We start from the raw sequence: 55,269 nt of genomic DNA, 5'->3' as shown, positions 1-55,269 counted from the left end.
TCTTCTCGCCGGACCAAGAGATGGAGGCGCCCACGTTCTTGAAGTCGTAGCGCTGCGAGATTTCCTTGGCGGCCTGGTTGAGGGCGTTGTCGACCTCCTGCCGCTCGACCTTCGAGACGATGTCGAAACTGGAGTCGGCCATGTCCTGTGGCTCCTTGTATCGGGGTGCGTGGGGCGGCCGTCGAGCCCGGCATCGGTCCCGGCCGCATCCGCATAAGCCTAGCCACCCGCCACCCTTCGAGTGCCGATCAATCGGGTGGCGAAGCACCCCTGGGCATCGGGTATCGTTTACGTCGTTGCCACGGAGCATCGCCAAAAGGCGGTACGAAGGGCGGCAACCCCCGGCGGTGTGCCCGAGCGGCCAAAGGGAGCAGACTGTAAATCTGCCGGCTCAGCCTTCCCAGGTTCGAATCCTGGCGCCGCCACTCTGAGAGAGACCCTCCCGGGCCTGCGAGAAAGCAGGGCCGAGAGGGTCTCTTCTTGTCGTCTCTCCCGCCGGATGCCGTCCCACCCCCATGACGTCCCACCCACTGGCGTGAGCTGGCCGCGGCGGGTGAGAGCAGGCCACAACCATGTTCTCCAGGGCGCCCGCGCCGCAGTCCGGCTTCGTACGCTGGTTCGTATGTCGTCACGCCGTAGGAACTGCCCCGATTGCCGTCGCGAGATCGCCGTCGTCGCCGGGCGGTTCGCACGGCACGACCCGCCGGGGGCGCGTGAGAGCGGGCAACTCGTGTCGTGCCCCGGGTCGCGCAGGCTGGCGCAGCTCGGGGCAGTCCAGCCGGGGCTGGACGAGTACGTCGTGCCGGACTTCCCCGGCCAGCTCCCCCTGTTCTGACCAGCCCGGCACTTCTCTTCCGACTCTTCCGACCGGTTCGCGCACACCCCTTCCGACCAGACCAACTCCTCTGAGCCGGAGGCCCCGCGGGACAGCCCGAAGTCAGCCAGAAGGGCTCGACGTCAGGAGACCATCTTCCGCAGCAGGGCCCTTCTGTGCGGCGGGAACCTCGGCGGCGGACACGGCAACTCCTCGGCTCAGGCTGACAGGACATGCTCAGGCAACCACTGGCCCACGCCCGCCGCCGCTCCTTGCGTCGAGAGCCAACAGCACTGGACCTAGGCCCGGCCTAGAACTCGGCCTCCTCAGTTCCCCGCCACCGACTTCACCGCCACGGACACCGGCGCCGACCCGCTGATCAGCTCCAGCGTCAGCCCGGCCGTCGCCGGAGTGTCCAACAGCTCCGCGAGGACGGCCGCGACGTCATCGCGCGGGATGGGTCCGCGACCCGTGGACGCCTCCAGGCGTACGAGACCGGTCCCGGCGTCGTTCGTCAGCATCCCGGGGCGCAGGATCGTCCAGTCAAGGCTGTTGAAGCCGCGTATGTACGCATCGGCTTCGCCCTTGGCGCGCAAGTACACGTCGAAGACGTCGTCCCCGGGGTGCGACGGGTCCGCGCCCATCGACGACACCACCACATACCGCCGCACCCCGGTCCGTACCGCCGCGTCCGCGAAGAGGACGGCGGCACCCCGGTCCACGGTGTCCTTGCGGGCCGCGCCGCTGCCCGGACCCGCGCCGGCCGCGAAGACGGCGGCGTCGGCGCCCTGCAGATGCGCGGCGACCTCCTCGACCGAAGCCGACTCCAGATCGCACAGGACCGGCTCGGCGCCGGCCTCCCGCAGATCGTCGCCTTGCTCTGGTCGGCGGATGATGCCCGCGACCTCATCACCGCGCGCGGCGAGCAGCCGCTCCAGCCGCAACGCGATCTGACCATGACCTCCAGCGATGACAATGCGCATGTCTTCGACCGTACGCCCGGACACTGACACTCGCCGCACAACCCTGTGGATAACTCATGAGTCTCCTGAGCGATCAACGAACAACGACAACGATCGCTGAGTAACGAGGGTGACGCCGCGTGGCGTCATAAGGAGACCGTCTTCGCCATGACCGCAACCATGACTGCCATACGAAAGCCCCTCACCGCGGCCGGTTGCGCCGCCGCACTGTTCGCCGGTGCGGCCGCCTGCGGCACGGTCGAGAACCTCACCGCCGGGCAGAAGGTCGACCGCGCCGTCGAGGAACTCGGCGAACAGAAGTCGCTCTCCTTCGAGTTGGGACTCCACGCCAAGCCGTCCGCGCTCACGAAGCTGACCGGAGAGGCGGAGCCGGGCGAGGAAATGCCGCCCGAGTTCGCGAAGTTCTTCACCGGGCTGCGCATCAAACTGTCCGTCGAGTCGAAGAAGCCGCTCGCCGACTCGGGCGAGAAGGACCTCGTCGGTGTGGGCATGCGGGTTTCGGGAGCCGACGGCCTCCTGGCCGAGTTCCGGGTCGTCGGCGACTTCACGTACTACCGCGCCGACTTGGAGGCACTCGGCGAGGCGATGGGCGTCCCGTTCCCCACGGTCGACGAACTCCCTGAGAGCGAGAAGGAGCTCAGGAAGGTCCTCGAGGGGAAGTGGGTCAAGGTCGACAACTCCGAACTCGAGCAGTCCCGCAAGGGCACCTCGGGCTCCCAGGAGATCGACACCAAGACGCAGCAGAAGATCCTCAAGGCCGTACGCGGTGTCGTCGCGCGCGAGGTTACTTTCACCAGCAAGGGCGGCGGTGACGGCACTGAACAGATCGTCGCCAAGGCCTCGTTCCGCGACCTGCTCACCGGTGTCTTCGACAAACTCCGACCGCTGGCCGACGATCTCCCGGCGGGCACGGAACTGCCCACCAACAAGGACCTCAAGGAGGCCCCCGACAAGAAGATCGCCGTCAACTTCTCCCTGAAGAACGGCGACCTGACCCGCGTCTCGGTCAACCTCGCCGCCCTCGCGGACAACGCGAAGGGCACCCGACTCCCGCTCGTCCTCACCTTCGGCAAGGCGTCTGACCTCAGCGCCCCGTCCGGCGCCACCGAGGTGCCCGTGGGGGAGTTGATGGGCCCCGGCAACCCGTTCACAGGCGGGATGCTGGGCGGCGGCTTCTGATCACCGAAGCCCTCGAGACAGGCTTTTCGGTGCCCCAAGCCACCGGTATGGGCGAAAACAGCGGCACGCGTGCGTGGACCTCAAAACCGGCCACGCACGCGCGCACCCCGAACATCGCCCACGTGCGCGTGAACCTCAAAGACGTCCACGCGCACGTGGGCCGCAATCACCCTCCACGCGCGCGTGGCCACCGAAAACCCTCCACGCGCGCGTGCACCCTCAGGACGGCCCTCCACCCCGCCCCTGCCGAGGCAGATCCAACGCCACAGCTGCCGCCGAGCCGCAGAACTCCCGCACCGCGTTCGTGCGCGCCACCACCCGCCCCTGGTGCACCACGATCCGGCTGTACGCCAGCGACAGCGCCCCCGCCAGCCGGTCCCCGCGCACGGCGAGCAGTTCGGCCGGGAATCCGGCCTCCACCCGCACTTCGGGCAGCCCGAGCGCCGCTCGCGCCGATGAACTCACCGTGTCGTACGCGTCCTCGGGCCGCAGCCCGTAGCGCGAGGCCAGCAGATACGCGGCCTCCAGCGGATCTCCGCGCCCCACAGGGTTCGATACGTCCCTCAGGGCGCCGCTGCCCGCGACGACCCGTACCCCGGCCGCCCGCAGCACTCGTACCGGAGCCGTCCCGCGCCGGTCGACGCCCGAGCAGCCGCCCTGGGGCAGGCAGGCGACGGTCACCCCGGCCGCGGCGAGCTGTTCCGCCGCCCGCGCCGCCACCTCCGGGGGCAGCCGCCCGAGCCCGCCGCACGGACCGAGCGTCACCCCGGGCCGTAGCCCGCCCGCCATCGCCGCGAACCGCGCGAGCCGCGCTGGATCATCACCGTCCGTGTGCAGATCGACCGGGCAGCCATGCTCGGAAGCGATCTCCAGGACCGCTTCCACATACCCGGTCGGATCGGGGTCCAGATCCGGACAACCGCCCACTACGGAGGCGCCCATTTTCACCGCGTCCCGCAGCAGCGCCAGCTCCTCGGCCCCGGCGAGCCCGGTCAGCACTCTCGGCATCGCCACCGCCGTCAGCTCGGCGAGTCCCCGCAGCGCGCGCCGCGCCTGGAGCACAGCTGCCAGCGCGCCGAGCCCCTGGACGTCGCCGATGCGCACGTGGGAACGCAGCGCCGTGGCCCCGTGCCCGAGGTGCAGCAGCGCGGCCTCGGTCGTACGGCGCTGGACCTCCTGATCGTCGTACGAGACCGGACCGTCGCCGTCGGCCGACAGGGCCGTGTCGCTGTGGGCGTGCGGCTCCGCGGGGGCCGGCAGGAGCAGATAGCCGGCGAGATCCACGCGCGCGGTGTGCACGCTGAGACTGCCGGCCGTGCCGACCGCCTCGATGCGCCCGCCGCCCAGCCGCACGTCCACGGTCCGGCCGTCGGTGAGCCGCGCACCGGACAGCAGCAGGGCGGAGCCGTCGGTCCGGCCCGACGAGGAACCCGACGACGGAGGGGGCTGCTGCGGCAAGCTGTCGGGCATCGTGCTCCTGGCTCTCGGGGCGGCTGCGCAGGGGAACGCGCGATCACGCAGCGTGAGTCGAGCCTAGGGTGGCGAGCAGTGCGCTTCGAGGAGGAGCGGAATAGTCGTACCGGTGTGGTCTGCCGTGCACAGAGGGCTGTTGGAGCGCTTGTGGAGCTCCTGGGAGCTGCGCAGAACGCCGGGAACGGGCCCGGACAGGTACGGCGAAACGGATTTGGGCGAACGGCTGCCGAGCGTGTAATGTCTTCATCGCTCGCCCCAATAGCTCAGTCGGCAGAGCGTCTCCATGGTAAGGAGAAGGTCTACGGTTCGATTCCGTATTGGGGCTCTGGTGTGTGAGGTTTCCGTCGTGAGGCGGTCCGATCGCATCGCAGCGGTGTAGCTCAGTCGGTAGAGCAAGCGGCTCATAATCGCTGTGTCACCGGTTCAAGTCCGGTCACCGCTACTGACAGTAGCCGATTGTGGGGTCGGTCCTTCGATCGGCTACTCTTCTGTGCGTTAATGTCCCATCCGTTCGTCAAGGAGCACTCCTGTGGCTGCCACCGACGTCCGCCCGAAGATCACGCTGGCCTGCGTGGAGTGCAAGGAGCGGAACTACATCACCAAGAAGAACCGGCGTAACAACCCGGACCGTCTTGAGATGAAGAAGCACTGCCCGCGTTGCAATGCGCACACCGCGCACCGCGAAACGCGATAAAACAGGCTCGTACACGAGGCCGTCCCCAGTTAACGGGGGCGGCCTCGCGTCGTTGTCGGCTCGCCGGGCCGAATGTCACGCATGCTTGTTCCGGGCAATCACAGCGAACATCAGGAGGTACCGGGCCATGGCGCTCGACCAGTCCTTCGTGGGGCGGTCCTATCCGCCCACCGACCCCTATGAGGTCGGCCGGGAGAAGATCCGCGAGTTCGCGGAGGCGGTGGGGGACCCCAACTCCGCCTACACGGACCCGGAGGCCGCCAAGGCACTCGGATACGCCGATGTGATCGCCCCGCCCACCTTCGTGTTCACGATCACTTACAAGGCCGCGGGACAGGTCGTCCAGGACCCTCAACTCGGCCTCGACTACAGCCGCGTGGTGCACGGCGACCAGAAGTTCGCCTACAAGCGACCGGTGCGCGCGGGAGACCGGCTGACGGTCGTCTCGACGATCGAGGCGATCAAGTCCCTGGCGGGCAACGACATCCTGGACATCCGGGGTGAGGTCCACGACGAGGCGGGCGAGCATGTGGTGACCGCCTGGACGAAGCTCGTGGCCCGCGCGGCAGAGGAGGGCTGAGACGTATGGCGGCGAACATCGCGTACGACGACATCGAGGTCGGCACCGAACTGCCGGCTCAGACCTTCCTGGTGACCCGGGCCACGCTCGTGCAGTACGCGGGCGCCTCCGGGGACTTCAACCCGATCCACTGGAACGAGAAGTTCGCGGTCGAGGTCGGCCTGCCCGATGTCATCGCGCATGGCATGTTCACGATGGCCGAGGCGATCCGGGTCGTCACGGACTGGGTGGGCGATCCGGGCGCGGTCGCCGAGTACGGCGTGCGCTTCACCAAGCCCGTGGTCGTCCCGAACGACGACAAGGGGGCCACGATCGAGGTCAGCGCCAAGGTCGCGGCCAAGCTCGACGACAACGCCGTCCGCGTCGACCTCACGGCCATGAGCGCGGGACAGAAAGTCCTGGGGATGTCGCGGGCGGTCGTCCGACTCGCCTGACGGCGCGCAGGAGTGCATGAGTAAGGGGCACGCTCAATGGAGGCGTGCCCCTTACTCATGCACTCCTGCGCCCCCGGCGCTCAAGGCCTTCGCCCGCTTCAGCGCCCATGAGCCGACTGCCCGAGGGTTCAGCCCTCAGATGCGGGATGCCAAGTTCGTCACCTGGACGGTGACCACGGACGACCTCCCGCTGGACTGGTCGGACGCGCTCCGGCGCCTGTAGTTCGAGGCCATGGAGTACGGCCCTGCCCTGACCGGCGGGCCGTTCTCGTACCCTTGTGCACGTGCAGGAACTCCACGACGCCCCACTGGCCCCACTGACCACCTTCCGGCTCGGCGGTCCCGCCGCGCGGCTGATCACCGCGTCAACCGACGCCGAGGTGGTCGCCGCCGTCCGCGAGGCCGACGACACCGGTACGCCGCTGCTGCTCATCGGCGGCGGCTCCAACCTGGTCATCGGCGACAAGGGCTTCGCGGGAACCGCCCTGCGCATCGCCACCCGCGGCTTCGAACTCGACGGTACGAAGCTGGAGTTGGCCGCCGGCGAGCTGTGGACCGAGGCGGTCGCCCGCACCGTCGAGGCGGGCCTCGCGGGCATCGAGTGCCTCGCCGGAATCCCCGGCTCCGCGGGCGCGACACCCATCCAGAATGTCGGCGCGTACGGTCAGGAAGTGTCGTCGACGATTACCGAAGTGATCGCATACGACCGGCAGACCCGAGAAACGGTCACGATCCCGAACGCCGAGTGCGCCTTCTCCTACCGCCACAGTCGCTTCAAGGCCGACCCCGAGCGCTTCGTCGTCCTGCGCGTCCGCTTCCAGCTGGAGGACGCGGACGGGCTCTCCGCGCCGATCAAGTACGCCGAGACCGCCCGCGCCCTGGGGGTCGAGGCCGGCGAGCGCGTACCCCTCGCGGACACCCGCGAGACCGTCCTGAAGCTGCGCTCCGGGAAGGGCATGGTCCTGGACCCCGAGGACCACGACACCTGGTCGGCAGGGTCCTTCTTCACCAACCCGATCCTCACCGACGAACAGTTCGCGGCGTTCCACGCGTGCGTGCAGGCACGCCTGGGCGCGGACGCCATCCCACCCGCGTACCCGGCGGGCAACGGCCACACCAAGACCTCCGCGGCCTGGCTGATCGACAAGTCCGGCTTCACCAAGGGCTACGGAACCGGCCCCGCACGCATCTCCACCAAGCACACCCTCGCCCTAACCAACCGCGGCGAGGCCACCACCGAGGATCTGCTCGCGCTGGCCCGCGAGGTCGTCGCCGGAGTCCACGCCGCCTTCGGCATCACACTGGTCAACGAACCGGTGATGGTGGGCGTCAACCTCTGATCAACCCACCGCCGCACAGGCGGGGCGCGCGTACCGAAGGATCAGACAAGCCAGTCGTCGATCCCGGACAGCAACTTCTTCTTGACGTCCGGAGGCGCAGCCGATGCCCGTACCGACTGCCGCGCCAGCTCCGCCAGTTCCGCATCCGTGAAACCGTGATGACGGCGCGCGATCTCGTACTGGGCGGCCAGACGCGAGCCGAACAGCAGGGGATCGTCCGCGCCGAGCGCCATAGGGACCCCTGCCTCGAAGAGCGTGCGCAAGGGGACGTCCTCCGGCTTTTCGTACACCCCTAGGGCGACGTTCGACGCCGGGCACACCTCACACGTCACACCACGGTCCGCGAGCCGCTTCAGCAGACGCGGGTCCTCGGCGGCCCGCACCCCGTGCCCGATCCGCGACGCGTCCAGGTCGTCCAGGCAGTCGCGCACCGACGAGGGCCCCGTCAGCTCGCCGCCGTGCGGAGCGGCCAGCAACCCGCCGTCACGCGCGATGGCGAAGGCCCGGTCGAAGTCCCGTGCCATGCCCCGGCGTTCGTCGTTGGAGAGCCCGAAGCCGACGATGCCGCGGTCCGCGTACCGCACGGCCAGCCGGGCCAGCGTGCGGGCGTCCAGCGGGTGCTTCATACGGTTCGCGGCCACCAGGACCCGTATCCCGAGCCCGGTCTCCCGCATGGCCGAGTCGACCGCGTCCAGGATGACCTCCAGGGCCGGAATCAGCCCGCCCAGGCGAGGCGCGTACGACGTCGGATCGACCTGGATCTCCAGCCAGCCGGAGCCGTCCCTGAGGTCCTCCTCGGCAGCCTCGCGCACCAGCCGCTGAATGTCCTCGGGCTCTCTGAGGCACGATCGCGCCGCGTCGTACAGCCGCTGGAAACGGAACCAGCCCCGCTCGTCCGTGGCCCGTAGCTTCGGCGGCTCCCCGCTGGTCAGCGCGTCGGGAAGATGGATCCCGTGCTTGTCGGCCAGTTCCAGCAGGGTGGTGATCCGCATCGACCCGGTGAAATGCAGGTGCAGATGGGCTTTCGGCAACTCAGAGACATCACGTACGTGGTGCATCCCAAGATCCTGCCGTACGTCGCTGTCGAGTCGGTAGCTCTTTCCCCGAACGTGGTCTTGCTCGCACTGAGAAGCGGGCCGCCTCCCCGAAGGGAAGCGACCCGCACACGCGCGTGGACGACGAAAACAAAAACGACGCCCCTAGGACGTACGAAAACTCAGGCCCGTGCCTCCGCCAGCAGCTTCTGGATCCGGGAGACACCCTCGACGAGGTCCTCGTCCCCGAGGGCGTACGAAAGCCGCAGGTAACCGGGTGTGCCAAAGGCCTCGCCCGGGACGACCGCGACCTCGGCCTCCTCCAGGATCAGGGCGGCCAACTCGACCGAGTCCTTCGGGCGCTTGCCGCGGATCTCCTTGCCGATGAGGGTCTTCACGGAGGGGTACGCGTAGAAGGCGCCCTCGGGCTCGGGGCAGACGACGCCGTCGATCTCGTTCAGCATCCGCACGATCGTCTTACGGCGCCGGTCGAAGGCCTCGCGCATCTTGGCGACGGCGTCCAGGTCGCCGGAGACGGCGGCGAGCGCGGCGATCTGCGCCACGTTCGACACATTGGAGGTGGCGTGCGACTGGAGGTTCGTCGCGGCCTTCACCACGTCCTTAGGGCCGATGATCCAGCCGACGCGCCAGCCCGTCATCGCGTAGGTCTTCGCCACGCCGTTGACCACGACGCACTTGTCGCGCAGCTCGGGCAGGAGGGCCGGCAGCGACACGGACGCGGCGTCTCCGTAGACGAGGTGTTCGTAGATCTCGTCCGTCATCACCCACAGGCCGTGCTCGACGGCCCAGCGGCCGATGGCCTCGGTGTCGGCGCGGTTGTAAACGGCGCCGGTCGGGTTGGACGGGGACACGAAGAGGACGACCTTCGTCTTCTCCGTACGGGCCGCCTCCAGCTGCTCGACTGAGACGCGGTAGCCGGTGGTCTCGTCGGCGACGACCTCGACCGGGACACCGCCGGCGAGGCGGATCGACTCCGGGTACGTCGTCCAGTACGGAGCCGGGACGATCACCTCGTCGCCCGGGTCGAGGATCGCGGCGAACGCCTCGTAGATGGCCTGCTTGCCGCCGTTGGTCACCAGGATCTGCGAGACCTCGGGCTCGTACCCGGAGTCGCGCAGCGTCTTGGCGGCGATCGCGGCCTTCAGCTCGGGAAGGCCGCCGGCCGGCGTGTAGCGGTGGTACTTCGGGTTCTTGCACGCCTCGATGGCGGCCTCGACGATGTAGTCCGGCGTCGGGAAGTCGGGTTCACCGGCGCCGAAGCCGATCACCGGACGTCCTGCGGCCTTCAGGGCCTTGGCCTTGGCGTCCACGGCGAGGGTGGCGGACTCGGAGATCGCACCGACTCGGGCGGAGACCCGGCGGTCGGTGGGAGGGGTTGCAGCGCTCATGGCGCCCATCGTTCCAGACCCGAAACGTCCGCGGCACACGGGTTTCACAGACTGAGCGGGCCCCGCCAAAGCCCGTACGGGCGCTATCTGTTCGACGACCGGCCGCCGACCACGTACACTCTCACCTCGTTGGCCTTCACCGGCCGCACGCACCGAGTGCACACCGAGCACCCGGACGGATGCGGTACGTTGAAGGGAAACAAAGGGTCGTAGCTCAATTGGTAGAGCACTGGTCTCCAAAACCAGCGGTTGGGGGTTCAAGTCCCTCCGGCCCTGCTACACACTCCTTCGTCAGGATGTGTGCGCATGTACGTACTGCAATGCACCCGCCGTGCGGCTCGACCGGGCGCGGCACGGCCACGACCCGGAATCAGGTGAGGACGAGTGACGGACGCCGTGGGCTCCATCGACATGCCTGATGCCCAGGATGAGGTGCCGGAGTCCAAGAAGAAGGGCCGCAAGGGCGGCAAGCGTGCCAAGAAGGGCCCGCTGAAGCGTCTCGCTCTCTTCTACCGCCAGATCGTCGCGGAACTCCGCAAGGTTGTCTGGCCGACTCGCAGCCAGCTGACGACATACACGACTGTGGTGATCGTCTTCGTTGTCATCATGATCGGTCTGGTGACTGTGATTGACTTTGGACTCGACAAGGCGGCCAAGTACGTCTTCGGCTGAGCCAAGCGCGAAGGGCGCCGTACTCGGCGCCCCATTTCGCGTGTTCCACCCCTATGTATCGAGGAAGAAGCAGCCACCGTGTCTGACCCGAACCTGAACGACGCCATCGAGTCGGCGGAGTCCGTTGAGGACGAGCTCGACATCGTCGAGGCTGCGGACGCTGAGAAGAACGTCGAGACCACCGACAACGCCGAGGACACCGAAGAGGCTGCCCTGACCGAGGCTGCCGAGGACGCGGCCGTCGACGAGGAAGCTGCGGAAGAAGCCCCGGAGGAAGCCGAGGCCGCGGAGGAAGAGGCCGAGCCGGTCGACCCGGTCACCGCCCTCCGTGAGGAACTTCGCGGGCTGCCCGGCGAGTGGTACGTCATCCACACCTACGCCGGTTACGAGAAGCGCGTGAAGGCCAACCTGGAGCAGCGCGCCGTCTCGCTGAACGTCGAGGACTTCATCTACCAGGCCGAGGTCCCCGAGGAAGAGATCGTCCAGATCAAGAACGGCGAGCGCAAGAACGTCCGGCAGAACAAGCTGCCCGGTTACGTCCTCGTTCGCATGGACCTGACGAACGAGTCCTGGGGCGTCGTCCGCAACACGCCCGGCGTCACCGGCTTCGTGGGCAACGCCTACGACCCGTACCCGCTGACCCTGGACGAGATCGTCAAGATGCTCGCCCCGGAGGCCGAGGAGAAGGCCGCCCGCGAGGCCGCCGAGGCCGAGGGCAAGCCGGCTCCGGCTCGCAAGATGGAGGTCCAGGTACTGGACTTCGAGGTCGGCGACTCGGTCACCGTCACCGACGGCCCGTTCGCGACGCTCCAGGCGACCATCAACGAGATCAACGCCGACTCGAAGAAGGTCAAGGGCCTCGTCGAGATCTTCGGTCGCGAGACTCCGGTCGAGCTGTCCTTCGACCAGATCCAGAAGAACTAGCTTCCCGGAATCCAGAAGGACCGGCTTCTCGGAGTCTTCTGGAACACCCGCTTCCGTCCAGGTCAGGCGATCGCTCGAACGGTCGCCTGACCTGCTCGGTTTCAGGCTGTGCCACGTTGGCCGTTATCGTGGTGCGGTTGCCTTCGCGGCAACATGACAAGGCAAGACACAAGAAAAGGCAGAGGACCCGGAATGCCTCCCAAGAAGAAGAAGGTCACGGGGCTGATCAAGCTCCAGATCCAGGCCGGTGCCGCCAACCCGGCTCCGCCGGTCGGCCCGGCGCTGGGCCAGCACGGCGTCAACATCATGGAGTTCTGCAAGGCCTACAACGCCGCGACCGAGTCGCAGCGTGGCTCGGTGATCCCGGTGGAGATCACGGTCTACGAGGACCGTTCCTTCACCTTCATCACCAAGACGCCGCCGGCCGCCAAGATGATCCTCAAGGCCGCGGGCGTGCAGAAGGGCTCCGGCGAGCCGCACAAGACCAAGGTCGCCAAGATCACTGAGGCGCAGGTCCGCGAGATCGCCACCACCAAGATGCCCGACCTGAACGCGAACGACCTGGACGCCGCGGCGAAGATCATCGCCGGTACCGCGCGTTCCATGGGCATCACGGTCGAGGGCTGAACCCCACCTTCGTAAGGCCATGCGGCTCGCAAGGCCGCACGTGGAAGGGCCTGCTCGGTCCGTACCACGACTCCTTCAGAACACATCAGGAGCAGCAGTGAGCAAGCGCAGCAAATCTCTCCGCGCTGCGGACGCCAAGATCGACCGGGAGAAGCTGTACGCCCCGCTCGAGGCCGTGCGTCTCGCCAAGGAGACCTCCACCACCAAGTTCGACGGCACCGTCGAGGTCGCCTTCCGCCTGGGCGTCGACCCGCGCAAGGCCGACCAGGTGGTCCGTGGCACCGTCAACCTCCCGCACGGCACCGGCAAGACCGCCCGGGTCCTGGTCTTCGCGACCGGTGACCGTGCCGAGGCCGCGACTGCCGCGGGCGCCGACATCGTCGGCTCCGACGAGCTGATCGACGAGGTGTCGAAGGGCCGTCTGGACTTCGACGCCGTCGTCGCCACCCCTGACCTCATGGGCAAGGTCGGCCGCCTCGGCCGCGTCCTCGGCCCGCGTGGTCTGATGCCGAACCCGAAGACCGGCACCGTGACCCCGGACGTGGTCAAGGCCGTGACCGAGATCAAGGGCGGCAAGATCGAGTTCCGCGTCGACAAGCACTCGAACCTGCACTTCATCATCGGCAAGTCGTCCTTCGACGACACCAAGCTGGTGGAGAACTACGGCGCCGCGCTGGAGGAGATCCTCCGTCTGAAGCCGTCCGCGGCCAAGGGGCGCTACATCAAGAAGGCCGCGATCAGCACCACGATCGGCCCCGGCATTCCGGTCGACCCGAACCGCACCCGCAACCTCCTCGTCGAGGAGGACCCGGCCGCCGTCTGAGTCCAGGACTCATCCGGCAGTCGCGTACGCGTTCTTGTCAGCGGGCCCCGCAACCTTTCGAGGTGCGGGGCCCGTCCCTTTGGTCTGAGTGAATTTACGGAGCCGGATGTCAGTGGCCTGCGCTAGCGTGCGGGGCACAGGAATCACATAGGGGTGGGGACGAATGAAGAGCACGAGTGTGCGCCGCGTGGGCCTGTCGATCGCGGTGGTGGCCGCGTTGACGGGGGTGGCGGCCTGCAGTGGCTCGGACTCCGGCAAGGGCTCGGGGGACGACGGCAAGGCGGCCGGCAAGGCCCCGACCCGTGTGAGCCCGATAGCGGCCCTGCGTTCCGTGGAGACGACCACCGACAAGGCCGACTCCGCCAAGGTCGAGGCCACGACGACCATGGGCTCGATGATGTCCATGAAGGCGGACGGTGCGCTCGGCTGGGCCGACGGACTCACCGGCAATCTGACGATCACGTACACCGGCGGGACGATGGCCGACACGATGCGTCAGATGGGCTCCACCTCGATGGAGGCCCGCTATCTGCCGGACGCCTACTACGCGAAGATGGGCGACCAGTTCGCCGCGCAGTCGGGCGGCAAGCACTGGATCAAGTACGCGTACGACGATCTCGCGGACCTCGCGGGCGGCTCGGGGGCGTATCTGAAGGACCAGATGCAGAACACCACGCCCAACCAGTCGGTGAAGCTGCTGCTGGCCTCCGGCGATGTGCGCAAGGTCGGCGAGGAGACGGTGCGCGGGGTGAACACCACGCACTACTCGGGGACGGTGGACGTCGCGGATCTCGCAGTGCGGAACTCAAGTCTCAGCGAGGCGCAACTGGCTGACCTGAAGAGGCAGTTGGAGCAGGCCGGGATCACCACCGAGACGGTCGACATCTGGGTCGACGATGACGATCTGCTGGTGAAGAAGGTCGAGAAGGGCAAGCTGGCGACCGGGGAGATGTCCTCCACGGCGTACTACAGCGACTACGGGGTGGAGGTCTCCGCCGAGGAGCCTCCGGCCGCCGACACCGCGGACTTCAAGGACCTGGTGGGTCAGCAGCCGTCGGCGTGACCGCTCCGCCAGTGAGCGTGCGCCCAGAGCGGTCGGCTGGTCGTGCACCGGCCGCTCCCGGCGGATTTGCTTGACACTCGGCTGGTCGCGTACTCTTCCACGGAAGCCAAAGACCGCTGGTCGTTGCCATGTGCTCGTACGAGGACATGGTGGCCGAAGGATCCGCTGAACTGCGGACGACCCGCGCAGGTGACTGTGGAAGAGCTCCCGTATCCCGCCAGGGATGTCCGGTCGAGTTCACGCCCCGTGCGCCTGCGCCGGGGCGTTTCGTTTTGAAGTTGAAGACGAGCCCCTTCCTCGCGTGCCTGATTCAGGCGGTCCGGCGACGTGCGGCTGATCGAGAGGTCAGTCGAGGATCATCACCCCGGAAGGAGGCCGAGGCACATGGCGACGTCCAACAAGGTCGCAGAGGACAAAGTCGCAGCCGTTGAAGAGATCACGACGAAGCTGCGCAACTCCAACGCAGCTGTCGTGACTTCTTACGTCGGACTGTCCGTGGCGCAGCTCCAGGAGCTGCGCCGTTCTCTCGGCGAGAACGCTCAGTACCGAGTGGTGAAGAACACGCTGACCCAGATCGCGGCCAAGGAGGCCGGGGTCGAGCTGGACGAGCACCTTGAGGGCTCGACCGCTGTTGCCTTCGTGACCGGTGACCCGGTCGAGGCGGCGAAGGGTCTTCGTGACTTTGCCAAGAACAACCCCGCTCTCGTCATCAAGGGCGGTGTCCTTGAGGGCAAGTCGTTGTCCGCCGACGAGATCAAGAAGCTTGCGGACCTCGAGTCCCGCGAGGTTCTGCTCGCCAAGCTGGCAGGCGCCATGAAGGCCAAGCCGTCCCAGGCTGCCGCGGTCTTCCAGGCGCTTCCCTCGAAGTTCGTCCGCACCGCGGAGGCGCTTCGTGCCAAGCAGGCCGAGCAGGGCGGTGCCGAGTAATTCGGCTCGCACATTGACCGCGGCCTCAAGGCAGCAGCCCTGAGGCGACGGTCGAAGCGGGCCCAACGTACGCCCGCCGACATGTACATCCGGCACCAGCCGAATTAGTGGAAGGATCGCCCATCATGGCGAAGCTCAGCCAGGAAGACCTGCTCGCGCAGTTCGAGGAGATGACCCTCATCGAGCTCTCCGAGTTCGTGAAGGCCTTCGAGGACAAGTTCGACGTCACCGCCGCCGCTCCGGCCGCCGTCGTCGCCGCCGGTGGCCCGGCCGCCCCGGCCGCCGAGGCCGAGCCCGAGCAGGACGAGTTCGACGTCATCCTCACGGGTGCCGGCGACAAGAAGATCCAGGTCATCAAGGTCGTGCGTGAGCTGACCTCCCTGGGCCTGAAGGAGGCCAAGGACCTCGTGGACGGCGCCCCGAAGCCCGTCCTCGAGAAGGTCGCCAAGGACGCCGCCGACAAGGCTGCCGAGTCTCTCAAGGGCGCCGGCGCCTCCGTCGAGGTCAAGTAAGTCTCCAAGTGCGGCCGCGGCCGCACGGCGACTTCCCGTGACGCAGCTCTCCCGCAGGGCTGTAACGCGGACGCACTGAGGAGCGATCACCCAGTTGGGTGGTCGCTCTTCGGCGTTCGAGGGGGTGCCGTGGCGGCTGCCTTGCGCTGTAGGTGGCGGCGAGTATGGTGATCTTCGTTGTGCCTCCGGCCGCCTCGGTGACGGGCAGCAGACCGGGCTGCAAGTGACGATCGCAGCACCCGGTTTGGGCTTGGGGGGCCTTGACGAACCGCACGCAGCGCGCAATTCTCAGGACGCGTCGTCACAACGATCCGGATCCGAGGCATGGATCGACGGCGAAGAGGGAAGTATCGATGTGCATTGAGGGCGTGGCTTGCAGCAGGGGTTGAGAACAACGAGGGTCTTCAAAAACCCGAACTGGACATCAGTGGGCCAAGTGGCTACACTGACCCTTTGCGCTGCCTGTTAGCTGCCTCCTGCCCGTCACCAGGGGCATGCCCTCGCTTGAGCACTGTGGATTGAAACGGTTCTGACCTGGCCTTCGTTGGCTGATTCAGGAAACGTCTGTCTCTGTGCCCGGCTTGGGACCGGTACGCGCGTAGTGAGTCCGAGCCCTCGGAAGGACCCCCTCTTGGCCGCCTCGCGCACTGCCTCGACCGCGAATACGAACAACGGCGCCAGCACTGCCCCGCTGCGCATCTCCTTTGCAAAGATCAAGGAGCCCCTCGAGGTTCCGAACCTTCTTGCGCTGCAGACCGAAAGCTTCGACTGGCTGCTCGGTAACGACGCGTGGAAGGCTCGTGTCGAGGCGGCTCTGGACAGTGGACAGGACGTCCCCACCAAGTCCGGCCTGGAGGAGATCTTCGAGGAGATCTCTCCGATTGAGGATTTCTCCGGGTCGATGTCGCTGACCTTCCGCGACCACCGTTTCGAGCCTCCGAAGAACTCCATCGACGAGTGCAAGGAGCGCGACTTCACGTACGCCGCCCCGCTCTTCGTCACCGCCGAGTTCACCAACAACGAGACCGGCGAGATCAAGTCCCAGACCGTCTTCATGGGCGACTTCCCGCTCATGACCGGCAAGGGCACCTTCGTCATCAACGGCACCGAGCGTGTCGTGGTGTCGCAGCTGGTCCGTTCGCCGGGTGTCTACTTCGACTCCTCCATCGACAAGACGTCCGACAAGGACATCTTCTCCGCGAAGGTCATCCCGTCCCGGGGTGCCTGGCTGGAGATGGAGATCGACAAGCGCGACATGGTCGGCGTACGCATCGACCGTAAGCGCAAGCAGTCCGTGACCGTTCTGCTCAAGGCTCTCGGTTGGACGACCGAGCAGATCCTCGAGGAGTTCGGCGAGTACGAGTCCATGCGCGCCACCCTGGAGAAGGACCACACCCAGGGCCAGGACGACGCACTGCTCGACATCTACCGCAAGCTGCGTCCGGGCGAGCCCCCGACCCGTGAGGCCGCGCAGACGCTGCTCGAGAACCTCTACTTCAACCCCAAGCGTTACGACCTCGCCAAGGTCGGCCGCTACAAGGTCAACAAGAAGCTGGGCGGTGACGCCCCGCTGGACGCCGGGATCCTGACCGTCGAGGACATCATCTCGACGATCAAGTACCTGGTGAAGCTGCACGCCGGTGAGACCGAGACGGTCGGCGACAGCGGCACGCAGATCGTCGTCGAGACCGACGACATCGACCACTTCGGCAACCGTCGTCTGCGTAACGTCGGCGAGCTCATCCAGAACCAGGTCCGTACGGGTCTGGCGCGTATGGAGCGCGTCGTGCGTGAGCGCATGACGACTCAGGACGTCGAGGCGATCACGCCGCAGACCCTGATCAACATCCGGCCGGTCGTCGCCTCCATCAAGGAGTTCTTCGGCACCAGCCAGCTGTCGCAGTTCATGGACCAGAACAACCCGCTGTCGGGTCTCACCCACAAGCGCCGTCTGTCGGCTCTTGGCCCGGGTGGTCTCTCCCGTGAGCGGGCCGGCTTCGAGGTCCGTGACGTGCACCCGTCGCACTACGGCCGCATGTGCCCGATCGAGACCCCTGAAGGCCCGAACATCGGCCTGATCGGCTCGCTCGCCTCGTACGGCCGGGTCAACGCGTTCGGCTTCGTCGAGACGCCGTACCGCCGGGTCACCGACGGTTTCGTCACCGACGAGGTCGACTACCTGACCGCCGACGAGGAAGACCGCTTCGTCATCGCGCAGGCCAACGCGCCGCTGTCGGACGACATGCGGTTCGAGGAGTCCCGCGTGCTGGTTCGCCGCCGTGGTGGCGAGGTCGACTACGTCCCCGGTGACGACGTCGACTACATGGACGTCTCCCCGCGCCAGATGGTGTCGGTCGCGACCGCCATGATCCCGTTCCTCGAGCACGACGACGCCAACCGTGCCCTCATGGGCGCGAACATGATGCGTCAGGCCGTGCCGCTGATCACCGCCGAGGCCCCCCTCGTCGGTACGGGCATGGAGTACCGCTGCGCCGTCGACGCCGGTGACGTCATCAAGGCCGAGAAGGCGGGTGTGGTCCAGGAGGTCTCCGCGGACTACGTCACGGTCGCCAACGACGACGGCACGTACACCACGTACCGGGTTGCCAAGTTCTCCCGTTCCAACCAGGGCACCTCGGTCAACCAGAAGGTCATCGTCCACGAGGGCGACCGGGTCATCGAGAGCCAGGTGCTCGCCGACGGTCCGGCCACCCAGGAAGGCGAGATGGCGCTGGGCAAGAACCTGCTCGTCGCCTTCATGCCGTGGGAAGGCCACAACTACGAGGACGCGATCATCCTGTCGCAGCGCCTCGTTCAGGACGACGTCCTCTCCTCGATCCACATCGAGGAGCACGAGGTCGACGCCCGTGACACCAAGCTCGGCCCCGAGGAGATCACCCGGGACATCCCGAACGTCTCCGAGGAGGTCCTCGCCGACCTCGACGAGCGCGGCATCATCCGTATCGGTGCCGAGGTCGTCGCCGGCGACATCCTCGTCGGCAAGGTCACGCCCAAGGGTGAGACCGAGCTGACGCCGGAGGAGCGCCTGCTCCGTGCGATCTTCGGTGAGAAGGCGCGCGAAGTGCGCGACACCTCGCTGAAGGTGCCGCACGGCGAGATCGGCAAGGTCATCGGCGTCCGCGTCTTCGACCGCGAGGAGGGCGACGAGCTGCCCCCCGGTGTGAACCAGCTGGTGCGCGTGTACGTGGCGCAGAAGCGCAAGATCACCGACGGTGACAAGCTCGCCGGCCGTCACGGCAACAAGGGCGTCATCTCGAAGATCCTGCCGATCGAGGACATGCCGTTCTTGGAGGACGGCACCCCGGTCGACATCATCCTCAACCCGCTGGGTGTGCCGTCCCGAATGAACCCGGGACAGGTACTGGAGATCCACCTCGGCTGGCTCGCCAGCCAGGGCTGGGACGTCTCCGGACTCGCCGACGAGTGGGCGGAGCGTCTGCAGGTCATCGGCGCCGACCAGGTCGACCCGCGTACGAACGTGGCGACCCCGGTCTTCGACGGTGCCCGCGAGGACGAGCTGGCCGGTCTGCTGGAGCACACCATCCCGAACCGCGACGGCGACCGCATGGTCCTCCCGTCCGGCAAGGCGCGTCTGTTCGACGGCCGCTCCGGCGAGCCGTTCCCGGACCCGATCTCGGTCGGGTACATGTACATCCTCAAGCTGCACCACCTGGTCGACGACAAGCTGCACGCCCGCTCGACCGGTCCGTACTCCATGATCACCCAGCAGCCGCTGGGTGGTAAGGCCCAGTTCGGTGGCCAGCGGTTCGGTGAGATGGAGGTGTGGGCGCTGGAGGCTTACGGCGCCGCATACGCCCTCCAGGAGCTGCTGACCATCAAGTCCGACGACGTCACCGGCCGCGTGAAGGTCTACGAGGCCATCGTCAAGGGCGAGAACATTCCCGAGCCCGGCATCCCCGAGTCCTTCAAGGTGCTCATCAAGGAGATGCAGTCCCTGTGCCTCAACGTGGAGGTGCTGTCCTCGGACGGCATGTCCATCGAGATGCGCGACACGGACGAGGACGTCTTCCGCGCTGCGGAGGAGCTTGGCATCGACCTGTCCCGGCGTGAGCCGAGCAGCGTCGAAGAGGTCTGACGGGAGTCCGGCGGCCTTCGTCATGAAGGCCGCCGGCCCCAGGACCCCCGTATCAGACCCCATGACTTACAACCCTGAGAGGGATTGACGCATAGTGCTCGACGTCAACTTCTTCGACGAGCTCCGGATCGGTCTGGCCACCGCTGACGACATCCGTCAGTGGAGCCACGGCGAGGTCAAGAAGCCCGAGACGATCAACTACCGCACGCTCAAGCCCGAAAAGGACGGACTCTTCTGCGAGAAGATCTTCGGTCCGACCCGGGACTGGGAGTGCTACTGCGGCAAGTACAAGCGTGTCCGCTTCAAGGGCATCATCTGTGAGCGCTGTGGCGTCGAGGTCACTCGCGCCAAGGTGCGCCGTGAGCGGATGGGCCACATCGAGCTGGCTGCTCCCGTCACCCACATCTGGTACTTCAAGGGCGTTCCGTCGCGCCTTGGCTACCTGCTCGACCTCGCCCCGAAGGACCTCGAGAAGGTCATCTACTTCGCCGCGTACATGATTACGTACGTGGACGAGGAGCGCCGTACGCGCGATCTGCCCTCCCTGGAGGCGCATGTCTCCGTGGAGCGTCAGCAGGTCGAGAACCGTCGCGACGCCGACCTCGAGGCCCGCGCCAAGAAGCTCGAGACCGACCTGGCCGAGCTCGAGGCCGAGGGCGCCAAGGCCGACGTACGCCGCAAGGTGCGCGAAGGTGCCGAGCGGGAGATGAAGCAGCTGCGTGACCGTGCGCAGCGCGAGATCGACCGGCTCGACGAGGTGTGGACGCGCTTCAAGAACCTCAAGGTCCAGGACCTGGAGGGCGACGAGCTCCTCTACCGCGAGCTGCGTGACCGCTTCGGCACGTACTTCGACGGTTCGATGGGTGCGGCTGCCCTGCAAAAGCGCCTGGAGTCCTTCGACCTCGACGAGGAGGCCGAGCGCCTCCGCGAGATCATCCGTACCGGCAAGGGCCAGAAGAAGACCCGTGCGCTGAAGCGGCTGAAGGTCGTGTCTGCCTTCCTGCAGACCTCCAACAGCCCCAAGGGCATGGTCCTCGACTGCGTCCCGGTCATCCCGCCGGACCTTCGCCCGATGGTGCAGCTGGACGGTGGCCGCTTCGCGACCTCCGACCTGAACGACCTGTACCGCCGTGTGATCAACCGCAACAACCGTCTGAAGAGGCTCCTCGACCTCGGCGCGCCCGAGATCATCGTCAACAACGAGAAGCGCATGCTTCAGGAGGCCGTTGACGCCCTCTTCGACAACGGTCGTCGTGGTCGCCCGGTGACCGGTCCCGGTAACCGTCCCCTGAAGTCCCTCAGCGACATGCTGAAGGGCAAGCAGGGTCGCTTCCGGCAGAACCTGCTCGGTAAGCGAGTCGACTACTCGGCGCGTTCCGTGATCGTCGTCGGTCCGCAGCTGAAGCTGCACCAGTGCGGTCTGCCGAAGGCGATGGCGCTGGAGCTCTTCAAGCCGTTCGTGATGAAGCGCCTGGTGGACCTGAACCACGCGCAGAACATCAAGAGCGCGAAGCGCATGGTGGAGCGCGGCCGTACGGTCGTGTACGACGTCCTCGAAGAGGTCATCGCCGAGCACCCGGTTCTGCTGAACCGTGCTCCCACCCTGCACCGCCTCGGCATCCAGGCCTTCGAGCCGCAGCTGGTCGAGGGCAAGGCCATCCAGATCCACCCGCTCGTCTGCACCGCGTTCAACGCGGACTTCGACGGTGACCAGATGGCCGTGCACCTGCCGCTGTCCGCGGAGGCGCAGGCCGAGGCCCGCATCCTGATGCTGTCCTCGAACAACATCCTCAAGCCCGCCGACGGCCGTCCGGTGACGATGCCGACCCAGGACATGGTCCTCGGTCTGTTCTTCCTCACCACCGACGGCGAGCTGCGGGACGTCAAGGGCGAGGGCCGGTCCTTCGGCTCCGCGGCCGAGGCGATCATGGCGTTCGACGCCGGCGAGCTCTCGCTGCAGTCGCGCGTGGACATCCGCTTCCCGGTGGGCACCATCCCGCCGCGCGGCTGGACCCCGCCGGCGCGCGAGGAGGGCGAGCCGGAGTGGCAGCAGGGTGACACCTTCCGCCTGAAGACGACCCTGGGCCGTGCGCTCTTCAACGAGCTGCTGCCCGAGGACTACCCCTTCGTCGACTACGAGGTCGGCAAGAAGCAGCTCTCCGAGATCGTCAACGACCTCGCCGAGCGCTACCCCAAGGTCATCGTGGCGGCGACGCTCGACAACCTGAAGGCTGCCGGCTTCTACTGGGCGACCCGTTCCGGCGTCACCGTGGCCATCTCCGACATCGTCGTTCCCGAGGCGAAGAAGGAGCTCGTCAAGGGTTACGAGGCGCAGGACGAGAAGGTCCAGAAGCAGTACGAGCGCGGTCTGATCACCAAGGACGAGCGCACGCAGGAGCTCATCGCGATCTGGACCAAGGCGACCAACGAGGTTGCCGAGGCGATGAACGCGAACTTCCCGAAGACGAACCCCATCTTCATGATGGTTGACTCGGGTGCCCGAGGAAACATGATGCAGATGCGCCAGATCGCCGGTATGCGTGGTCTGGTGTCGAACGCCAAGAACGAGACGATCCCGCGTCCCATCAAGGCGTCGTTCCGTGAGGGTCTGTCCGTGCTGGAGTACTTCATCTCCACGCACGGTGCCCGTAAGGGTCTGGCGGACACCGCTCTGCGTACCGCCGACTCGGGTTACCTCACCCGTCGTCTCGTCGACGTCTCCCAGGACGTCATCATCCGCGAGGAGGACTGCGGCACCGACCGTGGCCTCCGGCTGCAGATCGCGGACCGGGACGCGGCGGGCAACCTGGTCAAGGCGGACAACGTCGAGACGTCCGTGTACGCACGTGCGCTGGCCGAGGACATTGTCGCCGACGGCAAGGTGCTGGCCCCCGCCAACACCGACCTGGGCGACGTCCTCATCGACGAGCTGGTGAGGCACGGCGTCTCGGAGGTCAAGACCCGTTCGGTCCTGACCTGTGAGTCCGCCGTCGGCACCTGCGCCATGTGCTACGGCCGTTCGCTGGCCACCGGCAAGCTGGTCGACATCGGTGAGGCGGTCGGCATCATCGCCGCCCAGTCCATCGGTGAGCCCGGCACGCAGCTGACGATGCGTACCTTCCACACCGGTGGTGTGGCCGGTGACGACATCACCCAGGGGCTGCCCCGTGTCGTCGAGCTCTTCGAGGCTCGTACGCCCAAGGGTGTCGCCCCGATCTCCGAGGCCTCCGGCCGCGTACGGATCGAGGAGACCGAGAAGACCAAGAAGCTCGTTGTCACCCCGGACGACGGCAGCGACGAGACGGCGTACCCGATCTCGAAGCGCGCCAAGCTCCAGGTGCGCGAGGGCGACCACGTCGAGGTGGGCCAGAAGCTCACCTACGGTGCCACCAACCCGCACGACGTGCTGCGCATCCTTGGTCAGCGGGCCGTTCAGGTCCACCTGGTCGGCGAGGTGCAGAAGGTCTACAACTCGCAGGGTGTGTCGATCCACGACAAGCACATCGAGATCATCATCCGGCAGATGCTGCGCCGGGTGACGATCATCGAGTCCGGCGACGCCGAGCTGCTGCCCGGTGAGCTCGTGGAGCGCTCGAAGTTCGAGACCGAGAACCGTCGTGTGGTCCAGGAAGGCGGCCACCCGGCCTCCGGCCGTCCGCAGCTGATGGGTATCACCAAGGCCTCGCTGGCCACCGAGTCGTGGCTGTCGGCGGCGTCCTTCCAGGAGACGACCAGGGTCCTCACGGACGCGGCGATCAACGCCAAGTCCGACTCCCTGATCGGCCTCAAGGAGAACGTCATCATCGGTAAGCTCATCCCGGCCGGTACGGGCCTGTCCCGCTACCGCAACATCCGGGTCGAGCCGACCGAGGAGGCCAAGGCCGCGATGTACTCGGCCGTCGGCTACGACGACATCGACTACTCGCCGTTCGGCACGGGCTCCGGCCAGGCCGTTCCGCTGGAGGACTACGACTACGGTCCGTACAACCAGTAAGCGAGCAGCTTGAGTTGGAGGGCGGTCACCCCGGGTTCGGGGTGACCGCCCTTCGGCGTGCCGCGTGCTTTCACGGAACTGAAAATGCGGGCAAGGGAACCGATGCCGATATTGGCGCGTTAGAGGATGATGGAGGCATTGAGCCCCCGGGGGAGGTGTCCGTGTCGTACCCATCGCAGTGGCAGCCGTGGCAGGGCGGCAACAGCCCGCAGTCCTGGCAGGGCCAGAGCAGTTCGTCGATGCTGGCCTCCCACGCCGACCGGGAGCGCGCAGTCGACGTGCTCAGAGCGGGCTTCGGTGAGGGGCGCCTGCAGCAGGACGAGCTCGAGAAGCGGATCGCGAGGGCCTACCAGGCCCGTACGGTCGGCGAGCTGGCCCTGCTCGTCGCCGACCTGCCACAGGGCCCCATGCCCGTGCCCATGGCCGCCTCGATGCCTGTACCGCGGACCTTCCTGCCCGCACAGCCGCCACCCACCAACGGCAAGGCGGTCGGTTCCATGGTCTGCGGTGTGCTCACCACGATGACCTTCGGTATCACCGGCCTCCCCGCGGTGATCCTGGGCCACACGGCACGCACCGAGATACGCCGCACCGGCGAGAGCGGTGAGGGCTTCGCGATGGCCGGACTCATCCTCGGCTGGCTGTCCGTCGCGGGCTGGGGCCTGTTCCTGATGCTCATGATCGTGGCGGGAGCATCGGGCGGCTGACAGCCCAGGTCCTGGGCGGCGCCCATTTGTTTTGACCGCAGCGTATGAGGTAGGTACGCTCAGACCTTGTGCCTGGGGTGTGCCCTGGCTTCCGTGCGTGCCTTCAGACCGCAACGGGATCCGTCACTGGCCACCGTAATCTGCGCCCTTTCTGCCTTGCGGCGGGAATCTGCAGCATTCGACACACCCGACCGCGTGGGTCGGCAACGTTCCAGGTTAGCTTCACCATCGGCACACAGAAACCGGAGAAGTAGTGCCTACGATCCAGCAGCTGGTCCGTAAGGGCCGGCAGGACAAGGTCGAGAAGAACAAGACGCCCGCACTCGAGGGTTCCCCTCAGCGTCGGGGCGTCTGCACGCGTGTGTTCACGACCACCCCGAAGAAGCCGAACTCGGCCCTGCGTAAGGTCGCGCGTGTGCGTCTGACCAGCGGGATCGAGGTCACCGCTTACATTCCGGGTGAGGGACACAACCTGCAGGAGCACTCCATCGTGCTCGTGCGTGGCGGCCGTGTGAAGGACCTGCCGGGTGTTCGCTACAAGATCATCCGTGGCTCCCTCGACACCCAGGGTGTCAAGAACCGCAAGCAGGCCCGCAGCCGCTACGGCGCCAAGAAGGAGAAGTAAGAATGCCTCGTAAGGGCCCCGCCCCGAAGCGCCCGGTCATCATCGACCCGGTCTACGGTTCTCCTCTGGTGACCTCCCTCATCAACAAGGTGCTGCTGAACGGCAAGCGCTCCACCGCCGAGCGCATCGTGTACGGCGCCATGGAGGGTCTGCGTGAGAAGACGGGCAACGACCCGATCATCACGCTGAAGCGCGCGCTGGAGAACATCAAGCCGACCCTCGAGGTCAAGTCCCGCCGTGTCGGTGGCGCCACCTACCAGGTTCCGATCGAGGTCAAGCCCGGTCGTGCCAACACCCTGGCGCTGCGCTGGCTGGTCGGTTACTCCCGCGCCCGTCGCGAGAAGACCATGACCGAGCGTCTGCTCAACGAACTTCTGGACGCCTCGAACGGCCTCGGCGCGGCCGTGAAGAAGCGCGAGGACACCCACAAGATGGCCGAGTCCAACAAGGCCTTCGCGCACTACCGCTGGTAGTCGCTACCCACATCGAGACCGAGAGAAGACCGAAGCCTTATGGCTACCACTTCACTTGACCTGGCCAGGGTCCGGAACATCGGGATCATGGCCCACATCGACGCGGGCAAGACGACCACCACCGAGCGGATCCTGTTCTACACCGGCGTCTCCTACAAGATCGGTGAGGTCCACGACGGCGCTGCCACCATGGACTGGATGGAGCAGGAGCAGGAGCGTGGCATCACGATCACCTCCGCTGCCACCACCTGTCACTGGCCGCTGAACAACGACGACTACACCATCAACATCATCGACACCCCGGGTCACGTCGACTTCACCGTCGAGGTGGAGCGCTCGCTGCGCGTGCTCGACGGTGCCGTGACGGTGTTCGACGGTGTCGCCGGTGTCGAGCCGCAGTCCGAGACGGTGTGGCGTCAGGCCGACCGTTACGGCGTGCCGCGCATCTGCTTCGTCAACAAGCTGGACCGTACCGGCGCCGAGTTCCACCGTTGCGTGGACATGATCTCGGACCGTCTGGGCGCCCAGCCGATCGTCATGCAGCTGCCGATCGGTGCCGAGGCCGACTTCAAGGGCGTTGTGGACCTGGTCCGCATGAAGGCGCTCGTGTGGTCCGCCGAGGCGGCGAAGGGCGAGATGTACGACACCGTCGACATCCCGGCCACGCACGCCGAGGCCGCCGAGGAGTGGCGCGGCAAGCTGCTCGAGGCCGTCGCGGAGAACGACGAAGAGATCATGGAGCTGTACCTGGAGGGCGTGGAGCCCACCGAGGAGCAGCTGTACGCCGCGATCCGTCGCATCACCATCGCGTCCGGCAAGTCCAACGACACCACGGTCACCCCGGTGTTCTGTGGCACCGCGTTCAAGAACAAGGGCGTCCAGCCCCTGCTCGACGCGGTTGTGCGCTACCTCCCGACTCCGCTCGACGTCGAGGCCATCGAGGGCCACGACGTCAAGGACCCGGAGCTGGTCGTCAAGCGCAAGCCGTCCGAGGACGAGCCGCTGTCTGCCCTTGCCTTCAAGATCATGAGCGACCCGCACCTGGGCAAGCTCACCTTCGTCCGGGTTTACTCGGGCCGCCTGGAGACCGGCACCGCGGTGCTGAACCCGGTCAAGGGCAAGAAGGAGCGCATCGGCAAGATCTACCGTATGCACGCGAACAAGCGTGAGGAGATCGCGGCGGTGGGCGCCGGCGACATCGTCGCTGTGATGGGCCTGAAGCAGACCACGACCGGTGAGACGCTGTGCGACGACAAGCAGCCGGTGATCCTGGAGTCCATGGACTTCCCGGCGCCGGTCATCCAGGTCGCCATCGAGCCCAAGTCCAAGGGTGACCAGGAGAAGCTGGGTGTCGCCATCCAGCGTCTCGCGGAGGAGGACCCCTCCTTCCAGGTCCACTCGGACGAGGAGACCGGCCAGACCATCATCGGCGGCATGGGCGAGCTGCACCTCGAGGTGCTGGTCGACCGCATGAAGCGCGAGTTCAAGGTCGAGGCCAACGTCGGCAAGCCGCAGGTGGCCTACCGCGAGACGATCCGCAAGGCCGTCGAGCGTGTGGACTACACGCACAAGAAGCAGACCGGTGGTACGGGTCAGTTCGCCAAGGTGCAGATCGCGGTCGAGCCGATCGAGGGCGGCGACGCCTCGTACGAGTTCGTGAACAAGGTGACCGGTGGTCGCATCCCGAAGGAGTACATCCCTTCGGTCGACGCCGGCTGCCAGGAGGCCATGCAGTTCGGCATCCTCGCCGGCTACGAGATGACGGGCGTTCGCGTCACGCTCATCGACGGCGGCTACCACGAGGTCGACTCCTCCGAGCTCGCGTTCAAGATCGCCGGTTCGCAGGCCTTCAAGGAGGCCGCGCGCAAGGCCAGCCCCGTGCTGCTCGAGCCGATGATGGCCGTAGAGGTCACCACGCCCGAGGACTACATGGGCGAGGTCATCGGTGACATCAACTCCCGACGTGGTCAGATCGAGGCCATGGAGGAGCGTGCCGGTGCCCGCGTTGTGAAGGGCCTGGTTCCGCTGTCGGAGATGTTCGGCTACGTCGGCGACCTCCGCAGCAAGACATCGGGTCGCGCGAGCTACTCGATGCAGTTCGACTCCTACGCCGAGGTTCCCCGGAACGTCGCCGAGGAGATCATCGCGAAGGCCAAGGGCGAGTAACTCACCCGAGTTCACGCCTTAGGCTTGACTCCGGAGCTTGCTGGGGCATTCCGTCACCATCGTGGCTGGAGTGCCCCGGGCCCCGGCTTTCCAGCAAAGATCACCTGGCGCCGATGAGTAAGGCGTACAGAACCACTCCACAGGAGGACCCCAGTGGCGAAGGCGAAGTTCGAGCGGACTAAGCCGCACGTCAACATCGGCACCATCGGTCACATCGACCACGGTAAGACGACCCTCACGGCCGCCATTACCAAGGTGCTGCACGACGCGTACCCGGACCTGAACGAGGCCTCGGCCTTCGACCAGATCGACAAGGCTCCTGAGGAGCGCCAGCGCGGTATCACGATCTCCATCGCGCACGTCGAGTACCAGACGGAGACGCGTCACTACGCGCACGTCGACTGCCCCGGTCACGCGGACTACATCAAGAACATGATCACGGGTGCGGCGCAGATGGACGGCGCCATCCTCGTGGTCGCCGCCACCGACGGCCCGATGCCGCAGACCAAGGAGCACGTGCTCCTGGCCCGCCAGGTCGGCGTTCCGTACATCGTCGTCGCCCTGAACAAGGCCGACATGGTGGACGACGAGGAGATCCTGGAGCTCGTCGAGCTCGAGGTCCGTGAGCTGCTCTCCGAGTACGAGTTCCCGGGCGACGACCTGCCGGTCGTCAAGGTCTCGGCGCTCAAGGCCCTCGAGGGCGACAAGGAGTGGGGCAACTCAGTCCTCGAGCTGATGAAGGCCGTCGACGAGGCGATCCCGCAGCCCGAGCGTGACGTCGACAAGCCGTTCCTGATGCCGATCGAGGACGTCTTCACGATCACCGGTCGTGGCACCGTCGTCACCGGTCGTATCGAGCGGGGTGTCCTCAAGGTCAACGAGACCGTTGACATCGTGGGCATCAAGCAGGAGAAGACCACCACCACGGTCACCGGCATCGAGATGTTCCGCAAGCTGCTCGACGAGGGCCAGGCCGGTGAGAACGTCGGTCTGCTGCTTCGTGGCATCAAGCGCGAGGACGTCGAGCGCGGCCAGGTCATCATCAAGCCGGGCTCGGTCACCCCGCACACCGAGTTCGAGGCGCAGGCGTACATCCTGTCCAAGGACGAGGGTGGCCGTCACACGCCGTTCTTCAACAACTACCGTCCTCAGTTCTACTTCCGTACGACTGACGTGACCGGTGTTGTGACCCTCCCCGAGGGCACGGAGATGGTCATGCCGGGCGACAACACTGAGATGAAGGTCGAGCTCATCCAGCCCGTCGCCATGGAAGAGGGCCTGAAGTTCGCCATCCGCGAGGGTGGCCGGACCGTGGGCGCCGGCCAGGTCACCAAGATCAACAAGTGAGCTTGTTGACTTGACCTGGTAGCTCCGCTGCGAGCTCCATAAAGGGCCCGTACGACTTCGGTCGTACGGGCCCTTTTGCTGTTTTGCGGGTCTTCGACTTGCCGGTGCTTGGCTTACCGGTACTCAGCTCAGCGGCTGACGGTGAAATTCCTTTGGGTCCGCTCGTGCAGGGCGATGCCGACCGAGACCGAGACATTGAGGGACTCGGTGGAATGGAACATCGGGATGGAAACCGTTGTGGCGGACGTCTTCTTGAACAATTCGGAGGGTCCGCCCTTTTCGCTGCCGAACAGCAGGGCCAGTCGTTCCTGCTTTTCGCCGAGGTCCTTGACGGTGAGTTCGCCGCCCGCTTCGAAGGCCATCAACGGCATTTCGTTGTCGCGGACGAAGGCGACCGCGTCCTCGCGGCTGGCGAGAACGACGGGAAGGGAGAAGACGTAGCCCCGGCTCGCCCTCAGCAGACGCCGGTCGGCGATGGTGGCGAGATCGCTGTCGACCAGGACGATTCCCGAGGCCCCCAGCGCGAGCGAAGTCCGCACGATCGCGCCGATGTTCCCGACGATCTTCACCCCGTCGAGTACGACGACGTCTCCGCCGCGCTCCGCGATGTCCTGGAACCGAGCGGGCCGGGGGACGCGGGCGATGCCGAACGTCTTGGCCTTTCGCTCGCCTTTGAAGAGCTGATTGACGACCGACGATTCGACGAGGCGGACCGGCACATTTCGCTGTCGACAGAGGTCGAGCAGTTCGGGCGAGAACGGAGTGCTGTCGCTTCCGTACACCTCGATGAATTCCACCCCCGCTCCCAGGCATTGCATAAGAGGTTCGGTGTCCTCGATCAATACCGTCTTGATGCTGGTTCTCGACGGCTTGGTGACGTCGAGAATTCGCTGCATCGCGGGATCGGAAAGGGAAGTGATGGTGGCCAGCTCGCTCATGTGTCGATCCTAACAGCGCTGTGTAACGGCGAATATCGACGAAAAAGTGCGTGCGTCGTTGCGCCTGTTCACAGGGACGAGGCGGGCCACGATCAGTGCAAGGTCGGGACTTCGCCGCCCTCGACTCTGCTCAGCGTCACCCCCGGTAGGCCGCGCAGCCGGTTTTTCGCGACAGCCGCGAGGTGGTCCGGAGCCGGTGGGTTGAGGCCCAGGCCGATGGCGTAGCGGAGTGGGTCCGTGGTGAAGGGGCGGGGCCAGGCATGGGCGGCCGGTGCCGCGTCCGACAGGTCGGTCAGCAGGGCTCGCATCCTGCCCCGTACCCGGCCCGCGTCAGCGGCGGGGCCGACCGTCACGACCGCCCAGGCCGCGTGGCGGCGGTGCAGCGGGGGAGGGGACAGCAGCTCGGGCCACGGGAACGGGTCCGGGGCCGCGTCCAGCAACTCCCAGGCGCGGAACAGCTCTTGGGTGATGAGGTCTCGCATGCCCGCCGTGACCTGGTCCGTGCAGGGGCGGACCGGGTCGGACGGCGTCGTGATCGGGAGGGGGAGGGACTGGCGAGACGGTTCGCCCCGCTTGCCTGGATCGCCGACCGGGACTCGCCAGTCCCAGGCCGCCCACGTCGCGAAGAAGTGCCGTAGGAGATCGGCCGGGGGCAGGTCGCCGGCCTCGCTCGCGGTACGGGCCGCCAGGACGGACCAGGCCAGGCCCGGCAGCCCGCCGAACGGTGCCGAATCCAGGCCGCGTGCCTTCGCCCACGCCTTGACCTGCGTGGCCAGCCGGGCGAAAGCCGGTCCGTGGGTGCCGACGGAAGCGAGGAGCGCGTCGGCGTCGCTCACCGCGCTGAGCGCGATCGCCGCCGCCTCGCCCAGTTCGGCCCGGTGGTTCACCGCCTCGGTGGGGTCCATCGGTCCGGTGGCCACGATGACCACATCCACGTCCAGCCCGTCCAGCCACAACCGCAGGCCGGGTACGCGCGCCCCGACCACCTCCCGTACGTCGCTCGCCTCGGGCAGGGCTTCGGTCAACTTCGCCTGTACGGCGGCGAGTTCGACCGTGCCGGGGAGCGCCGCCACCAGGTCCAGATCCGCACCCGGCAGCGCGCAGCCCATGCGCCGGGAGCCGACGACGTGGACGACGCCGCCGGGGAGGGCCTGCGCGATGCGATGGGTGATGCGGTCGGCCACAGCGGTGTCTGCCACGTCCATGTCGACGGCGTCGTACCCGTCCCCGTCCCCGAACCCGTAGTCCACGCCCGTATCGCCGGCGTCGTACCCGTAGTGCTCGGCAGCCTCGTACCCGTGATGCGGGGCCTCCTCCGCCCACCGCACCTCTCCCGTGCCCAACGTCACCGTCCCCCGCAACCGCATCGGCTCGTCCCCGCGCCGCGACAGCAGCGCCAGCTCGCCGATCCGGACCGGCATGGGGGTGAGCCGGGCCTCGCAGGCGGCGGCCAGCGTGTTCGGGTCGGTGGTGCGGCCCAGGCTCAGGTGCGGGGTGAAGGCCGCGTGGCGGCCTCGGCAGTGGGGGAAGTGGCGTACGAGGGTGCGGTGCAGCTCGGCCCATGGCTCCTCGTCGGCCGCCGCCGGGTCCAGCCACACCGTCGCGTAGTCCCGGTGGCCGAACCAGTTCACGCCCTCCAGCCGGGCGTCGAAGGGAGCCGTCCTGGCCGCCGCGAGCACGGATGCCGCCTGCTCGAAGGCGTGCTCCGGTACGAAGCCGAAGAGGACGTTCACGTGTGGGGGCCAGCGGTGGATCTGCGGGTCGTGGTTCCGGCGGATGTCCTGGAGGGGCGGCCACAGCTCCTGGGGCGGGAGCCACGCCAGGGCCGTACGGGGAGTCGGCCGCGCGTCGAGGACGTCGTACGCCCCTGTCTCGGCCGAGTCCGCCGAGTGCGCCGTCAGCTCGACGCGTACCCCGTAGTGATCGGAGATGTGGAGGCCGTCGGCCGTGGGAGTGTTGCCGCACAGCTCGGCTCGCCGCACGCGCAGGCCCTCCGTGCGCAGCAGCACCCGGTCCAGTCGGGAGACTCGGCCGGTGAGGGAGGAGACCGCGGCCAATGGGTTGGCGCTCGGGTCGAACGTCGGCGTCCGGTCGTCGGCGCCGTGCGTCTCGCTCCACGCGTCCCGCATACCGAGGGTCACTTGCGGTGTGTCGCCGCCGTCGTTGAAGTCGCCCATCAGGACAAGGTCGTCGTCCAGAGGCGCCAACCCCTCGGCGATACGGGTGAGTTCGGCTTCGCGGCGGTCGGCGCCGTTCTCGGAGTGGTCGCTGCTGAGGTGCGTCGCGGCGACGATGAGGGGCCGCGTGCCTGTCTCCACGACCAGTGAGGTCACCGCCTTGTGCGGGCCCAGTGCGTGGTGCGCCGCCTCGCGGACGGGCAACCGGCTCAGGAGCAGCAGGCCGCAGTCGTCCACGTCTCCGGACCCGGGGTCCGTGCCGATCGTCCAGTCCGCCCGGACCCACGGCTCCCGCAACAGCATGCCCAGCAGCTCCGCCTCGACCTCCTGCAGCGCGATCACGTCCACGTCGGCGTCCCGCAGGGCCCGCAGGAGCAGAGGTCGGCGGCGGGCGCTGTCGATGCGGTCGGCGTCGTACCGGTCCCAGAGGGTGTTCCAGGTCAGGACCCGCACAGCGCCCGGGGCGGGTGCGGTCCCGTGGGGTGGGCGCGCGGGCCGCCAGTCGTCGCCGTCCCAGGCGTACGGCGTACGGGCCGTGTAGAACGGCGCCCGAAGCCGTCGTGCCTCCCGAACCCGCCCGGCCTCCGTCGCGTCGATCCGGTCCACGCCCGTGGACCGGTCCCACACCACCTCGCCGTCGGCCTCGAAGAACAGCACCCGGTGCCACGGGATCTCGCCGCCCGGCACGAAGGCGGGCAGCGGAACACGCTTGGGGTCGGCGCCGCGCTGCATCACTCCCAGCACGAAGCGGGCCGGGTCGAAGCGCGCGTCCCAGCGCACCCGGTGGTAGATCTCCTCGCTCGTACGCACCGTTCCTCAGACCTCTTCCTCGACGGTCCCGCTCGCCCCGATGTACCAGGTGCGGTGTGCGTCGCCCGCGTACGGCGGGCCGAAGCGGCGCAACTGGGCGGTGAGCACCTCGGGCGGCACCGGGTGCTCGCGGTGGGCGTTGCGCCGTATCAGCTCGTCCTCGTCGACCAGGACCACGGCGTGGGTGATCAGGGCGTCGCGGCGGTGGGCGATCGCGTGGACGAGCGAGCGCTGCTGCTTGTTGAGGGACGTGGCGTCCCACACCACGGTCCCACCGGTGGCCAGGGCGGTGTCCAGCCGGTCGAGACCCTCGCGCAGGACGTCCGCGTTCGCCCGCTGGTCGGCGCGTGAACCGCGGGCCTCGCGCAGGTCGTCCAGGCAGATGTACGTGTCCACGCCGGGGAGCCCGCGGGCGAAGGTGCTCTTGCCGCTGCCCGCGGGGCCGACCGTCTGGATCAGCTTCGGGAAGGCGCCGGAGCGCCAGCGCCAGGTCGCGGCGACCGCCTCGTCGAGACCGCGGATCCGCCCGCGTGCGTACGCCTCGCGTGCCTCGGCCCGGCAGCGGACGGCCGCGTCGTCCGGCAGACCGGCGAAGGCCTCCCGCAGCCCGCCTTCGTCCAGGCCGTTCCCCTCCGGGCTGCCGATGTCCTCGGCGTGCAGTGCCGACCACTCCACCTGCTCGCGTGCCTCGTCCGTGTCCGCCGTGGCCCGGGCGACCGCGTGCAGAACACCGAGATCGGCGGCGTACGACAGCCGCACCAGGCCGGCCCGCCGGTCCTCGTCCGGATACGGCCGATGCAGCGCCGGGTGCAGTCCGACGAGATCCGCGACCCGGCGTGCGAGCGGCATGTCCGCTGTCGCGGCGATCTTGGCCGCGATCCGTGCTCGCTGCTTTGCGTGCAGCAGCGCGGCCAGCACGCCCGCGAGCCGGTCGTCCCCGGACCGCCCCACCAGATCGAGCCGGGCGGCGGCCTCAGGGTTCCCCTCACCGGCCAGCCCCACCGCACGCGTCAGGGCGTCCACGTCGACCGCCGCCCCCGAACGCACCGCCCACAGGGCGGCCCTCGCCCCGAGCCCGTTCTCCACGACGGCCGCGTGCATCCAGTGCGTGTCCGTCCGCACATGCCCGGCCCGCACCCACTTGGCGACCCGCTGCCCGAACTCCTCCGCGCCGAAGGCGTCGACGACCCGTACGACATACCCTTCCTGCCGCACGGGATCCAGCCGCAGCGCCCGCAGCGCGCGCTCGTCGAACACGCCCCGCCACAGCACGCGCGGCACGGGAATGCCGATCCCGCGCAGATACGTGACCGTCCGGTCCCAGTCCAGGCAGCGGCCGTCCGCGTCCCACACCGAGAAGCCGTAGAACCAGCTCTCGAGGTCCTCGCACGCGATCGAATGCCGGGCGTACATGTTCTCCCCGCACACGCGCCAGCCCTCGGGGATGGAATGACCGATGCGCCCCTGGAGCGCCTTGACCCAGGCCCGCGAGGGGTGGTGGGCCGAGTCGAGCGAGCGGGCGTGCAGGCCGTCGGCGTACAGGGTGGTGTTCTCGCCGTCGAGCTTCTCGGTGACGACGACCTCGCGTCCCCGCAGCCCCGACAGGTCCGTGACCCGCAGATCGTCCGCGGTCGCGCCGGGCGACCACGGCAGATGCCGGGTCCGTGGGTAGTGCGTACGCATGTGAACGTTCCCCCGTGATAACCGCCGTACGTGATCAGCGTAGGAGCGCGGGGGAGCGGGGAGCGAGCGGATTAGCGGCGGTTACCGAGTGACGCACACGGCCCTGGGGCAAGCCCGTGTTTGACGCACGTCACTCCGGGGGTACCCTCTACCGCTCGATTGGCCAGCGCTGCGGCCTGTGTGGCAGACTAACCGGGTTGCTCGGTTGAGTGCCGATGCTGCGCGCCTCCCGCCGGGAGGACTGGAAGCGAGTCCCACAGTACTCGTCGCTTCAACTGCCTCTCAGGGCAGCGCTGAGGCGGACGTACGGGAATCTTCCGGGAAGTGTCAGCGGGGTACCGGCCAGGCGCCCGGTGGGTGTCTCACCCTCGGTTCCGCGGTCGGTGATCGCACCCCCTAGCAGGGAATCCCTTGTGGATATCTGTGTCAGTGAGGGAGCGACACGCCCGACCGCGTGGGTCGGAGGAGAGACGCGTACCCCCGGGGTCGCCAGAGCGTTCAACGAGAGACAGGACTACGGAGTAGCCATGGCGGGACAGAAGATCCGCATCCGGCTCAAGGCCTACGACCACGAGGTCATCGACTCCTCGGCGAAGAAGATCGTCGAGACGGTGACGCGTACTGGTGCGTCGGTCGCGGGCCCGGTGCCGCTGCCCACTGAGAAGAACGTGTACTGCGTCATCAAGTCGCCGCACAAGTACAAGGACTCGCGCGAGCACTTCGAGATGCGCACGCACAAGCGCCTGATCGACATCCTCGACCCGACGCCCAAGACCGTTGACTCTCTGATGCGACTCGACCTCCCGGCCGGCGTCGACATCGAGATCAAGCTCTGAGGCCGGTGAATCTGAGAATGGCTAAGCAGATCAAGGGCATCCTGGGCGAGAAGCTCGGCATGACGCAGGTGTGGGACGAGAACAACCGTGTTGTTCCGGTCACCGTCGTCAAGGCCGGCCCGAACGTCGTCACCCAGGTCCGTACGAACGACACCGACGGCTACGAGTCCGTGCAGATCGCCTTCGGCGAGATCGACCCGCGCAAGGTGAACAAGCCCCTCAAGGGCCACTTCGCCAAGGCCGACGTGACCCCCCGCCGCCACCTCGTGGAGCTCCGTACCGCGGACGCCAGCGAGTACACGCTCGGGCAGGAGATCACCGCCGAAACCTTCGAGGCCGGCGTGAAGGTCGACGTCACCGGCAAGAGCAAGGGCAAGGGCTTCGCCGGTGTCATGAAGCGCCACAACTTCAAGGGCCTCGGCGCCGGTCACGGCACCCAGCGCAAGCACCGCTCTCCCGGCTCCATCGGTGGCTGCGCCACCCCGGGCCGTGTGTTCAAGGGCCTCCGCATGGCGGGTCGTATGGGCAATGAGCGGGTCACCACCCAGAACCTGACCGTCCACGCCGTTGACGCGGAGAAGGGTCTGCTGCTCATCAAGGGCGCGGTTCCCGGTCCGAACGGCGGCCTCGTCCTGGTCCGCACCGCGGCCAAGGGGGCCTGAGGTAACCGATGAGCACTGTTGACATCCTTTCGCCGGCAGGCGACAAGACCGGGACGGTCGAGCTCCCCGCGGAGATCTTCGACGTCGAGAAGGTCAGCGTTCCGCTGCTTCACCAGGTCGTCGTCGCGCAGCTGGCCGCTGCCCGTCAGGGCACGCACAAGACCAAGACCCGCGGCGAAGTCCGTGGTGGTGGCAAGAAGCCTTACCGCCAGAAGGGCACCGGTCGCGCCCGTCAGGGTTCGACCCGCGCGCCGCAGTTCGCCGGTGGTGGCGTCGTGCACGGTCCCGTGCCGCGTGACTACTCGCAGCGGACCCCGAAGAAGATGAAGGCCGCGGCCCTGCGCCACGCCCTCACCGACCGGGCCCGCAACAACCGCATCCACGTCGTCACCGGCGTGGTCGAGAGCGAGATCTCCACCAAGGCCGCCAAGTCGCTGCTCGGCAAGATCTCGGAGCGCAAGAACGTGCTCCTGGTGATCGACCGCGCGGACGAGGCCTCGCTGCTCTCCGCCCGCAACCTGCCCCAGGTACACATTCTGGAGCCGGGCCAGCTGAACACGTACGACGTTCTCGTCTCGGACGACGTGGTCTTCACCCAGGCCGCCTTCGAGTCCTTCGTGTCCGGCGCGCCCTCTGCGGAGCGGAACACCGACACTGAAGGGAGCGAGGTCTGATGGCTATCCGTCACCCCTCCATCGCCTCGAAGGCCGCGAAGAAGGCCAAGGAGGCGCGCGTCAAGAAGGCGCGTCGCCACGCCACCGAGGGCAAGAACACCGTCGAGACTCCGCTGAGCAAGTCGTACACGGACCCCCGTGACGTACTGATCAAGCCGGTCGTCTCCGAGAAGAGCTACGCGCTTCTCGACGAGAACAAGTACACGTTCATCGTCGACCCGCGGGCCAACAAGACCCAGATCAAGGAGGCCGTGCAGTCGGTCTTCTCGGTCAAGGTCACCGGGGTCAACACGATCAACCGCCAGGGCAAGCGCAAGCGGACCCGCACTGGTTTCGGCAAGCGTGCCGACACCAAGCGCGCGATCGTGACCCTTGCAGAGGGCGACCGTATCGACATCTTCGGCCAGGCCTCCTAACGGAGTGCCCTGGTCCGATATCGGACGAGGACTGAGAAATGGGAATCCGCAAGTACAAGCCGACTACGCCGGGCCGCCGTGGCTCCAGCGTCGCCGACTTCGTCGAGGTCACGCGGTCCACGCCGGAGAAGTCGCTGGTCCGCCCCCTGCACAGCAAGGGCGGCCGTAACAATTCCGGTCGTGTGACCGTCCGCCACCAGGGTGGTGGCCACAAGCGCGCCTACCGCGTCATCGACTTCCGTCGCCATGACAAGGACGGCGTGCCGGCGAAGGTCGCGCACATCGAGTACGACCCCAACCGCACCGCGCGCATCGCGCTGCTGCACTACGCGGACGGCGAGAAGCGCTACATCCTCGCCCCGCGCAACCTGCAGCAGGGCGACCGTGTGGAGAACGGTCCCGGGGCCGACATCAAGCCCGGCAACAACCTGGCGCTCCGCAACATCCCGGTCGGTACCACGATCCACGCGATCGAGCTCCGTCCCGGTGGCGGCGCCAAGTTCGCCCGCTCCGCCGGTGCCTCCGTGCAGCTGCTCGCGAAGGAGGGCACGATGGCCCACCTTCGTATGCCGTCCGGTGAGATCCGGCTGGTCGACGTGCGCTGCCGCGCCACCGTCGGCGAGGTCGGCAACGCCGAGCAGTCCAACATCAACTGGGGCAAGGCCGGCCGCAAGCGCTGGCTGGGCGTCCGCCCGACCGTTCGCGGTGTGGCGATGAACCCGGTTGACCACCCCCACGGTGGTGGTGAGGGCAAGACCTCCGGTGGTCGCCACCCGGTCAGCCCCTGGGGCCAGAAGGAAGGACGTACTCGTTCGCCTAAGAAGGCCTCGAACAAGTACATCGTCCGCCGCCGCAAGACGAACAAGAAGCGCTAGGAGCGGGTTTAGATGCCGCGCAGTCTCAAGAAGGGGCCCTTCGTCGACGACCACCTGATCAAGAAGGTGGACGCCCAGAACGAAGCCGGTTCCAAGAACGTCATCAAGACCTGGTCCCGTCGCTCGATGATCGTCCCGGCCATGCTGGGCCACACGATCGCGGTGCACAACGGCAAGACCCACATCCCGGTGTTTGTCACCGAGTCCATGGTCGGCCACAAGCTCGGCGAGTTCTCGCCGACGCGCACCTTCCGGGGTCACGTCAAGGACGACCGGAAGTCGAAGCGCCGCTAAGGCGGGGTGAATGACCATGACAGACACTGAAGGGACAACCATGGAAGCCAGGGCCCAGGCGCGGTACATCCGCGTCACGCCCATGAAGGCCCGCCGAGTGGTGGACCTCATCCGTGGCATGGACGCCACGGAGGCCCAGGCGGTCCTGCGTTTCGCCCCGCAGGCCGCGAGCGTGCCGGTCGGCAAGGTGCTGGACAGCGCCATCGCCAACGCCGCGCACAACTACGACCACACCGACGCCGACAGCCTTGTCATCACCGAGGCCTACGTCGACGAGGGCCCGACCCTGAAGCGGTTCCGTCCGCGTGCCCAGGGCCGCGCCTACCGGATCCGCAAGCGGACCAGCCACATCACCGTGGTCGTCAGCAGCAAGGAAGGAACCCGGTAATGGGCCAGAAGGTAAACCCGCATGGGTTCCGGCTCGGTGTCACGACCGACTTCAAGTCGCGTTGGTACGCCGACAAGCTGTACAAGGACTACGTCAAGGAAGACGTCGCCATCCGTCGGATGATGACGTCCGGCATGGAGCGCGCCGGTATCTCGAAGGTGGAGATCGAGCGCACCCGTGACCGCGTGCGGGTGGACATCCACACCGCTCGTCCCGGCATCGTCATCGGCCGCCGTGGCGCCGAGGCCGACCGCATCCGCGGTGACCTCGAGAAGCTCACGGGCAAGCAGGTCCAGCTGAACATCCTCGAGGTCAAGAGCCCCGAGACCGACGCTCAGCTGGTCGCTCAGGCCGTTGCCGAGCAGCTGTCCTCCCGCGTCTCCTTCCGTCGCGCCATGCGCAAGAGCATGCAGGGCACGATGAAGGCCGGCGCCAAGGGCATCAAGATCCAGTGTGGTGGCCGTCTCGGCGGCGCCGAGATGTCCCGCTCGGAGTTCTACCGCGAGGGCCGCGTGCCCCTGCACACGCTCCGCGCGAACGTCGACTACGGCTTCTTCGAGGCCAAGACGACCTTCGGCCGCATCGGTGTGAAGGTCTGGATCTACAAGGGCGACGTCAAGAACATCGCCGAGGTCCGCGCCGAGAACGCCGCCGCCCGTGCGGGCAACCGCCCGGCCCGCGGTGGCGGCCCCGGCGGCGACCGCCCGGCCCGTGGTGGTCGTGGTGGCGAGCGTGGCGGCCGCGGCCGCAAGCCGCAGCAGCAGTCCGCGCCGGCTGCCGAGGCCCCCAAGGCCGAGGCTCCCGCCGCCGCTGCCGCTCCGGCTGAGAGCACCGGAACGGAGGCCTGACCGACATGCTGATCCCTCGTAGGGTCAAGCACCGCAAGCAGCACCACCCCAAGCGCCGCGGTCAGGCCAAGGGTGGTACGACGGTTGCGTTCGGCGAGTACGGCATCCAGGCCCTCACGCCGGCGTACGTGACGAACCGCCAGATCGAGGCGGCTCGTATCGCGATGACCCGCCACATCAAGCGTGGCGGCAAGGTCTGGATCAACATCTACCCGGACCGTCCCCTCACGAAGAAGCCCGCCGAGACCCGCATGGGTTCCGGTAAGGGTTCGCCGGAGTGGTGGGTCGCGAACGTTCACCCCGGTCGGGTGATGTTCGAGCTGTCCTACCCGAACGAGAAGATTGCGCGTGAGGCGCTTACCCGCGCTGCTCACAAGCTTCCGATGAAGTGCCGCATTGTGCGGCGCGAGGCAGGTGAAGCGTGATGTCGGCCGGTACCAAGGCGTCCGAGCTGCGCGAACTGGGCGACGAGGAGCTTCTTGGGAAGCTTCGCGAGGCCAAGGAAGAGCTGTTCAACCTCCGCTTCCAGGCGGCGACCGGTCAGCTCGAGAACCACGGCCGTCTGAAGGCGGTCCGTAAGGACATCGCGCGGATCTACACCCTGATGCGTGAGCGCGAGCTGGGCATCGAGACGGTGGAGAGCGCCTGATGAGCGAGAGCAACGTGACAGAAGAGACGAAGGCCGCGCGCGGCTTCCGCAAGACCCGTGAGGGTCTCGTCGTCAGCGACAAGATGGACAAGACCGTCGTCGTCGCCGTCGAGGACCGCGTCAAGCACGCGCTGTACGGCAAGGTCATCCGCCGTACGAACAAGCTCAAGGCGCACGACGAGCAGAACGCCGCCGGCGTTGGCGACCGGGTTCTCCTGATGGAGACCCGTCCGCTGTCGGCGACGAAGCGCTGGCGCGTCGTCGAGATCCTCGAGAAGGCGAAGTAATCAAGCGGGGGTTCCACCCCCGCTGACCCCCGCTGAGGGCTCCGCCCCCAGGCCCCCCGGGCCGGGTGGGGGAAGGCCCCGGCGGGGCCCACGGGGCCACCGCCCCAGGCCCTCGGGCCTGCGAGGCGGGAGCCCCGCGGGCCCGTAGTCCCCAGCGAGGGTTTTCGCCTCTAGAGGCACAAGTAATTCCTGCGGCAATCAACCGCAGGACGGTTCCGCCAGGCTCGCAGGTTCGGCCCGACAAGGTCCCTGCGGGAACCGGCAGACAAACAGGAGATAGACGTGATCCAGCAGGAGTCGCGGCTGCGTGTCGCCGACAACACTGGTGCGAAGGAAATCCTTTGCATCCGTGTACTCGGCGGATCCGGTCGCCGCTACGCGGGCATCGGTGACGTCATCGTCGCCACCGTCAAGGACGCGATCCCCGGTGGCAACGTGAAGAAGGGTGACGTCGTCAAGGCGGTCATCGTTCGCACCGTCAAGGAGCGCCGCCGTCCGGACGGCTCGTACATCCGCTTCGACGAGAACGCCGCCGTCATTCTCAAGAACGACGGCGACCCTCGCGGCACCCGCATCTTCGGCCCCGTGGGCCGGGAGCTGCGCGAGAAGAAGTTCATGAAGATCATCTCGCTCGCGCCGGAGGTGCTGTAAGCATGAAGATCAAGAAGGGCGACCTGGTCCAGGTCATCACCGGTAAGGACAAGGGCAAGCAGGGCAAGGTCATTGCCGCTTACCCGCGCGACGAGCGTGTCCTGGTCGAGGGTGTCAACCGGGTCAAGAAGCACACCAAGGCAGGTCCGACGGCTCGCGGTTCGCAGGCCGGCGGCATCGTCACCACCGAGGCGCCGATCCACGTCTCCAACGTCCAGCTGGTCGTGGAGAAGGACGGCAACAAGGTCGTGACGCGCGTCGGTTACCGCTTCGACGACGAAGGCAACAAGATCCGCGTTGCCAAGCGGACGGGTGAGGACATCTGATGACGACCACCACCAGCCCGCGCCTGAAGCAGAAGTACCGCGAGGAGATCGCGGGCAAGCTGCGTGACGAGTTCAAGTACGAGAACGTCATGCAGATCCCCGGCCTCGTCAAGATCGTGGTCAACATGGGTGTGGGCGACGCCGCCCGCGACTCCAAGCTGATCGAGGGCGCCATCCGCGACCTCACCACGATCACCGGTCAGAAGCCGGCCGTCACCAAGGCCCGTAAGTCCATCGCGCAGTTCAAGCTGCGTGAGGGCCAGCCGATCGGTGCCCACGTCACGCTTCGTGGCGACCGCATGTGGGAGTTCCTGGACCGCACCCTGTCGCTGGCGCTGCCGCGCATCCGCGACTTCCGTGGTCTGTCTCCCAAGCAGTTCGACGGCCGTGGCAACTACACCTTCGGTCTCACGGAGCAGGTCATGTTCCACGAGATCGACCAGGACAAGATCGACCGCGTCCGGGGTATGGACATCACCGTGGTCACCACGGCGACCAACGACGCTGAGGGCCGCGCGCTCCTTCGTCACCTCGGCTTCCCCTTCAAGGAGGCGTGAGCGAGATGGCGAAGAAGGCTCTGATCGCTAAGGCTGCCCGCAAGCCCAAGTTCGGTGTACGCGCGTACACCCGCTGCCAGCGTTGCGGTCGTCCGCATTCCGTGTACCGCAAGTTCGGCCTCTGCCGCGTGTGCCTTCGTGAGATGGCTCACCGTGGCGAGCTGCCGGGCGTGACCAAGAGCTCCTGGTAATTCCCCAAATAGGGGATTGTCAGGGCTCTCGGTAAGTAAAGGGCTCGGTCAGGTGCCCACCCTTCCATGGCTTAGGCTTGGAGGGTTGGGCGCCTGGACGCCCGTACGACTTACTACGCCGTAGGTCCACCGCGCCGCACCCGTCCCGTCTCGGATCGGGGAGAGGGATGGCGCACCAGGAAACCCCGGCGAGAGAGGCCGAAGGCCAATTCATGACCATGACTGATCCGATCGCAGACATGCTGACGCGTCTGCGTAACGCGAACTCGGCGTACCACGACTCCGTGGCTATGCCGCACAGCAAGATCAAGTCGCACATCGCGGAGATCCTCCAGCAGGAGGGCTTCATCACGGGCTGGAAGGTCGAGGACGCCGAGGTCGGCAAGAACCTCGTTCTCGAGCTGAAGTTCGGCCCGAACCGTGAGCGCTCCATCGCGGGCATCAAGCGGATCTCCAAGCCCGGTCTCCGGGTGTACGCGAAGTCCACCAACCTGCCGAAGGTGCTCGGCGGCCTGGGCGTGGCGATCATCTCCACGTCCCACGGGCTCCTCACCGACAAGCAGGCCGGCAAGAAGGGCGTAGGCGGAGAAGTCCTCGCCTACGTCTGGTAGCGGAAGGGAACGGAGGAAACAGCTATGTCGCGCATTGGCAAGCTCCCCATCACGGTTCCCGCCGGCGTGGACGTCACCATCGATGGCCGTACGGTCCAGGTGAAGGGCCCCAAGGGCTCTCTCTCCCACACCGTCGCGGCGCCGATCGAGATCGCTAAGGGCGAGGACGGCATTCTCAATGTCATCCGCCCGAACGACGAGCGTCAGAACAAGGCCCTGCACGGCCTGTCCCGCACGCTGGTGGCGAACATGATCACCGGCGTGACCACGGGTTACGTGAAGAAGCTCGAGATCAGCGGTGTCGGTTACCGAGTCCTGGCCAAGGGTTCCAACCTGGAGTTCTCGCTCGGCTACAGCCACCCGATCCTGGTCGAGGCCCCCGAGGGCATCACCTTCAAGGTCGAGAACCCGACGCGGTTCTCGGTCGAGGGCATCGACAAGCAGAAGGTCGGCGAGGTTGCGGCCAACATCCGCAAGCTGCGCAAGCCCGACCCGTACAAGGCCAAGGGCGTCAAGTACGAGGGCGAAGTCATCCGCCGCAAGGTCGGAAAGGCGGGTAAGTAAGCCATGGCATACGGGCAGAAGATCGCCAAGGGCGACGCCTACAAGCGTGCTGCCATCAAGCGGCGTCACATCCGGATCCGTAAGAAGGTCTCGGGTACGGCTGAGCGTCCCCGCCTGGTCGTGACGCGCTCGAACCGCCACATCGTGGCCCAGGTGATCGACGACCTCAAGGGGCACACCCTTGCGTCGGCGTCCACCCTGGACACCTCGATCCGCGGCGGAGAGTCCGACAAGTCCGCGCAGGCCAAGCAGGTCGGCGCCCTGGTCGCCGAGCGCGCCAAGGCCGCGGGCGTCGAGGCCGTCGTGTTCGACCGTGGTGGCAACCAGTACGCGGGGCGCATCGCCGCCCTGGCGGACGCCGCCCGCGAAGCCGGGCTCAAGTTCTGAGCCTGCCGTAGCTAGCGGAAACAGAGAGAGGTAAATCCAATGGCTGGACCCCAGCGCCGCGGAAGCGGTGCCGGTGGCGGCGAGCGGCGGGACCGGAAGGGCCGTGACGGCGGTGCGTCTGCCGCCGAGAAGACCGCGTACGTTGAGCGCGTCGTCGCGATCAACCGCGTCGCCAAGGTTGTGAAGGGTGGTCGTCGCTTCAGCTTCACTGCGCTCGTCGTAGTGGGCGATGGCGATGGCACCGTCGGTGTCGGTTACGGCAAGGCCAAGGAGGTGCCGGCCGCCATCGCCAAGGGTGTCGAGGAGGCCAAGAAGCACTTCTTCAAGGTCCCGCGTATCCAGGGCACCATCCCGCACCCGATCACGGGCGAGAAGGCCGCGGGCGTCGTCCTGCTCAAGCCGGCTTCCCCCGGTACCGGCGTTATCGCCGGTGGCCCGGTGCGTGCCGTGCTCGAGTGCGCCGGTGTTCACGACATCCTGTCGAAGTCGCTCGGCTCGTCGAACGCGATCAACATCGTGCACGCGACTGTGGCGGCCCTGAAGGGTCTGCAGCGTCCCGAGGAGATCGCGGCCCGCCGCGGTCTGCCCCTCGAGGACGTCGCTCCCGCGGCTCTGCTGCGGGCGCGTGCCGGGGCTGGTGCTGCGTAATGGCTCAGCTCAAGATCACGCAGACGAAGTCGTACATCGGCAGCAAGCAGAACCACCGTGACACGCTGCGTTCGCTTGGTCTGAAGAGGATCAACGACGTGGTCGTCAAGGAGGACCGCCCCGAGTTCCGCGGCATGGTGCACACCGTCCGCCACCTCGTGACGGTCGAGGAGGTCGACTGATCATGGCGGAGCAGAACCCGCTCAAGATCCACAACCTCCGTCCCGCCCCGGGCGCCAAGACCGCCAAGACCCGTGTCGGTCGTGGTGAGGCGTCGAAGGGTAAGACGGCCGGTCGTGGCACCAAGGGCACGAAGGCCCGCTACCAGGTTCCGGAGCGCTTCGAGGGTGGGCAGATGCCCCTCCACATGCGGCTCCCGAAGCTGAAGGGCTTCAGGAACCCGTTCAAGACCGAGTACCAGGTCGTGAACCTGGACAAGCTGGCCTCCCTCTACCCCGAGGGTGGCGAGGTCACGGTGGCCGATCTGGTCGCCAAGGGCGCCGTTCGCAAGAACAGCCTTGTCAAGGTCCTCGGCCAGGGCGAGATCTCCGTGGCGCTGCAGGTGACGGTTGACGCCGCCTCCGGCTCCGCCAAGGAGAAGATCACCGCCGCCGGCGGAACCGTCACCGAGCTCGTCTGAACTTCACGGACGCCTCGATGACTTGAGCGCACCCGACCGGGGATGCCCCACAAATGGGGCATCCCCGGTCGGTCGTTCCAAGGAAAGCTGTGTCGCCGGTATGGTGGCCAGCACTGCTCTTTTTCGCCTGGTGTTCCCCACTGGGAACTTCAGGCGGCTTCTGACTGTTAGTTAGCTGTCCGTTACTCGTCGAACCTCAAGACCGTCACCTCTGACGCAGTTGCGCGGGGGTCGCAGGAGGCACCGTGCTCACCGCGTTCGCCCGGGCGTTCAAGACGCCCGACCTGCGCAAGAAGCTGCTCTTCACGCTCGGCATCATCGTGATCTACCGGATCGGTACGCACATCCCGATCCCGGGCGTGGACTACAGGAACGTCCAGACCTGTGTCGACAACGCCAACGCGAACCAGGGCATCTTCGGCCTGGTCAACATGTTCAGCGGTGGCGCACTGCTGCAGATCACGGTCTTCGCGCTCGGCATCATGCCGTACATCACGGCGAGCATCATTCTGCAGCTGCTGACCGTGGTGATCCCGCGTCTGGAAGCCCTCAAGAAGGAGGGCCAGTCCGGCACGGCGAAGATCACGCAGTACACCCGTTATCTCACGGTGGCACTGGCCGTCCTGCAAGGCACCGGTCTGGTGGCCACCGCCCGCACGGGCGCGCTGTTCCAGGGCTGCCCCGTCGCCACGCAGATCGTGCCCGACCAGTCGGTCTTCGTGACGATGACGATGGTCATCACCATGACCGCCGGTACGGCCATGGTCATGTGGCTCGGTGAGCTCATCACCGACCGCGGCATCGGCAACGGCATGTCGATCCTGATGTTCATCTCGATCGCCGCCACCTTCCCGTCCGCGCTGTGGGCCATCAAGACGCAGGGCAACCTCGCGGGCGGCTGGATCGAGTTCGGCATCGTGGTTGCCGTCGGCTTCATGATGGTCGGGCTCGTGGTCTTCGTCGAGCAGGCCCAGCGCCGTATCCCGGTCCAGTACGCGAAGCGCATGATCGGCCGCCGCTCCTACGGCGGCACGTCGACGTACATCCCGCTGAAGGTCAACCAGGCGGGCATCATCCCTGTGATCTTCGCCTCGTCGCTCCTCTACATCCCGGCGCTGATCGCTCAGTTCGCCGGTGGATCCTCCGGCTGGAAGACCTGGATCGAGAAGAATCTCGCGGATGTAGACGCTCCGGCGCACCTCGGCCTCTATTTCTTCCTGATCATCTTCTTTGCTTTCTTCTACGTGGCGATCTCGTTCAACCCCGAGGAAGTCGCCGACAACATGAAGAAGTATGGTGGCTTCATCCCGGGCATCCGGGCTGGCCGACCGACCGCTGAGTACCTGGGATACGTGCTCAACCGGATCACCTGGCCGGGTTCGCTGTACCTGGGTCTGATTGCTCTCGTACCGACGATGGCGTTTGCCGGGTTCGGGGCAAACCAGAACTTCCCGTTCGGCGGCACCAGCATCCTCATCATCGTGGGTGTGGGGCTGGAGACGGTGAAGCAGATCGAGAGCCAGCTCCAGCAGCGCAATTACGAAGGGTTCCTCCGCTGATGCGAATCGTCCTCGTTGGGCCACCTGGTGCCGGCAAGGGAACGCAGGCCGCGTACCTCGCTAAGAACCTGTCGATCCCGCACATCTCAACGGGCGACTTGTTCCGGGCCAACATCAGCAGGCAGACGGAACTCGGGAAACTCGCGAAGTCCTACATGGACGCGGGCAACCTGGTGCCGGACGAGGTCACCATCGGGATGGCGCGGGACCGCATGGAGCAGCCCGACGCTGTGAACGGCTTCCTGCTGGACGGCTTTCCGCGCAACGTCTCGCAGGCCGAGGCGCTGGACCAGGCGCTGAAGGCCGACGCGGTGGAGCTGGACGCGGTGCTGGACCTGGAGGTCCCCGAGGACGAGGTGGTCAAGCGCATCGCCGGCCGCCGCATCTGCCGCAGGGACTCGAGCCATGTCTTCCACGTGGTGTACAGCCCGGCGAAGAAGGAAGGCGTCTGCGACGCCTGCGGCGGTGAGCTGTACCAGCGCGACGACGACTCCGAGGAGACCGTCCGCCGCCGGCTGGAGGTCTACCACACGCAGACCGAGCCGATCATCGACTACTACCGGGCCCAGGGCCTGGTCGTGACGATCTCGGCGCTCGGCAAGGTGGAGGAGGTCACGCGGCGGGCGATGGACGCGCTCAAGCGTGAGGACGACGAGAGTTCTGACGGCGAGAGCTCTGAGGGCGACGCGAGCGCGTAGTCGTATGTCTTGTTGGTTCGGCCGCGGTGCCCCCTCCGGGCACCGCGGCCGTACTGTTGTGTACGTAACTTTGTGACGCCGCCCAGTTTGTGGCACAGAAGACGGAGAGCGCAGGCCCCCCATGGTGCAGATCAAGACGCCCGAGCAGATCGCCAAGATGCGTGAGGCGGGGCTTGTCGTTGCCGCCATTCACAAGGCGACGCGTGAAGCGGCGGTGCCCGGGGCCACGACCAAGGATCTTGACGAGGTTGCTCGCAAGGTGCTGGACGAGCACGGGGCGAAGTCGAACTTTCTGGGGTACGGGGGGTTTCCCGCGACGATCTGCACCTCCGCGAATGAGGTCGTCGTTCATGGAATTCCCAGTGACGACGTCGTTCTGAAGGACGGCGACATCATCTCCATCGACGCCGGCGCGATTGTGGACGGGTGGCATGGGGATGCCGCCTACACCGCGTTTGTGGGGAGTGGGCATGCGCCCGAGCTCGTTGAGCTTTCTCGGGTGACCGAGGAGTCGATGTGGGCGGGGATCGCCGCGATGAAGGTGGGGCATCGGCTTGTTGATGTGTCCCGGGCCATAGAGACGTATATCCGGCGGCAGCCCAAGCCCGGTGGTGGGCGGTACGGGATCATCGAAGACTATGGCGGGCATGGCATCGGTACGGAGATGCACATGGATCCGCATCTCTTGAACTATGTCGAGCGGCGGCGGGGGCGCGGGCCGAAGTTGGTGCCGGGCTTTTGTCTTGCCATTGAGCCGATGGTGTCCTTGGGGACGGCCAAGACCGAGGTTCTCTCGGACGACTGGACGGTCATCACCACTGATGGGACCTGGTCGTCCCACTGGGAGCACTCGGTTGCTCTGACGGAGGCGGGCCCGCTCGTGCTGACGGCTCCGGACGGGGGGAAGGCGAAGCTCGCCGAGTACGGGATTGTGGCTGCGCCTGATCCGCTGGGCTGACAGCCCCGCGCCCCTAGAGGGGCGCGCCTCTGACGGGGCGCTTAAGGATCATCCTGCGTGGGCAGGCTCTCAATTCGTGTTTCCGATGGCCCTGACGTAGACTGACTCGTCGGCTCTTGTGTACCCGCATGTCTGCATGCGGTTGTTGGAGTCGATCAAGGTAGTCGATTCGAAGGGCGAAGCGTGGCCAAGAAGCAAGGTGCCATCGAGATCGAGGGCACTGTCGTCGAGTCTCTTCCGAACGCCATGTTCAAGGTCGAGCTCCAGAACGGCCACCAGGTCCTGGCACACATCAGCGGCAAGATGCGTATGCACTACATCCGCATCCTCCCTGACGACCGGGTCGTGGTGGAGCTGTCTCCGTACGACCTGACACGTGGCCGGATCGTCTACCGGTATAAGTGAGCTTGGGCGAGTCCTGTACTTGCCTCGGCGGCCGGGAGGGTCGTCGTCGGACAGGCTCGTCCTGTCAAACTCCCCGGAGCGATCCAGGAGAGAGTCTTCTTGACGTGTCAGGAAGAGAACTCCAACGGTACAAGTAGATCTTTTGATGCGCCCCGCCTCCGCCTGGTGCGGTGGCACTGACCCGGAGAACCTCACCCAATGAAGGTCAAGCCGAGCGTCAAGAAGATCTGCGACAAGTGCAGGGTGATCCGCCGTCACGGTCGGGTCATGGTCATCTGCGAAAACCCGCGCCACAAGCAGCGCCAGGGCTGACGCACGACCAACCTTCTGCATCCGCAGACTTCGCGCGACGCAAGCAGTACATGTTCATACGCAGGGCCCGGATCCCGTGTTCAGCGAGGATCCGATACCCCCGGTCGGAGGCCGGGGACTCAGTTCGTACCTGGTACGGCGGCTGAGAGCCGGTTCTGCGGAAGACCTCCGAACGACAACTGGAGCCATTGAATGGCACGCGTTTCCGGTGTTGACATCCCGCGCGAAAAGCGCGTGGAGGTTGCCCTCACCTACGTGTTCGGCATTGGCCGGACCCTCTCGCAGAAGACGCTGGCCGAGACCGGCGTCAACCCGAACACCCGCGTTCGCGACCTCTCCGAGGAGGAGCTGGTCAAGATCCGCGAGTACGTGGACAACAACATCAAGACCGAGGGCGACCTCCGTCGTGAGGTTCAGGCCGACATCCGCCGCAAGGTGGAGATCGGCTGCTACCAGGGCCTGCGTCACCGTCGTGGCCTGCCCGTCCACGGTCAGCGCACCAGCACCAACGCCCGTACCCGCAAGGGTCCGCGTCGCGCCATCGCCGGTAAGAAGAAGCCGGGCAAGAAGTAGTCCTCAGCGGACAACGCTTCATCAGCGGTCTTCGCTGTAGGACCGACCACCTCCCCGTAGGAGTTATAGATGCCCCCCAAGGGTCGTCAGGGCGCTGCCAAGAAGGTGCGCCGCAAGGAAAAGAAGAACGTCGCTCACGGTCACGCGCACATCAAGAGCACGTTCAACAACACCATCGTTTCGATCACCGACCCGACCGGCAACGTGATCTCCTGGGCCTCCGCCGGCCACGTCGGCTTCAAGGGCTCGCGCAAGTCGACCCCCTTCGCCGCGCAGATGGCCGCCGAGTCGGCTGCCCGCCGCGCGCAGGAGCACGGCATGCGCAAGGTGGATGTGTTCGTCAAGGGCCCGGGTTCGGGTCGTGAGACCGCCATCCGTTCGCTTCAGGCGACCGGGCTCGAGGTCGGCTCCATCCAGGACGTCACGCCCACCCCGCACAACGGCTGCCGTCCGCCGAAGCGCCGTCGCGTCTGACTTGACGTACGGCTGCTTGGTTTGAGGATTTCGGGCGGTACGGCTCCTTCGGGTCGTATCGCCCGTACCCTTGTTACACATCAGGGCGTCAAATAGCGGGCGCCCCTGACAGAAGGAACGCAACATGCTGATCGCTCAGCGTCCCTCGTTGACCGAAGAGGTCGTCGACGAATTCCGCTCACGGTTCGTGATCGAGCCGCTGGAGCCGGGCTTCGGCTACACCCTCGGCAACTCCCTGCGTCGGACTCTCCTGTCGTCGATCCCCGGTGCTGCTGTCACGAGCATCCGTATCGACGGTGTCCTGCACGAGTTCACCACCGTGCCGGGCGTCAAGGAGGACGTCACCGACCTGATCCTCAACATCAAGCAGCTGGTCGTGAGCAGTGAGCACGACGAGCCTGTGGTGATGTACCTGCGCAAGCAGGGGCCGGGTCTGGTGACCGCCGCCGACATCGCGCCGCCGGCCGGTGTCGAGGTGCACAACCCGGATCTGGTTCTTGCCACGCTCAACGGCAAGGGCAAGCTGGAGATGGAGCTCACGGTCGAGCGTGGCCGTGGTTACGTCTCCGCCGTGCAGAACAAGCAGGTCGGTCAGGAGATCGGGCGTATCCCGGTCGACTCGATCTACTCGCCGGTGCTCAAGGTCACGTACAAGGTCGAGGCCACGCGTGTTGAGCAGCGCACCGACTTCGACAAGCTGATCGTCGACGTCGAGACCAAGCAGGCCATGCGTCCGCGTGACGCCATGGCTTCCGCCGGTAAGACGCTGGTCGAGCTGTTCGGTCTCGCCCGCGAGCTGAACATCGACGCCGAGGGCATCGACATGGGTCCGTCGCCGACGGACGCCGCGCTTGCCGCCGATCTTGCGCTGCCGATCGAGGAGCTGGAGCTCACCGTTCGGTCGTACAACTGCCTCAAGCGTGAGGGCATCCACAGTGTGGGTGAGCTGGTTGCGCGTTCTGAGGCCGACCTCCTCGACATTCGTAACTTCGGTGCGAAGTCGATTGACGAGGTCAAGGCGAAGCTGGCCGGCATGGGCCTTGCTCTGAAGGACAGCCCGCCCGGATTCGACCCGACTGCCGCCGCCGACGCCTTTGGCGCCGACGACGACGCGGACGCGGGTTTCGTGGAGACCGAGCAGTACTGATCGGTACCACTTCCGGGGGTCTCGCAGAGGCCCCCGGATCTCCGACAGGCGACCGCCTGCTCGGATACTGACCTCGGTACCTGATACGGCCGGGGCAGACACCTAGGAGAAACACCATGCCGAAGCCCGCCAAGGGTGCCCGTCTGGGCGGCAGTGCCGCGCACGAGAAGCTGCTTCTTGCGAACCTTGCCAAGGCGCTTTTCGAGCACGGCCGGATCACGACCACCGAGGCGAAGGCCCGCCGTCTGCGGCCGTACGCCGAGCGTCTGGTCACCAAGGCGAAGAAGGGCGACCTTCACAACCGCCGCCAGGTGCTCCAGGTCATCACGGACAAGAGCATCGTGCACACGCTCTTCACCGAGATCGGCCCGCGGTACGAGAACCGTCCGGGTGGCTACACCCGTATCACCAAGATCGGTAACCGTCGGGGCGACAACGCGCCCATGGCTGTCATCGAGCTGGTGGAGGCGCTGACCGTGGCCCAGGAGGCCACCGGTGAGGCCGAGGCGGCCACCAAGCGTGCCGTCAAGGAGGACGCCTTCAAGAAGGAGGACACCCTCCAGAAGGAAGACGTTCTCAAGAAGGACGAGGCCGCTGAGGCCGAGGCCGAAGAGGTCGTCGAGGACGCGAAGCCGGCTGCTGCCGAGGGCGACGAGTCCAAGGACGCCTGAGGTTTCACCTCGCGTCGTGCGGGTCCGCCCCTGAGGGGGCGGGCCCGTTTTCGTGTCCCTGAAAGGAACCAGGTGTGAGTGACGAGGTAGAGCCCGGGTTCGTACGGGTGCGGCTTGATCTTTCGTATGACGGGAGCGCGTTCTCCGGGTGGGCCAAGCAGGCCGGGGGACGGCGGACCGTGCAGGGGGAGGTCGAGGACGCGCTGCGTACGGTGACGCGGTCGCGGGAGACGACGTACGAGCTGACCGTGGCCGGGCGGACCGATGCCGGGGTGCATGCCCGGGGACAGGTGGCGCACGTCGATCTGCCCGAGGGGCTGTGGGCCGAGCATCGGGAGAAGCTGCTCAAGCGGCTGGCCGGGCGGCTGCCGAAGGATGTGCGGGTGTGGTCGCTCAGGGAGGCGCCCAGCGGCTTCAACGCGCGGTTCTCGGCGGTCTGGCGGCGGTACGCCTATCGCGTCACCGACAACCCGGGTGGCGTCGATCCGCTGTTGCGCAGCCATGTCCTCTGGCACGACTGGCCGCTCGACGTCGATGCCATGAACGAGGCGGCGCGGCCCCTGCTCGGGGAGCACGATTTCGCCGCGTACTGCAAGAAACGGGACGGGGCGACGACCATTCGTACGCTTCAGGAGCTGAGCCTGGCGCGCGGGGAGGACGGGGTGATTACGGCCACAGTGCGGGCCGATGCCTTCTGCCACAACATGGTGCGGTCGTTGATCGGGGCGCTGCTGTTCGTGGGGGACGGGCACCGGGGTACCGACTGGCCGGGGAAGGTGCTCGCTGCCGGGGTGCGGGACTCTGCGGTGCACGTCGTACGGCCTCATGGGCTGACTTTGGAGCAAGTCGGGTACCCGGCGGACGAGTTGCTGGCGGCGCGGAACAAGGAGGCGCGGAACCGGCGGTCGTTGCCGGGGGCGGCCGGGTGCTGCTGAGCGAGAAGGCGCTCTTATGCCCACTGCGGCGGTGAGGGAAACCCCTGTGTAACACGTATGTTCGGGTGTACCTACTGAAACTCGGTTACGATGCGGCTGCTCGGCTTTGAGTTTCATGTGTAGTGGTCGGGCTTGGGTGGGGGTATCGGGCTGACCAGCCCGGGGGGTTTGTGCATGAGTGCAGTGGGGACTGCTCGTGTTCCGCAGAACCGACGTCGTAGGCGGGCGCCGCAGAGTCATGGGCTGCTGCCGCAGCCGCCGGACGATGTGGAGAAGTACTCGTACGCGCGGCGGTATCTGTGGGTGCTGACGATCGGCTCGCTGATCAGTTTCGCGTGTCTGGCGGTGAGTCAGTTTCTGTTCACGGCGTCGAGTCCGTGGTTCTGGCTGACGCTGCCGCTGCTGGCGTTCATCATCGCGGACTATCTGATCTCGCTGTATCTCGACGGGCTCAGCAAGGACTTCGACCTCAAGGGGCACAAGCGGCTCGTCCGCAAGTGGCAGCCCGCCGTGTACCCGAGCGTGGACATCTTCCTGCCGGTGTGCGGTGAGCCGCTGGAGGTGCTGCACAACACCTGGGTCCATGTGAACCGGCTCGCGGCCAGTTATCAGGGCGAGGTGAAGACGTACGTCTTGGACGACGCGGCCGAGGACGAGGTCGGGGCCATGGCGAACGACTTCGGCTTCCATTACGTGGTGCGGCCCAACCGGGGCTGGTTCAAGAAGGCCGGCAACCTCAATCACGCCTTCGAGAAGACCGGCGGCGACCACATCCTCATCCTGGACGCCGACTTCGCGCCGCGCGCCGATCTGCTCGACGAGCTGCTGCCGTACATGGACGACGACCCGAAGATCGGCATCGTGCAGTCGCCGCAGTTCTTCCGCATCGTCGACCGGCAGAACTGGATCGAGCGCGGGGCCGGCGCGGTGCAGGAGCAGTTCTACCGGTCCGTGCAGACGTCCCGGGAGGACAAGGACGGGTCGATCTGCGTGGGCTCCTGCGCGGTCTACCGGCGTGAGGCCCTGGCGCAGATCGGCGGCATCACGCTGATCGAGCACTCCGAGGACATGTACACCGGCTTCGATCTGCGGGCGCTGGGCTGGCAGCTGCGTTACGTGCCCGTCGCGCTGTCCGCGGGCGTGTGCCCGGACACGGCCGGTGCCTTCCACAACCAGCAGTACCGCTGGTGCATGGGCTCGCTTGAGCTGCTGACCAGCAAGCGGTTCTGGGAGATGGACCTGAAGTTCAAGACGCGGCTGTGCTACGTCTCGGGCTTCCTCTATTACCTGCAGACCGCGCTCGCCACGTTCATCGCGCCCGTCATCCCGCTCGCGCTGATGATCCTGCGCCCCGATCTGCTGCGGGCCGAGGCCGCGCTGTGGGTGCTGCCGAGTGTCGCGTACGTGACGCTGGTGCTGCCGCTGTGGCACCGGGCGCCGTACCGGCTCGAGGCCTGGTCCGTCCGGATCATGTACGGGTGGTCGCATGTCTTCGCGGTCTGGGACGTGCTGCGCGGCCGTCCGATGGGCTGGAAGCCCACCGGTTCGGACGGCGCCAAGAAGAACGGCATGCGCCGCTACTGGAACTGCATGATCTTCTGGACCGGCGGCACCGCCCTGCTCTGGATCGTCGTCGCCGCCTGGCGCATGCTCACCCTCTATCCGCCGGACTTCGCGCTGATGCTGTCGGCCGGGCTGTTCTACGCGATGGTCGTCGGTCGCGTCCTCGTACAGCCCCGTGCCCAGGAAGCGCAGGAAGTGACCGCATGACTTTCTCCGTACGTTCCGTCCACACGCTCAGGACCGTGCGGGCGCTCGCCGCCGCACTGCTGGCCGGTGCGCTGCTCGCCGGATGCAGCACCTTCTCCGAGGAGGGCCGCGACCAGTACGAGCGCAGCCAGGGGGAGCCGCCCGCTGCCGAAGGGGCGGAAGGCGCCGAGGGTGCCGGCGGCGAGGCCAGCGAGTCCGCGAAGTCTGTGGATCAGCCGTACGACGTACGGCCGCTGCTGGAGCCGAAGAAGAAGTACCTGGGGGTGGCCGCCGACGGTGCCCCCGCCAAGATGAACGCCGTCGAGGACTTCGCGAAGCGGGCCGGGAAGAAGCCCAATCTGATGGAGTTCTACTCCGCCTGGGGCGACCAGTACGAGCGGGAGCTCGTGCAGAACGCCTGGGACTACGGCGCGGTGGCGTACATCGCCTGGGAGCCCTTCGAGACGAGTCTGAAGGACATCGCCGCAGGCAAGGAAGACAAGTACATTCGCGAGTACGCGAGCTCCGTCAAGGAGCTCAACCTGCCCGTGGCGATCAGCTGGGCCCACGAGATGAACGGCTTCTGGTACCCGTGGGGCACCAAGAAGACCAGCCCGGCCGACTTCACCGCCGCGTACAAGCACATCCACGACCTCTTCGCCGAGGAGGGCGCGACGCAGGTCATCTGGGTGTGGAGCCCGAACGTCATCAACCCGATGCCGAAGGTGAAGCTCAAGCCGTACTGGCCGGGTGACGAAT

61 protein-coding genes and 4 tRNA genes (2 of these 65 running past the window's edge) are annotated in these 55,269 nt (G+C 66.8%); 57 read left to right on the top strand and 8 right to left on the bottom strand.

Annotated features, from left to right (window positions below):
• Positions 1-142, bottom strand: the 5' end (the start) of a protein-coding gene (locus tag G6048_RS02385) for a YajQ family cyclic di-GMP-binding protein (protein WP_165337705.1). 347 nt of this gene lie to the left of the window's left edge; the window shows 142 of its 489 coding nt (coding positions 1-142); the start codon lies at positions 140-142; the stop codon falls past the left edge of the window.
• Positions 143-343: 201 nt separating this feature from the next.
• On the opposite strand from G6048_RS02385, the gene G6048_RS02380 reads away from it, so the two are divergent.
• Both G6048_RS02380 and G6048_RS02375 read left to right on the top strand, forming a co-directional pair.
• Positions 344-425 (top strand) — tRNA-Tyr (locus G6048_RS02380).
• A 197-nt stretch (positions 426-622) separates the two neighbouring features.
• Entirely contained in the window at positions 623-835 is a 213-nt protein-coding gene (locus G6048_RS02375; protein WP_165337704.1) for a hypothetical protein, read from the top strand.
• A gap of 305 nt (positions 836-1,140) precedes the next feature.
• Here the strand turns inward: G6048_RS02375 and G6048_RS02370 are convergent, their stop codons facing one another.
• Entirely contained in the window at positions 1,141-1,797 is a 657-nt protein-coding gene (locus G6048_RS02370; RefSeq protein ID WP_165337703.1) for an SDR family oxidoreductase, read from the bottom strand.
• A gap of 159 nt (positions 1,798-1,956) precedes the next feature.
• Between G6048_RS02370 and G6048_RS02365 the strand changes: the two genes are divergently transcribed.
• On the top strand, positions 1,957-2,976 hold the full coding sequence (locus G6048_RS02365; RefSeq protein ID WP_235989420.1) for a hypothetical protein: 1,020 nt from the start codon (positions 1,957-1,959) through the stop codon (positions 2,974-2,976).
• Between the two features lie 219 nt (positions 2,977-3,195).
• Here the strand turns inward: G6048_RS02365 and G6048_RS02360 are convergent, their stop codons facing one another.
• Complete coding sequence (locus G6048_RS02360) at positions 3,196-4,446, bottom strand: amidohydrolase family protein (protein ID WP_165337701.1); 1,251 nt, start codon at positions 4,444-4,446, stop codon at positions 3,196-3,198.
• A gap of 255 nt (positions 4,447-4,701) precedes the next feature.
• Here G6048_RS02360 and G6048_RS02355 point away from each other — a divergent pair.
• From G6048_RS02355 to G6048_RS02330, 6 genes are all read left to right on the top strand, one after another.
• Positions 4,702-4,774, top strand: a tRNA-Thr gene (locus G6048_RS02355).
• 44 nt (positions 4,775-4,818) lie between these two features.
• A tRNA-Met gene (locus G6048_RS02350) sits at positions 4,819-4,891 on the top strand.
• 87 nt (positions 4,892-4,978) lie between these two features.
• Positions 4,979-5,143 carry a 50S ribosomal protein L33 gene (rpmG, locus tag G6048_RS02345; protein ID WP_003948671.1) on the top strand — a complete coding sequence of 55 codons (165 nt, stop codon included), beginning with the start codon at positions 4,979-4,981 and terminating at the stop codon, positions 5,141-5,143.
• Positions 5,144-5,270: 127 nt separating this feature from the next.
• Positions 5,271-5,723: a MaoC family dehydratase N-terminal domain-containing protein gene (locus tag G6048_RS02340; protein WP_165337700.1), complete on the top strand. Its 453-nt coding sequence runs from the start codon at positions 5,271-5,273 to the stop codon at positions 5,721-5,723.
• A 5-nt stretch (positions 5,724-5,728) separates the two neighbouring features.
• Entirely contained in the window at positions 5,729-6,157 is a 429-nt protein-coding gene (locus tag G6048_RS02335; protein WP_165337699.1) for a MaoC family dehydratase, read from the top strand.
• Between the two features lie 284 nt (positions 6,158-6,441).
• Entirely contained in the window at positions 6,442-7,497 is a 1,056-nt protein-coding gene (locus G6048_RS02330; RefSeq protein ID WP_165337698.1) for a UDP-N-acetylmuramate dehydrogenase, read from the top strand.
• A gap of 41 nt (positions 7,498-7,538) precedes the next feature.
• Here G6048_RS02330 and G6048_RS02325 read toward each other — a convergent pair whose 3' ends face one another.
• Together G6048_RS02325 and G6048_RS02320 are read right to left on the bottom strand one after the other, a co-directional pair.
• Complete coding sequence (locus G6048_RS02325; RefSeq protein ID WP_165337697.1) at positions 7,539-8,555, bottom strand: adenosine deaminase; 1,017 nt, start codon at positions 8,553-8,555, stop codon at positions 7,539-7,541.
• Between the two features lie 158 nt (positions 8,556-8,713).
• A complete protein-coding gene (locus G6048_RS02320; RefSeq protein ID WP_165337696.1) occupies positions 8,714-9,940 on the bottom strand; it encodes a pyridoxal phosphate-dependent aminotransferase in 1,227 nt (408 codons plus the stop codon).
• 203 nt (positions 9,941-10,143) lie between these two features.
• On the opposite strand from G6048_RS02320, the gene G6048_RS02315 reads away from it, so the two are divergent.
• The 15 genes from G6048_RS02315 to tuf all read left to right on the top strand — a co-directional run bounded on the left by G6048_RS02315 (position 10,144) and on the right by tuf (position 28,917).
• Positions 10,144-10,216, top strand: a tRNA-Trp gene (locus tag G6048_RS02315).
• Positions 10,217-10,324: 108 nt separating this feature from the next.
• Entirely contained in the window at positions 10,325-10,612 is a 288-nt protein-coding gene (gene secE / locus G6048_RS02310; RefSeq protein WP_165261552.1) for a preprotein translocase subunit SecE, read from the top strand.
• A gap of 78 nt (positions 10,613-10,690) precedes the next feature.
• Positions 10,691-11,536 carry a transcription termination/antitermination protein NusG gene (gene nusG, locus G6048_RS02305; RefSeq protein ID WP_165337695.1) on the top strand — a complete coding sequence of 282 codons (846 nt, stop codon included), beginning with the start codon at positions 10,691-10,693 and terminating at the stop codon, positions 11,534-11,536.
• 192 nt (positions 11,537-11,728) lie between these two features.
• Entirely contained in the window at positions 11,729-12,163 is a 435-nt protein-coding gene (rplK, locus tag G6048_RS02300) for a 50S ribosomal protein L11 (RefSeq protein ID WP_165337694.1), read from the top strand.
• A gap of 97 nt (positions 12,164-12,260) precedes the next feature.
• Positions 12,261-12,986 (top strand): 50S ribosomal protein L1, encoded by a 726-nt coding sequence (gene rplA, locus G6048_RS02295; RefSeq protein WP_165337693.1) that lies wholly within the window; start codon positions 12,261-12,263, stop codon positions 12,984-12,986.
• Positions 12,987-13,149: 163 nt separating this feature from the next.
• Positions 13,150-14,049 (top strand): hypothetical protein, encoded by a 900-nt coding sequence (locus tag G6048_RS02290; RefSeq protein ID WP_165337692.1) that lies wholly within the window; start codon positions 13,150-13,152, stop codon positions 14,047-14,049.
• 384 nt (positions 14,050-14,433) lie between these two features.
• Positions 14,434-14,976, top strand: coding sequence for a 50S ribosomal protein L10 (rplJ, locus tag G6048_RS02285; protein ID WP_165337691.1), 543 nt, complete (start codon positions 14,434-14,436; stop codon positions 14,974-14,976).
• Positions 14,977-15,101: 125 nt separating this feature from the next.
• Complete coding sequence (gene rplL, locus G6048_RS02280) at positions 15,102-15,488, top strand: 50S ribosomal protein L7/L12 (protein ID WP_165337690.1); 387 nt, start codon at positions 15,102-15,104, stop codon at positions 15,486-15,488.
• A 631-nt stretch (positions 15,489-16,119) separates the two neighbouring features.
• On the top strand, positions 16,120-19,605 hold the full coding sequence (rpoB, locus tag G6048_RS02275; RefSeq protein ID WP_165337689.1) for a DNA-directed RNA polymerase subunit beta: 3,486 nt from the start codon (positions 16,120-16,122) through the stop codon (positions 19,603-19,605).
• Between the two features lie 94 nt (positions 19,606-19,699).
• Positions 19,700-23,599 carry a DNA-directed RNA polymerase subunit beta' gene (locus G6048_RS02270; protein WP_165337688.1) on the top strand — a complete coding sequence of 1,300 codons (3,900 nt, stop codon included), beginning with the start codon at positions 19,700-19,702 and terminating at the stop codon, positions 23,597-23,599.
• A 161-nt stretch (positions 23,600-23,760) separates the two neighbouring features.
• Positions 23,761-24,306, top strand: a complete 546-nt coding sequence (locus tag G6048_RS02265; protein ID WP_408056111.1) for a DUF1707 and DUF4190 domain-containing protein — start codon at positions 23,761-23,763, stop codon at positions 24,304-24,306.
• A 253-nt stretch (positions 24,307-24,559) separates the two neighbouring features.
• The gene (gene rpsL, locus G6048_RS02260; protein ID WP_003948652.1) at positions 24,560-24,931 is read left to right on the top strand and encodes a 30S ribosomal protein S12; all 372 of its coding nucleotides are present in this window, start codon (positions 24,560-24,562) and stop codon (positions 24,929-24,931) included.
• A gap of 2 nt (positions 24,932-24,933) precedes the next feature.
• Complete coding sequence (gene rpsG, locus G6048_RS02255; RefSeq protein ID WP_003992340.1) at positions 24,934-25,404, top strand: 30S ribosomal protein S7; 471 nt, start codon at positions 24,934-24,936, stop codon at positions 25,402-25,404.
• Positions 25,405-25,443: 39 nt separating this feature from the next.
• Entirely contained in the window at positions 25,444-27,570 is a 2,127-nt protein-coding gene (fusA, locus tag G6048_RS02250; protein ID WP_165337687.1) for an elongation factor G, read from the top strand.
• Between the two features lie 153 nt (positions 27,571-27,723).
• Positions 27,724-28,917 carry an elongation factor Tu gene (gene tuf / locus G6048_RS02245; protein WP_033319627.1) on the top strand — a complete coding sequence of 398 codons (1,194 nt, stop codon included), beginning with the start codon at positions 27,724-27,726 and terminating at the stop codon, positions 28,915-28,917.
• Between the two features lie 128 nt (positions 28,918-29,045).
• Here the strand turns inward: tuf and nshR are convergent, their stop codons facing one another.
• The 3 genes from nshR to G6048_RS02230 all read right to left on the bottom strand — a co-directional run bounded on the left by nshR (position 29,046) and on the right by G6048_RS02230 (position 34,525).
• Complete coding sequence (gene nshR, locus G6048_RS02240; protein WP_165337686.1) at positions 29,046-29,855, bottom strand: NshR/TsnR family 23S rRNA methyltransferase; 810 nt, start codon at positions 29,853-29,855, stop codon at positions 29,046-29,048.
• A 92-nt stretch (positions 29,856-29,947) separates the two neighbouring features.
• Entirely contained in the window at positions 29,948-32,842 is a 2,895-nt protein-coding gene (locus G6048_RS02235; RefSeq protein WP_165337685.1) for a poly(A) polymerase, read from the bottom strand.
• Between the two features lie 6 nt (positions 32,843-32,848).
• The gene (locus G6048_RS02230; RefSeq protein ID WP_165337684.1) at positions 32,849-34,525 is read right to left on the bottom strand and encodes an RNA ligase family protein; all 1,677 of its coding nucleotides are present in this window, start codon (positions 34,523-34,525) and stop codon (positions 32,849-32,851) included.
• Positions 34,526-35,052: 527 nt separating this feature from the next.
• On the opposite strand from G6048_RS02230, the gene rpsJ reads away from it, so the two are divergent.
• From rpsJ to G6048_RS02065, 33 genes are all read left to right on the top strand, one after another.
• On the top strand, positions 35,053-35,361 hold the full coding sequence (gene rpsJ / locus G6048_RS02225) for a 30S ribosomal protein S10 (protein ID WP_003948644.1): 309 nt from the start codon (positions 35,053-35,055) through the stop codon (positions 35,359-35,361).
• A gap of 17 nt (positions 35,362-35,378) precedes the next feature.
• Complete coding sequence (gene rplC, locus G6048_RS02220) at positions 35,379-36,023, top strand: 50S ribosomal protein L3 (protein ID WP_165337683.1); 645 nt, start codon at positions 35,379-35,381, stop codon at positions 36,021-36,023.
• Positions 36,024-36,031: 8 nt separating this feature from the next.
• Positions 36,032-36,697: a 50S ribosomal protein L4 gene (rplD, locus tag G6048_RS02215; RefSeq protein WP_165337682.1), complete on the top strand. Its 666-nt coding sequence runs from the start codon at positions 36,032-36,034 to the stop codon at positions 36,695-36,697.
• The gene (rplW, locus tag G6048_RS02210; protein WP_165337681.1) at positions 36,697-37,113 is read left to right on the top strand and encodes a 50S ribosomal protein L23; all 417 of its coding nucleotides are present in this window, start codon (positions 36,697-36,699) and stop codon (positions 37,111-37,113) included. The genes rplD and rplW overlap by 1 nt, the downstream gene beginning before the upstream one ends.
• A gap of 38 nt (positions 37,114-37,151) precedes the next feature.
• The gene (rplB, locus tag G6048_RS02205) at positions 37,152-37,988 is read left to right on the top strand and encodes a 50S ribosomal protein L2 (RefSeq protein ID WP_165337680.1); all 837 of its coding nucleotides are present in this window, start codon (positions 37,152-37,154) and stop codon (positions 37,986-37,988) included.
• 12 nt (positions 37,989-38,000) lie between these two features.
• A complete protein-coding gene (gene rpsS, locus G6048_RS02200; protein WP_007384069.1) occupies positions 38,001-38,282 on the top strand; it encodes a 30S ribosomal protein S19 in 282 nt (93 codons plus the stop codon).
• Positions 38,283-38,322: 40 nt separating this feature from the next.
• Positions 38,323-38,670, top strand: coding sequence for a 50S ribosomal protein L22 (rplV, locus tag G6048_RS02195; RefSeq protein WP_093777432.1), 348 nt, complete (start codon positions 38,323-38,325; stop codon positions 38,668-38,670).
• Complete coding sequence (gene rpsC, locus G6048_RS02190; protein ID WP_165337679.1) at positions 38,670-39,518, top strand: 30S ribosomal protein S3; 849 nt, start codon at positions 38,670-38,672, stop codon at positions 39,516-39,518. The genes rplV and rpsC overlap by 1 nt, the downstream gene beginning before the upstream one ends.
• A 5-nt stretch (positions 39,519-39,523) precedes the next feature.
• Positions 39,524-39,943 (top strand): 50S ribosomal protein L16, encoded by a 420-nt coding sequence (gene rplP / locus G6048_RS02185; protein WP_033319640.1) that lies wholly within the window; start codon positions 39,524-39,526, stop codon positions 39,941-39,943.
• A complete protein-coding gene (gene rpmC, locus G6048_RS02180; RefSeq protein WP_086752859.1) occupies positions 39,943-40,167 on the top strand; it encodes a 50S ribosomal protein L29 in 225 nt (74 codons plus the stop codon). The genes rplP and rpmC overlap by 1 nt, the downstream gene beginning before the upstream one ends.
• Positions 40,167-40,454: a 30S ribosomal protein S17 gene (gene rpsQ, locus G6048_RS02175; protein WP_030039759.1), complete on the top strand. Its 288-nt coding sequence runs from the start codon at positions 40,167-40,169 to the stop codon at positions 40,452-40,454. Before rpmC ends, rpsQ begins: the two co-directional genes overlap by 1 nt.
• 282 nt (positions 40,455-40,736) lie before the next feature.
• Positions 40,737-41,105 carry a 50S ribosomal protein L14 gene (rplN, locus tag G6048_RS02170; protein WP_003998823.1) on the top strand — a complete coding sequence of 123 codons (369 nt, stop codon included), beginning with the start codon at positions 40,737-40,739 and terminating at the stop codon, positions 41,103-41,105.
• A 2-nt stretch (positions 41,106-41,107) separates the two neighbouring features.
• Complete coding sequence (gene rplX / locus G6048_RS02165; protein ID WP_053674523.1) at positions 41,108-41,431, top strand: 50S ribosomal protein L24; 324 nt, start codon at positions 41,108-41,110, stop codon at positions 41,429-41,431.
• Entirely contained in the window at positions 41,431-41,988 is a 558-nt protein-coding gene (gene rplE, locus G6048_RS02160) for a 50S ribosomal protein L5 (RefSeq protein WP_119102577.1), read from the top strand. Before rplX ends, rplE begins: the two co-directional genes overlap by 1 nt.
• A gap of 5 nt (positions 41,989-41,993) precedes the next feature.
• On the top strand, positions 41,994-42,179 hold the full coding sequence (locus G6048_RS02155) for a type Z 30S ribosomal protein S14 (RefSeq protein WP_003956452.1): 186 nt from the start codon (positions 41,994-41,996) through the stop codon (positions 42,177-42,179).
• Positions 42,180-42,391: 212 nt separating this feature from the next.
• A complete protein-coding gene (gene rpsH / locus G6048_RS02150; protein WP_004984520.1) occupies positions 42,392-42,790 on the top strand; it encodes a 30S ribosomal protein S8 in 399 nt (132 codons plus the stop codon).
• Positions 42,791-42,814: 24 nt separating this feature from the next.
• On the top strand, positions 42,815-43,354 hold the full coding sequence (gene rplF / locus G6048_RS02145; protein WP_165337678.1) for a 50S ribosomal protein L6: 540 nt from the start codon (positions 42,815-42,817) through the stop codon (positions 43,352-43,354).
• Between the two features lie 3 nt (positions 43,355-43,357).
• Positions 43,358-43,741, top strand: coding sequence for a 50S ribosomal protein L18 (rplR, locus tag G6048_RS02140; RefSeq protein WP_037973501.1), 384 nt, complete (start codon positions 43,358-43,360; stop codon positions 43,739-43,741).
• A 39-nt stretch (positions 43,742-43,780) separates the two neighbouring features.
• Positions 43,781-44,389 (top strand): 30S ribosomal protein S5, encoded by a 609-nt coding sequence (gene rpsE / locus G6048_RS02135; protein ID WP_033319646.1) that lies wholly within the window; start codon positions 43,781-43,783, stop codon positions 44,387-44,389.
• Positions 44,389-44,571, top strand: a complete 183-nt coding sequence (gene rpmD, locus G6048_RS02130) for a 50S ribosomal protein L30 (protein ID WP_033319647.1) — start codon at positions 44,389-44,391, stop codon at positions 44,569-44,571. Before rpsE ends, rpmD begins: the two co-directional genes overlap by 1 nt.
• A gap of 2 nt (positions 44,572-44,573) precedes the next feature.
• Positions 44,574-45,029 carry a 50S ribosomal protein L15 gene (gene rplO / locus G6048_RS02125; protein ID WP_165337677.1) on the top strand — a complete coding sequence of 152 codons (456 nt, stop codon included), beginning with the start codon at positions 44,574-44,576 and terminating at the stop codon, positions 45,027-45,029.
• A 245-nt stretch (positions 45,030-45,274) separates the two neighbouring features.
• The gene (secY, locus tag G6048_RS02120) at positions 45,275-46,588 is read left to right on the top strand and encodes a preprotein translocase subunit SecY (RefSeq protein ID WP_165337676.1); all 1,314 of its coding nucleotides are present in this window, start codon (positions 45,275-45,277) and stop codon (positions 46,586-46,588) included.
• On the top strand, positions 46,588-47,286 hold the full coding sequence (locus G6048_RS02115; RefSeq protein WP_165337675.1) for an adenylate kinase: 699 nt from the start codon (positions 46,588-46,590) through the stop codon (positions 47,284-47,286). Before secY ends, G6048_RS02115 begins: the two co-directional genes overlap by 1 nt.
• 121 nt (positions 47,287-47,407) lie before the next feature.
• Positions 47,408-48,244, top strand: a complete 837-nt coding sequence (gene map, locus G6048_RS02110) for a type I methionyl aminopeptidase (protein ID WP_165337674.1) — start codon at positions 47,408-47,410, stop codon at positions 48,242-48,244.
• A 183-nt stretch (positions 48,245-48,427) separates the two neighbouring features.
• Complete coding sequence (gene infA, locus G6048_RS02105; RefSeq protein WP_003948620.1) at positions 48,428-48,649, top strand: translation initiation factor IF-1; 222 nt, start codon at positions 48,428-48,430, stop codon at positions 48,647-48,649.
• A 198-nt stretch (positions 48,650-48,847) separates the two neighbouring features.
• Positions 48,848-48,961: a 50S ribosomal protein L36 gene (rpmJ, locus tag G6048_RS02100; protein WP_003998809.1), complete on the top strand. Its 114-nt coding sequence runs from the start codon at positions 48,848-48,850 to the stop codon at positions 48,959-48,961.
• A gap of 192 nt (positions 48,962-49,153) precedes the next feature.
• Entirely contained in the window at positions 49,154-49,534 is a 381-nt protein-coding gene (gene rpsM, locus G6048_RS02095; RefSeq protein ID WP_119102568.1) for a 30S ribosomal protein S13, read from the top strand.
• A 69-nt stretch (positions 49,535-49,603) separates the two neighbouring features.
• Positions 49,604-50,008 (top strand): 30S ribosomal protein S11, encoded by a 405-nt coding sequence (gene rpsK / locus G6048_RS02090; RefSeq protein WP_003948617.1) that lies wholly within the window; start codon positions 49,604-49,606, stop codon positions 50,006-50,008.
• Positions 50,009-50,132: 124 nt separating this feature from the next.
• Entirely contained in the window at positions 50,133-51,155 is a 1,023-nt protein-coding gene (locus G6048_RS02085) for a DNA-directed RNA polymerase subunit alpha (RefSeq protein WP_003966937.1), read from the top strand.
• 116 nt (positions 51,156-51,271) lie between these two features.
• The gene (rplQ, locus tag G6048_RS02080; RefSeq protein WP_165337673.1) at positions 51,272-51,826 is read left to right on the top strand and encodes a 50S ribosomal protein L17; all 555 of its coding nucleotides are present in this window, start codon (positions 51,272-51,274) and stop codon (positions 51,824-51,826) included.
• A gap of 74 nt (positions 51,827-51,900) precedes the next feature.
• Positions 51,901-52,761, top strand: coding sequence for a tRNA pseudouridine(38-40) synthase TruA (gene truA / locus G6048_RS02075; RefSeq protein WP_165337672.1), 861 nt, complete (start codon positions 51,901-51,903; stop codon positions 52,759-52,761).
• Positions 52,762-52,935: 174 nt separating this feature from the next.
• Positions 52,936-54,531 carry a glycosyltransferase family 2 protein gene (locus G6048_RS02070; RefSeq protein ID WP_165337671.1) on the top strand — a complete coding sequence of 532 codons (1,596 nt, stop codon included), beginning with the start codon at positions 52,936-52,938 and terminating at the stop codon, positions 54,529-54,531.
• On the top strand, positions 54,528-55,269 hold the 5' portion of the coding sequence (locus G6048_RS02065) for a glycoside hydrolase family 26 protein (RefSeq protein WP_165337670.1). It continues 332 nt past the right edge of the window; 742 of the gene's 1,074 nt are visible here — the first part of the coding sequence; the start codon lies at positions 54,528-54,530; its stop codon lies off the right edge, out of view. Before G6048_RS02070 ends, G6048_RS02065 begins: the two co-directional genes overlap by 4 nt.

This window comes from Streptomyces ureilyticus, assembly GCF_011045025.1.
Lineage (GTDB): Bacteria > Actinomycetota > Actinomycetes > Streptomycetales > Streptomycetaceae > Streptomyces > Streptomyces ureilyticus.
Note: the sequence above shows the minus strand (reverse complement) of the source record. Positions and strands in the feature narration are given on the sequence as shown.

Bases quoted from the DNA above. Each gene is read 5' to 3' on its own strand.
- G6048_RS02375 (WP_165337704.1), top strand. From the start codon at position 623: ATGTCGTCACGCCGTAGGAACTGCCCCGATTGCCGTCGCGAGATCGCC.
- G6048_RS02370 (WP_165337703.1), bottom strand. From the start codon at position 1,797: ATGCGCATTGTCATCGCTGGAGGTCATGGTCAGATCGCGTTGCGGCTG.
- G6048_RS02365 (WP_235989420.1), top strand. From the start codon at position 1,957: ATGACTGCCATACGAAAGCCCCTCACCGCGGCCGGTTGCGCCGCCGCA.
- G6048_RS02360 (WP_165337701.1), bottom strand. From the start codon at position 4,446: ATGCCCGACAGCTTGCCGCAGCAGCCCCCTCCGTCGTCGGGTTCCTCG.
- G6048_RS02340 (WP_165337700.1), top strand. From the start codon at position 5,271: ATGGCGCTCGACCAGTCCTTCGTGGGGCGGTCCTATCCGCCCACCGAC.
- G6048_RS02335 (WP_165337699.1), top strand. From the start codon at position 5,729: ATGGCGGCGAACATCGCGTACGACGACATCGAGGTCGGCACCGAACTG.
- G6048_RS02325 (WP_165337697.1), bottom strand. From the start codon at position 8,555: ATGCACCACGTACGTGATGTCTCTGAGTTGCCGAAAGCCCATCTGCAC.
- G6048_RS02320 (WP_165337696.1), bottom strand. From the start codon at position 9,940: ATGAGCGCTGCAACCCCTCCCACCGACCGCCGGGTCTCCGCCCGAGTC.
- rplK (WP_165337694.1), top strand. From the start codon at position 11,729: ATGCCTCCCAAGAAGAAGAAGGTCACGGGGCTGATCAAGCTCCAGATC.
- G6048_RS02290 (WP_165337692.1), top strand. From the start codon at position 13,150: ATGAAGAGCACGAGTGTGCGCCGCGTGGGCCTGTCGATCGCGGTGGTG.
- rplJ (WP_165337691.1), top strand. From the start codon at position 14,434: ATGGCGACGTCCAACAAGGTCGCAGAGGACAAAGTCGCAGCCGTTGAA.
- rplL (WP_165337690.1), top strand. From the start codon at position 15,102: ATGGCGAAGCTCAGCCAGGAAGACCTGCTCGCGCAGTTCGAGGAGATG.
- rpsG (WP_003992340.1), top strand. From the start codon at position 24,934: ATGCCTCGTAAGGGCCCCGCCCCGAAGCGCCCGGTCATCATCGACCCG.
- fusA (WP_165337687.1), top strand. From the start codon at position 25,444: ATGGCTACCACTTCACTTGACCTGGCCAGGGTCCGGAACATCGGGATC.
- nshR (WP_165337686.1), bottom strand. From the start codon at position 29,855: ATGAGCGAGCTGGCCACCATCACTTCCCTTTCCGATCCCGCGATGCAG.
- G6048_RS02230 (WP_165337684.1), bottom strand. From the start codon at position 34,525: ATGCGTACGCACTACCCACGGACCCGGCATCTGCCGTGGTCGCCCGGC.
- rpsJ (WP_003948644.1), top strand. From the start codon at position 35,053: ATGGCGGGACAGAAGATCCGCATCCGGCTCAAGGCCTACGACCACGAG.
- rplC (WP_165337683.1), top strand. From the start codon at position 35,379: ATGGCTAAGCAGATCAAGGGCATCCTGGGCGAGAAGCTCGGCATGACG.
- rplD (WP_165337682.1), top strand. From the start codon at position 36,032: ATGAGCACTGTTGACATCCTTTCGCCGGCAGGCGACAAGACCGGGACG.
- rplW (WP_165337681.1), top strand. From the start codon at position 36,697: ATGGCTATCCGTCACCCCTCCATCGCCTCGAAGGCCGCGAAGAAGGCC.
- rplB (WP_165337680.1), top strand. From the start codon at position 37,152: ATGGGAATCCGCAAGTACAAGCCGACTACGCCGGGCCGCCGTGGCTCC.
- rpsS (WP_007384069.1), top strand. From the start codon at position 38,001: ATGCCGCGCAGTCTCAAGAAGGGGCCCTTCGTCGACGACCACCTGATC.
- rplV (WP_093777432.1), top strand. From the start codon at position 38,323: ATGGAAGCCAGGGCCCAGGCGCGGTACATCCGCGTCACGCCCATGAAG.
- rpsC (WP_165337679.1), top strand. From the start codon at position 38,670: ATGGGCCAGAAGGTAAACCCGCATGGGTTCCGGCTCGGTGTCACGACC.
- rplP (WP_033319640.1), top strand. From the start codon at position 39,524: ATGCTGATCCCTCGTAGGGTCAAGCACCGCAAGCAGCACCACCCCAAG.
- rpmC (WP_086752859.1), top strand. From the start codon at position 39,943: ATGTCGGCCGGTACCAAGGCGTCCGAGCTGCGCGAACTGGGCGACGAG.
- rpsQ (WP_030039759.1), top strand. From the start codon at position 40,167: ATGAGCGAGAGCAACGTGACAGAAGAGACGAAGGCCGCGCGCGGCTTC.
- rplX (WP_053674523.1), top strand. From the start codon at position 41,108: ATGAAGATCAAGAAGGGCGACCTGGTCCAGGTCATCACCGGTAAGGAC.
- rplE (WP_119102577.1), top strand. From the start codon at position 41,431: ATGACGACCACCACCAGCCCGCGCCTGAAGCAGAAGTACCGCGAGGAG.
- G6048_RS02155 (WP_003956452.1), top strand. From the start codon at position 41,994: ATGGCGAAGAAGGCTCTGATCGCTAAGGCTGCCCGCAAGCCCAAGTTC.
- rpsH (WP_004984520.1), top strand. From the start codon at position 42,392: ATGACCATGACTGATCCGATCGCAGACATGCTGACGCGTCTGCGTAAC.
- rplF (WP_165337678.1), top strand. From the start codon at position 42,815: ATGTCGCGCATTGGCAAGCTCCCCATCACGGTTCCCGCCGGCGTGGAC.
- rplR (WP_037973501.1), top strand. From the start codon at position 43,358: ATGGCATACGGGCAGAAGATCGCCAAGGGCGACGCCTACAAGCGTGCT.
- rpsE (WP_033319646.1), top strand. From the start codon at position 43,781: ATGGCTGGACCCCAGCGCCGCGGAAGCGGTGCCGGTGGCGGCGAGCGG.
- rpmD (WP_033319647.1), top strand. From the start codon at position 44,389: ATGGCTCAGCTCAAGATCACGCAGACGAAGTCGTACATCGGCAGCAAG.
- rplO (WP_165337677.1), top strand. From the start codon at position 44,574: ATGGCGGAGCAGAACCCGCTCAAGATCCACAACCTCCGTCCCGCCCCG.
- G6048_RS02115 (WP_165337675.1), top strand. From the start codon at position 46,588: ATGCGAATCGTCCTCGTTGGGCCACCTGGTGCCGGCAAGGGAACGCAG.
- map (WP_165337674.1), top strand. From the start codon at position 47,408: ATGGTGCAGATCAAGACGCCCGAGCAGATCGCCAAGATGCGTGAGGCG.
- rpmJ (WP_003998809.1), top strand. From the start codon at position 48,848: ATGAAGGTCAAGCCGAGCGTCAAGAAGATCTGCGACAAGTGCAGGGTG.
- rpsM (WP_119102568.1), top strand. From the start codon at position 49,154: ATGGCACGCGTTTCCGGTGTTGACATCCCGCGCGAAAAGCGCGTGGAG.
- rpsK (WP_003948617.1), top strand. From the start codon at position 49,604: ATGCCCCCCAAGGGTCGTCAGGGCGCTGCCAAGAAGGTGCGCCGCAAG.
- G6048_RS02085 (WP_003966937.1), top strand. From the start codon at position 50,133: ATGCTGATCGCTCAGCGTCCCTCGTTGACCGAAGAGGTCGTCGACGAA.
- rplQ (WP_165337673.1), top strand. From the start codon at position 51,272: ATGCCGAAGCCCGCCAAGGGTGCCCGTCTGGGCGGCAGTGCCGCGCAC.
- G6048_RS02070 (WP_165337671.1), top strand. From the start codon at position 52,936: ATGAGTGCAGTGGGGACTGCTCGTGTTCCGCAGAACCGACGTCGTAGG.